The 57671-nt window shown below is 68.4% G+C and carries 34 protein-coding genes, 2 tRNA genes and 2 pseudogenes (1 of these 38 running past the window's edge); 17 read left to right on the forward strand and 21 right to left on the reverse strand.

Annotated elements, in window-relative coordinates; all coding sequences use genetic code 11:
- Positions 1-160: 160 nt before the first annotated feature.
- Both RB614_RS33800 and uvrB read right to left on the reverse strand, forming a co-directional pair.
- Complete coding sequence (locus tag RB614_RS33800) at positions 161-1360, reverse strand: GNAT family N-acetyltransferase (RefSeq protein WP_308716769.1); 1200 nt, start codon at positions 1358-1360, stop codon at positions 161-163.
- Between the two features lie 682 nt (positions 1361-2042).
- Positions 2043-4172, reverse strand: coding sequence for an excinuclease ABC subunit UvrB (gene uvrB, locus RB614_RS33805; RefSeq protein WP_308716770.1), 2130 nt, complete (start codon positions 4170-4172; stop codon positions 2043-2045).
- 328 nt (positions 4173-4500) lie between these two features.
- Here uvrB and RB614_RS33810 point away from each other — a divergent pair, with 328 nt between their 5' ends.
- Entirely contained in the window at positions 4501-5979 is a 1479-nt protein-coding gene (locus RB614_RS33810) for a hypothetical protein (protein ID WP_308716771.1), read from the forward strand.
- A gap of 51 nt (positions 5980-6030) precedes the next feature.
- On the opposite strand, the gene coaE is transcribed toward RB614_RS33810, so the two are convergent.
- Positions 6031-6894 carry a dephospho-CoA kinase gene (coaE, locus tag RB614_RS33815; protein WP_428983156.1) on the reverse strand — a complete coding sequence of 288 codons (864 nt, stop codon included), beginning with the start codon at positions 6892-6894 and terminating at the stop codon, positions 6031-6033.
- Positions 6895-7477: 583 nt separating this feature from the next.
- Positions 7478-9052, reverse strand: coding sequence for a 30S ribosomal protein S1 (rpsA, locus tag RB614_RS33820; protein ID WP_428983157.1), 1575 nt, complete (start codon positions 9050-9052; stop codon positions 7478-7480).
- 177 nt (positions 9053-9229) lie between these two features.
- Between rpsA and RB614_RS33825 the strand changes: the two genes are divergently transcribed.
- Positions 9230-10036 (forward strand): class I SAM-dependent methyltransferase, encoded by an 807-nt coding sequence (locus RB614_RS33825; RefSeq protein WP_308716773.1) that lies wholly within the window; start codon positions 9230-9232, stop codon positions 10034-10036.
- A gap of 89 nt (positions 10037-10125) precedes the next feature.
- Here the strand turns inward: RB614_RS33825 and RB614_RS33830 are convergent, their stop codons facing one another.
- Positions 10126-10725: a DUF7144 family membrane protein gene (locus RB614_RS33830; RefSeq protein WP_308716774.1), complete on the reverse strand. Its 600-nt coding sequence runs from the start codon at positions 10723-10725 to the stop codon at positions 10126-10128.
- Between the two features lie 164 nt (positions 10726-10889).
- On the opposite strand from RB614_RS33830, the gene RB614_RS33835 reads away from it, so the two are divergent.
- On the forward strand, positions 10890-11402 hold the full coding sequence (locus RB614_RS33835; RefSeq protein ID WP_308716775.1) for a DUF1269 domain-containing protein: 513 nt from the start codon (positions 10890-10892) through the stop codon (positions 11400-11402).
- Between the two features lie 290 nt (positions 11403-11692).
- Here the strand turns inward: RB614_RS33835 and polA are convergent, their stop codons facing one another.
- Positions 11693-14431 (reverse strand): DNA polymerase I, encoded by a 2739-nt coding sequence (gene polA / locus RB614_RS33840; protein ID WP_308716776.1) that lies wholly within the window; start codon positions 14429-14431, stop codon positions 11693-11695.
- Positions 14432-14534: 103 nt separating this feature from the next.
- On the opposite strand from polA, the gene RB614_RS33845 reads away from it, so the two are divergent.
- A complete protein-coding gene (locus tag RB614_RS33845; protein ID WP_308716777.1) occupies positions 14535-15329 on the forward strand; it encodes an SAM-dependent methyltransferase in 795 nt (264 codons plus the stop codon).
- Between the two features lie 829 nt (positions 15330-16158).
- Here the strand turns inward: RB614_RS33845 and RB614_RS33850 are convergent.
- From RB614_RS33850 to RB614_RS33875, 6 genes are all read right to left on the reverse strand, one after another.
- Positions 16159-16869 carry an ABC transporter ATP-binding protein gene (locus RB614_RS33850; RefSeq protein ID WP_308716778.1) on the reverse strand — a complete coding sequence of 237 codons (711 nt, stop codon included), beginning with the start codon at positions 16867-16869 and terminating at the stop codon, positions 16159-16161.
- A complete protein-coding gene (locus RB614_RS33855) occupies positions 16859-17680 on the reverse strand; it encodes an ABC transporter ATP-binding protein (protein WP_308716779.1) in 822 nt (273 codons plus the stop codon). Before RB614_RS33855 ends, RB614_RS33850 begins: the two co-directional genes overlap by 11 nt.
- A gap of 76 nt (positions 17681-17756) precedes the next feature.
- On the reverse strand, positions 17757-18851 hold the full coding sequence (locus RB614_RS33860) for a branched-chain amino acid ABC transporter permease (RefSeq protein WP_308716830.1): 1095 nt from the start codon (positions 18849-18851) through the stop codon (positions 17757-17759).
- A gap of 38 nt (positions 18852-18889) precedes the next feature.
- Complete coding sequence (locus tag RB614_RS33865) at positions 18890-19861, reverse strand: branched-chain amino acid ABC transporter permease (RefSeq protein WP_308716780.1); 972 nt, start codon at positions 19859-19861, stop codon at positions 18890-18892.
- A gap of 98 nt (positions 19862-19959) precedes the next feature.
- Positions 19960-21132 carry a branched-chain amino acid ABC transporter substrate-binding protein gene (locus tag RB614_RS33870; protein ID WP_308716781.1) on the reverse strand — a complete coding sequence of 391 codons (1173 nt, stop codon included), beginning with the start codon at positions 21130-21132 and terminating at the stop codon, positions 19960-19962.
- Between the two features lie 198 nt (positions 21133-21330).
- A complete protein-coding gene (locus RB614_RS33875; RefSeq protein ID WP_308716782.1) occupies positions 21331-21951 on the reverse strand; it encodes an ANTAR domain-containing response regulator in 621 nt (206 codons plus the stop codon).
- 106 nt (positions 21952-22057) lie between these two features.
- On the opposite strand from RB614_RS33875, the gene RB614_RS33880 reads away from it, so the two are divergent.
- Positions 22058-22131, forward strand: a tRNA-Leu gene (locus RB614_RS33880).
- A gap of 1050 nt (positions 22132-23181) precedes the next feature.
- Here RB614_RS33880 and RB614_RS33885 read toward each other — a convergent pair.
- From RB614_RS33885 to RB614_RS44410, 3 genes and pseudogenes are all read right to left on the reverse strand, one after another.
- A tRNA-Leu gene (locus RB614_RS33885) sits at positions 23182-23265 on the reverse strand.
- 73 nt (positions 23266-23338) lie between these two features.
- Positions 23339-23764: pseudogene (locus tag RB614_RS33890) on the reverse strand (AMP-binding protein); the annotation flags it as partial.
- Between the two features lie 301 nt (positions 23765-24065).
- Positions 24066-24419, reverse strand: a pseudogene (locus tag RB614_RS44410) (hypothetical protein); the annotation flags it as partial.
- 6 nt (positions 24420-24425) lie between these two features.
- Here RB614_RS44410 and RB614_RS33900 point away from each other — a divergent pair.
- Positions 24426-24728: a thioesterase II family protein gene (locus RB614_RS33900; protein WP_308716784.1), complete on the forward strand. Its 303-nt coding sequence runs from the start codon at positions 24426-24428 to the stop codon at positions 24726-24728.
- Between the two features lie 29 nt (positions 24729-24757).
- On the opposite strand, the gene RB614_RS33905 is transcribed toward RB614_RS33900, so the two are convergent.
- Entirely contained in the window at positions 24758-28333 is a 3576-nt protein-coding gene (locus RB614_RS33905; protein ID WP_308716785.1) for an ABC transporter ATP-binding protein, read from the reverse strand.
- A gap of 833 nt (positions 28334-29166) precedes the next feature.
- Here RB614_RS33905 and tcuA point away from each other — a divergent pair.
- The gene (tcuA, locus tag RB614_RS33910) at positions 29167-30615 is read left to right on the forward strand and encodes an FAD-dependent tricarballylate dehydrogenase TcuA (protein ID WP_308716786.1); all 1449 of its coding nucleotides are present in this window, start codon (positions 29167-29169) and stop codon (positions 30613-30615) included.
- Between the two features lie 153 nt (positions 30616-30768).
- Here the strand turns inward: tcuA and RB614_RS33915 are convergent, their stop codons facing one another.
- Positions 30769-38286, reverse strand: a complete 7518-nt coding sequence (locus RB614_RS33915) for a non-ribosomal peptide synthetase (protein WP_308716787.1) — start codon at positions 38284-38286, stop codon at positions 30769-30771.
- 279 nt (positions 38287-38565) lie between these two features.
- On the reverse strand, positions 38566-40023 hold the full coding sequence (locus tag RB614_RS33920; protein ID WP_308716788.1) for an AraC family transcriptional regulator: 1458 nt from the start codon (positions 40021-40023) through the stop codon (positions 38566-38568).
- A gap of 328 nt (positions 40024-40351) precedes the next feature.
- Between RB614_RS33920 and RB614_RS33925 the strand changes: the two genes are divergently transcribed.
- From RB614_RS33925 to RB614_RS33955, 7 genes are all read left to right on the forward strand, one after another.
- A complete protein-coding gene (locus RB614_RS33925; protein ID WP_308716789.1) occupies positions 40352-42151 on the forward strand; it encodes an SIP domain-containing protein in 1800 nt (599 codons plus the stop codon).
- Between the two features lie 39 nt (positions 42152-42190).
- Complete coding sequence (locus RB614_RS33930) at positions 42191-43174, forward strand: ABC transporter substrate-binding protein (protein WP_308716790.1); 984 nt, start codon at positions 42191-42193, stop codon at positions 43172-43174.
- Between the two features lie 95 nt (positions 43175-43269).
- Positions 43270-44214, forward strand: coding sequence for a FecCD family ABC transporter permease (locus tag RB614_RS33935; RefSeq protein WP_308716791.1), 945 nt, complete (start codon positions 43270-43272; stop codon positions 44212-44214).
- Between the two features lie 152 nt (positions 44215-44366).
- Positions 44367-45320, forward strand: a complete 954-nt coding sequence (locus RB614_RS33940) for a FecCD family ABC transporter permease (protein ID WP_308716792.1) — start codon at positions 44367-44369, stop codon at positions 45318-45320.
- 50 nt (positions 45321-45370) lie between these two features.
- A complete protein-coding gene (locus RB614_RS33945) occupies positions 45371-46201 on the forward strand; it encodes an ABC transporter ATP-binding protein (protein ID WP_308716793.1) in 831 nt (276 codons plus the stop codon).
- Between the two features lie 176 nt (positions 46202-46377).
- Positions 46378-47937: an ABC transporter transmembrane domain-containing protein gene (locus RB614_RS33950; protein WP_308716794.1), complete on the forward strand. Its 1560-nt coding sequence runs from the start codon at positions 46378-46380 to the stop codon at positions 47935-47937.
- Positions 47934-49679, forward strand: coding sequence for an ABC transporter ATP-binding protein (locus RB614_RS33955; RefSeq protein ID WP_308716795.1), 1746 nt, complete (start codon positions 47934-47936; stop codon positions 49677-49679). The genes RB614_RS33950 and RB614_RS33955 overlap by 4 nt, the downstream gene beginning before the upstream one ends.
- A 42-nt stretch (positions 49680-49721) precedes the next feature.
- Here RB614_RS33955 and panD read toward each other — a convergent pair whose 3' ends face one another.
- From panD to RB614_RS33970, 3 genes are all read right to left on the reverse strand, one after another.
- Positions 49722-50135 carry an aspartate 1-decarboxylase gene (gene panD / locus RB614_RS33960; RefSeq protein WP_308716796.1) on the reverse strand — a complete coding sequence of 138 codons (414 nt, stop codon included), beginning with the start codon at positions 50133-50135 and terminating at the stop codon, positions 49722-49724.
- 330 nt (positions 50136-50465) lie between these two features.
- A complete protein-coding gene (locus tag RB614_RS33965) occupies positions 50466-50810 on the reverse strand; it encodes an MbtH family protein (protein WP_308716797.1) in 345 nt (114 codons plus the stop codon).
- Positions 50811-50867: 57 nt separating this feature from the next.
- A complete protein-coding gene (locus RB614_RS33970) occupies positions 50868-52214 on the reverse strand; it encodes a lysine N(6)-hydroxylase/L-ornithine N(5)-oxygenase family protein (protein ID WP_308716798.1) in 1347 nt (448 codons plus the stop codon).
- A gap of 623 nt (positions 52215-52837) precedes the next feature.
- Here RB614_RS33970 and RB614_RS33975 point away from each other — a divergent pair.
- From RB614_RS33975 to RB614_RS33985, 3 genes are all read left to right on the forward strand, one after another.
- On the forward strand, positions 52838-53695 hold the full coding sequence (locus tag RB614_RS33975) for a class I SAM-dependent methyltransferase (RefSeq protein ID WP_308716799.1): 858 nt from the start codon (positions 52838-52840) through the stop codon (positions 53693-53695).
- A 108-nt stretch (positions 53696-53803) separates the two neighbouring features.
- Positions 53804-54055, forward strand: a complete 252-nt coding sequence (locus tag RB614_RS33980; protein WP_308716800.1) for a phosphopantetheine-binding protein — start codon at positions 53804-53806, stop codon at positions 54053-54055.
- Positions 54056-54149: 94 nt separating this feature from the next.
- A protein-coding gene (locus tag RB614_RS33985) for a non-ribosomal peptide synthetase (RefSeq protein WP_308716801.1) crosses the window boundary here: on the forward strand, positions 54150-57671 show its 5' end (the start). 6177 nt of this gene lie beyond the right edge of the window; the window shows 3522 of its 9699 coding nt (coding positions 1-3522); it begins with the start codon at positions 54150-54152; its stop codon lies beyond the right edge, outside the window.

The following is a 57671-nucleotide window of genomic DNA, read 5'->3' on the forward strand; positions in this document are numbered from 1 at the left end:
ACGGGCGGCGGCCGGGCCGGTACGGGGCAGCCGGTGCTGACGCGGACGGCGCGGGCGCTCGCGGCGGGCGGGCGGCGGGCGGGCCCGCACCGGCCGGTGAGACGGCCGGTGCGGGCGCTGAGGCGGGCGGGCGCGGCGCTGACGCGGGCGGCGCGGGCGCTCAGCGTTGAAACTTCGCGCGGCGGCCCACCCGGGTGAAGCCGAGCCGCGCGTAGAGGTGGGCGGCCGGGTTGTCCACGTTGACATCGAGGAGCGCATGGTCGGCGCCCTCGGCCCGCATCCGCCGCAGCGCCTCGGCCACCAGCGCGCCGCCGACGCCCCGGCCGCGCCACGACGGCGCCACGCCGACCTGGACGATCCAGCCCTCCGCGCAGGTGACGAAGCCGGCGTCGCCCTCGCCGTCCGGGCCGGCCGCCAGCAACGACCACTGTGGACGGAACTCCTCGTCGCCGGCCGTCCACGCCACCCACCGTTCGGCCGGCCAGCTGGGGAAGCCGGGCCGCTCGCGGAAGGCGGCCTCGTAGGCGGCGAAGAAGCGGGCGGCGAGGTCGGGCGTCCACTCGTGCAGGACCAGGCCGGGCGGGAGCGGGACGGCCGGCGGTTCGGCCGCGGCGAGGTCGAAGCGCATCACGTCTTCGGCGAAGACCTGCCGCAACCCCCGACTGGCGAAAAGCCGCCCGGCCGCCTCGGTCAACGCCTCGGTCTCGACCATCACCCCGCCACCGCCGCCGCCAGCCGGCACACCGCCACCGCCAGCCACGCCCGAAGCCGGCACACCGCCACCGCCAGCCACGCCCGAAGCCGGCACACCGCCACCGCCAGCCACGCCCGAAGCCGGCACACCGCCACCGCCAGCCACGCCCGAAGCCAACAGGCCCCCGGAGGCCGGCACACCGCCAGAAGCTGCCACCTCACCAGAAGCCAGCGCACCGCCCGCACCGGAAGCCAGCGCGCCACCGGAAGCCGAAGCACCGCCGGAAGCCGGCACACCGCCATCGCCCACGCCGGACGCCAGCAGGCCCCCGGAAGCCGAAGCACCGCCGGAGGCAAGCACGCCGCCGTCGGCGGCGGCAGCCGCCAAGCCCCAGTCGAGCAGCGCCCCGCCGATGCCGGCGCCGCGGTAATCCGGATCGACCAGGCCGATGAACGCCGCACCCGGCCGCAGCGGGCGGATGGCGCCCGCCGCGACCAGCAGGCCCGTCGCCGTGCGGGCGCCGGTCGTGAGCACGCCGTCGGCCGCGAACCGGCTGATCGTGACCTCCGGCATCCCGCCGTCCGCCGCGTGGCACCGCCCGGCCAACGCGGCCACCGCCTCCCGGTCACCGTCGAGCGGTCCCCAGGTCAACTCCGCGTCACGCACCCCACGACCCTACGGCGCATCGAGCCCGGTGCGCGCCCACGTTTTCCGCGCTATGCGCGGACCAGCACAGCCGTTCGGCCCGGGATCGGCCCACCGCCCGCGCCGGGGTGGATGGCCGGGAACGACGGAGCAAGCGCCGCCGGGCCCGAGTGGGCCACCAACGCTGGCGGGTGACACGGAAGAGGTAGGCCTCCACCGCGCCGCCGGCGCGGAGGGCGAAGGCGTCGGGCAGGCCACGGACCTGGGCGGGCGGTGTCGGCGAACCGTCCTTGATCGACGTCGACGCCGGCAGATCGTGGTATCCCGCTGCCCCTGTGGGGGCAGCCAAGTACCACGATCTGCGCCTTGGGCCGATCTCTGGGTGCCGATCATGGAACGGGGCGGTCGGGCTTGGGGAAGGACGCCACCGGCGAGGCACGCCATGGGTAACGTGCACCGACAGCCGGCGCGGAGGATCCCGAAAGCTCACTGCGGCGCACCACGGACCTGGCGGCAGGGGTTGTGAAACCGCGGAGGGCGAGGCCGCGGAAACGCACCCCAAGAAAACGCTCCGCTGCGCTCCACGTTTCCCCGGGGGCCCCGCGCAACGGTTCCGGACCACCGCGGAGGGCGAGGCCGCGGGAGCAACGGTCTGGACCACCGCGGACATCGCGGTAGCTCAATGTCTCTTGAACCGGATCGGCTACTTGACCCCGGCGGCGTCCATCCCGCGCAGCTCCCGCTTCAGCTCGTGGACCTCGTCGCGGATCCGGGCGGCCAGCTCGAACTGCAGCTCGCGCGCGGCGGCCAGCATCTGGTCGTTGAGATCCTGGATGAGCTGGGCCAGGTCGGCGCGGGCCATCCCCTCGCGGGACGGGGTGGCGGCCTTGCCCCGCGAACGGGTCTGCGGCACCGGTGCCTTGCCCCGCGTCATCTGCCGCCCCGAGCCGCCGATCACGTGGCCGCCCGGGCCGTGGCCGCCGAGCGCGCCCTCGGTGTCGTCGGCCTCGCGGTAGATGTCGTCGAGGATGTCGTGGATCTTCTTGCGGAGCGGCTCGGGCGAGATGCCGTTGGCCTCGTTGTACGCGATCTGCTTGGCCCGCCGCCGGCTGGTCTCGTCGATCGCGGTGGCCATCGAGGGCGTGACCTTGTCGGCGTACATGTGGACCTGGCCGGAGACGTTTCGCGCGGCGCGGCCGATCGTCTGGATCAGCGACGTGCCGCTGCGCAGGAAGCCCTCCTTGTCGGCGTCGAGGATCGCGACCAGCGACACCTCGGGCAGGTCGAGCCCCTCGCGCAGCAGGTTGATGCCGACCAGCACGTCGTAGTCGCCCTTGCGCAGCTCGCGCAACAGCTCGACCCGGCGCAGAGTGTCCACTTCGGAGTGCAGGTAGCGCACCCGGATGCCGTGCTCCAGCAGGTAGTCGGTGAGGTCTTCGGCCATCTTCTTGGTCAGCGTGGTGACCAGCACCCGCTCGTCGCGCTCGGTGCGCAGCTGGATCTCGTGCATGAGGTCGTCGATCTGGCCCTTGGTGGGCTTGACGACCACCTCGGGGTCGACCAGGCCGGTCGGGCGGATCACCTGCTCCACGAACTCGCCGCCGGAGTGCTGCAGCTCCCACGGTCCCGGCGTCGCGGAGAGGAACACCATCTGCCCCACCCGCTCCAGGAACTCGTCGAACCGCAGCGGCCGGTTGTCGGCCGCGCTCGGCAGCCGGAAGCCGTGCTCGATCAGCAGCCGCTTGCGCGAGGCGTCGCCCTCGTACATGGCGCCGATCTGCGGGATCGTCTGGTGCGACTCGTCGATGACCGTCATGAAGTCGTCGGGGAAGTAGTCGAGGAGGCAGTGCGGCGGGTCGCCGTACGTCCGGCCGTCGATGTGCATCGAGTAGTTTTCGATGCCGTTGCAGAAGCCGACCTGGCGCATCATCTCCACGTCGTACGTGGTGCGCATGCGCAGCCGCTGCGCTTCGAGAAGCTTGCCCTGCCCCTCCAACTCGGCCAGCCGCTCGGCGAGCTCGGCCTCGATGCCGCGCAGCGCCCGCTCCATCCGCTCCGGCCCGGCCGCGTAGTGGGTGGCCGGGAAGATGAGCAGCTGGTCGACCTCCTTGACCACGTCACCGGTGAGCGGGTGCAGGTAGTAGAGCTTTTCCACCTCGTCGCCGAAGAGCTCGATCCGGACGGCCAGCTCCTCGTACGCCGGGATGATCTCGAGCGTGTCGCCGCGGACCCGGAACGTGCCGCGGCTGAACGACATGTCGTTGCGCGTGTACTGGATCTCGACGAGGCGGCGCAGCAGCTTGTCGCGGTCGATCTCCTCGCCGACCCGGACCCGCACGGACCGGTCCAGGTATTCCGACGGGGTGCCCAGGCCGTAGATCGCCGAGACGGTCGCCACCACGATCACGTCGCGGCGGGTGAGCAGGGACATCGTCGCCGAGTGGCGCAGCCGTTCGACCTCCTCGTTGACCGAGGAGTCCTTTTCGATGTATGTGTCCGTCTGCGGGATGTATGCCTCGGGCTGGTAGTAGTCGTAGTACGAGACGAAATACTCCACGGCGTTGTGGGGCATCAGCTCCCGAAACTCCTTGGCGAGCTGCGCACACAACGTCTTGTTGTGCGCGAGGACCAGCGTGGGGCGCTGCATCCGCTCGACCAGCCAGGCGGTGGTCGCGCTCTTGCCCGTGCCGGTGGCGCCCATGAGCACCGTGTGGCGGTCGCCGCGGCGCACCCGACGCTCAAGGTCGTCGATGGCTGCCGGCTGGTCGCCGGAGGGCTTGTAGTCGCTGACGACCTGGAAGCGACCGTCGAGTCGCGGGATGTCGAGACCCATGCGCTAAACCGTACGCCCCAGGTGTGACAAGCCGCCGCGGCGCTGTTGGCACATACGATCAACTTCGATATTGGCGTTGTGTGGGAAAGATCACCGCACTACCCTCTTAGAGGTAGGCCGCTCGCGGCGGCCGACCGGGAGCACGATCGGGCCTCCACACCGGCCGGTCAGACCCCGGCGCAGGGTCGCAGCCCCGGCAGCTCGCCGGTGAGCGCACCCGACGCGGTCGCGCAGGACGCGCTGACCGGCCGCCGCGAGCGCCCCATTCTTTCCGGCGGCGCATCGGCCGCGGACGTCACCCATCCGACGGCAGCGCGTTCAACCTCGCGTGAGGGCAACCTTCGAACGGCGGCGGATCGTCGCGCTCGTCGCCCTGGTCTGCGTCGCCGCGGGCGCGGCCGCGGGGCTGACCAGCGGTCTCGTCTCCTGCACTCCCGTGGACAAACCGGTGGAGGCGCGCCCGCTCAACGCGGGCGAGGCGCAGCGGCTGGCCGGCATGCGCGCCCGCAACTTCCAGGACGGTCGGGTCGGCGTGCGGGCCACGCTCGGCAAGCCGGGCACCGAGATCAGGCTGGCGGGCTGGATCGACTGGCGGCGGCCGCTCACCTACCTGGCGGCCACGGCACCCGCGCCGGGTCCGGACGACGGGCTGCTCCAGGCCGTACCCGGGATCATCGCGACCAGGCCGGGCCGCGCGGACGGCGGCCTTCCGCCGGCGACGCCGCCGGCGAAATCCTGGCGGGTACGGCCCTCCACCGCGACCACCCCGCACCCGGCGCCGATCGACTCGTTCGTGGCGCTGCTCTTCGCGATCGCCAGCGACCGGCCCGACCAGGCCGAGCTGCTGGCGCGGAGCGAGTCGCGCTGGCTCGGCACCGACCGCATCGCCGATCGGACCGTGGACGTGCTGCTCGGCCCGGCCGTCCCCACGCAGCCCAAACCGGCCGCCTCCCCCACGCCGGCCGCGGCGGGACCCGCCTCGCCCACGCCCGCGCCCAACTCCCTCGCGGCGATGGGCGGCGCCGTGCGGTACTGGCTGGACGGCGACGGGCGGCTGCACCGGTTCGAGGCGTTGCTGACCAAGGACCTGCCGGTCAAGGTCGACCTCAGCCGCGAGGAGCGGCCGGAGCTCGTGGCGATCGACGCGCTCGGCGGGCGCGCCACCAAGCCCCGCCAGGTGACCGAGGACGAGGCCGAGGCGCTCGCGCTCATGCGGCAGCGCAACCGCGCGGCCGGCGGCGGCCGGATCACGCTCACCGTGCCGATGCTGCCCGCCGGCATGCTGCTCGCGAACGGGTGGCTGGACTGGCGCTACACGGTGGCGTACATCGGCGCGTACGACATGGACAAGAAGGACGAGCGGATCCTCATGCGCGCCAACCGCACCGGGGTCACCGTACGCAGCGACGGATTCACCGCCGGAAAGCCGCCGCCGCTCCCGCCGCCGGCCGGCGGGTGGCAGACGATCCCGTGGTCGGCGCGGGGTGACGAGCTCGGCGGGCTCGACCTCGACCTGCTGCTCAACGAGGCGCTCGCGGTCAGCGGCACCGGCGAGGACGACCCGGCGGCGCTCCGCGAGGCGGCGCTCTGGCTGCGCCGGGACACGCTCGCCGGCGGGCCGGTCAACGTGTACGAGATCCAGAAGGGCGCCGACGTCGGCGGCGCGCGCGGGGCGGCCCGGATCCGCTACTGGATGGACCGCACCGGCGTGCTGCGGCGGCTGGAGCTGCGGACACGGACCGGCGCGTTCGCCCAGCTCGACATCACGCCCGGCGAGGTGCCGACGCTGACCCGGCCCAGCGTGTAGAGAGCTTCGGAGCCGGGGTGACGGGCTGTTCCTCCCAAGTCGTTCTAGCGCTCAGCCGGCCGCGGTGCGATCCGGGCCGGTGACGGCGATGCGGGCCGGGCGGCCGGGGTCGGCGCTGCCGTAACCGCGTCCCTCGGGCAGCGGCGGGAAGCCGGCCGCCCCGAGCGCCTCCGCGCGGTCGCTGACCACCCGCACCACGCCGCCGTCGAGCGACACATCGTCGGTGCCGAGCACATGGCGGACGCGGGCGGCGATCCGCGGGTAGTCCTCCGGCGAGGTCGACGCCTCGGGGCAGGAGACCCGCTGGTGGCGCACGTTCTCCTCGTACGGCACCAGCCGCTCGTGCCACAGCGCGTCCACCCGGGTGTGCAGGTCGGCCAGGTCCGAGTCGTTGCGCAGCAGCGAGTCGGCGGCGGCCCGCCGCTCGGCGTCGCCGGCCTGCGCGTGGATCCGGGCGTACGCCTGCTCGGGCGTCATCCCCCGGTCGCGCACCAGCCGCTCCACGCGGGTCGGCTCGGCCGCGTCGACCACGATCACCAGGTGGAACGTGGCCGCGAGCCCCACCTCGACCAGCAGCGGCACGTCGTTGACGACGATCGCGTCGGGTGCCGCCGCGGCGACGAGCTCGGCCGTGCGCCCGCGCACCCGGGGGTGGATGATCCCCTCCAGCCGCCGCCGGGCCGCGTCGTCGCCGAAGACCCGGGCACCGAGCGCCGGCCGGTCCAGCGCCCCGTCCGCCCCCAGCACCCCGTCGCCGAACGCCGCGACCACCTCGGCCAACCCCTCGGTGCCCGGCGCCACGACCTCCCGCGCCAGCCGGTCCGAGTCGATGACGGTCGCACCCCGCGCGGCGAGGCGGGTGGCGACGGCGCTCTTGCCCGCCCCGATCCCCCCGGTCAGCCCGATCAGCAGCACCGCCCCAGTCTTCCATCCCGCCCCGATGCCGGCCCGGCGCCGCCTAAGTGCCGGCCCCGATGCCGGCCCGCGAAACCCCCAAATGCGGAAGATACGACCAACCGCGACGCCCGTCGTGGTGCGGACCGTTTCCGCGGCCGCACCCTCCGCGGTCCACGATCAGCCGGCCCCAGACCCTGAAGCCAACGCACCGCCCGCCGGCACCCGCCACCCGCCGGCACCCCGCCGCGTGACTGCGCCGATCGCACGCCGCAGACGGCCGTGACCGCCTGAGAGTCGCGATCTAGAACGTTTAGGGCGCCATATCAGCCATAAACGTTCTAGATCGCGCCGCCCGAACGCCGCACTACCAAGAGCCTGCCGGTGCACGCGCGCCCGAGCGCGGGTCAGGCGTTGGGCTTGGCGCGCGGACCGGGCGGCGGAGGCGGGGATCCCGGCGAGCGCAAGCGAGCCGCCGCCTGCGGGAAAGCACCCCCAAGAAAACACTCCCGCTGCGCATGCGGTCCGCGGCTGACCCGGACTCCGGGCACAGACAGGCCCCGCCGCGCGGTGAGCGCGACGGGGCCCGTCCTCCGGTCGATCCTTACTTGCCGCCGGCCAGCTTTTCGCGCAGCGCGGCGAGCGCCTCGTCCGTGGCCAGGGTGCCCGAGGGCTCCTCGGCCTGGCGGGCCGGCGCGGCCGAGGCCTGCGCGGCACCGCCACCGCTCGCGCCACCCGACGAAGCGGGCGCCGCGGCGGCGTCGAGGTCGGCGGCGCGCGCCGACTGCACCTGCTTGGTGTGGGCCTCCCAGCGCTGGCGGGCCTCGGCGTACTGCCGCTCCCACTCCTCACGCTGCTTGTCGAAGCCCTCGAGCCACTCGCCCGTCTCCGGGTCGAAGCCCTCCGGGTAGATGTAGTTGCCCTCGGCGTCGTAGGTCGCGGCCATGCCGTACTGCGTCGGGTCGAAGTGCTCCTCGCCCTCGACGAAGCCCTCGTTGGCCTGCTTGAGCGACAGCGAGATCCGGCGCCGCTCGAGGTCGATGTCGATGACCTTGACCATCACGTCGGAGCCCACCTGCACCACCTGCTCCGGGATCTCCACGTGGCGCTCGGCCAGCTCGGAGATGTGGACCAGACCCTCGATGCCGTCGTCGACCCGCACGAACGCGCCGAACGGCACCAGCTTGGTCACCTTGCCCGGCACGATCTGCTGGATCGCGTGGGTGCGGGCGAACTGCCGCCACGGGTCCTCCTGCGTCGCCTTCAGCGACAGCGAGACCCGCTCGCGGTCGAGGTCGACGTCGAGAACCTCGACCTCCACCTCCTGGCCCACCTCGACGACCTCGGACGGGTGGTCGATGTGCTTCCAGGACAGCTCGGAGACGTGCACCAGGCCGTCCACGCCGCCAAGGTCGACGAACGCGCCGAAGTTGACGATCGAGGAGACGACGCCCTTGCGGACCTGGCCCTTCTGCAGCTTGTTGAGGAACTCGGTGCGCACCTCGGACTGGGTCTGCTCCAGCCACGCGCGGCGGGACAGAACCACGTTGTTGCGGTTTTTGTCCAGCTCGATGATCTTCGCCTCGAGCTCACGGCCCACATACGGCTGCAGGTCGCGCACGCGCCGCATCTCCACCAGCGAAGCCGGCAGGAAGCCGCGCAGCCCGATGTCGAGGATCAGACCGCCCTTGACCACCTCGATGACGGAGCCACGCACGACACCGTCCTCGTCCTTGATCTTCTCGATCGTGCCCCAGGCGCGCTCGTACTGCGCCCGCTTCTTCGAGAGGATCAGGCGGCCCTCCTTGTCCTCCTTCTGGAGAACCAGGGCCTCGATGTGGTCACCGACCGACACCACCTCAGCGGGGTCCACGTCATGCTTGATCGACAACTCGCGCGAGGGGATCACGCCCTCGGTCTTGTAGCCGATGTCGAGCAGGACCTCGTCCCGATCGACCTTGACGACGGTGCCTTCGACAATGTCGCCGTCGTTGAAGTACTTGATGGTCTCGTCGATGGCGGCGAGGAACGCTTCCTCGGACCCGAGGTCGTCGACGGTGACCTTGTTGGCGCTCGAGGTGGCCTCGATGCTGCTCGTCATGTGGACTGTTGCTCCGAACGGATGGTGTCGCGGGGAACTGCTGCGCCCACGGACCCGCCGTCGGGCACAGCTCAGCATCGTTGATGATCCGCAGTGTGTCCGCCGACCGCGGACCTGCTCCCTGCCGAGGTCACGATCCGCGAGTGCATCGACTAGCTTACCGTGCGCATTACCACAGCGTGCAAGCCCTACCGGGGCCAGATGTGCGCGTGTCGCCAATCGCCGAAAATGTCCCCCTCGGCTAGGGTTGCCGGCGTGCTCGACGAGGAGGCCCGGGTCGCCCGCCAGCCGGTGACCGAGACCGAGGCCCGCCACGCCAACCGCGGGTGGTGGGACGGCGACGCCGACGGCTACCAGGCCGAGCACGGCTCGTTCCTCGGCGAGGTCGACTTCGTCTGGTGCCCGGAGGGCCTCCGCGAGGCCGACGCCCACCTGCTCGGCGAGGTCGCCGGCCGGCGGGTGCTCGAGGTGGGCTGCGGCGCCGCGGCCGCCGCCCGCTGGCTCGCCACCCAGAACGCCGACGTGGTCGCCGTCGACCTCTCCGCCGGCATGTTGCGGCACGCGGTGGCCGCCGCGCAGACATCCGGGGTACGCGTGCCGTTGCTCCAGGCCGACGGGCTAGCCCTGCCGTTCGGCGACGGGGTGTTCGACGTGGCCTGCACCGCCTTCGGCGCGATCCCCTTCGTCGCCGACTCGGGTGCCCTGATGCGCGAGGTCGCCCGCGTCCTGCGCCCCGGCGGCCGCTGGGTCTTCTCGGTCACCCACCCGATGCGGTGGATATTCCTGGACGACCCGGGCGAGCGGGGCCTGCTCGCCGTCCACTCGTACTTCGACCGCTCCCCCTACGTCGAGCGGGACGCGGCGGGCGTGCCCACGTACGTCGAGCAGCACCGCACGCTCGGCGACCGGATCCGGGAGCTGGTGGCGGCCGGGTTCGTGCTGCGCGACCTGGTGGAGCCGGAGTGGCCGGCCGGGCACGAGCAGCTATGGGGCCAGTGGAGCCCGCTGCGCGGCCGGCTCTTCCCCGGCACCGCCATCTTCAGCTGTGTGAAGGCCTCCTGACCGTCAGCCGTGTTCGGCGTCAGGGTGATCAAAGCTCCCCTCATGCCGTTAGAGCGACGTGGGGGGAGCTTCGATCACGGGCGGGGTCTCTAGCCGCGGCCCAGCGGCGGGCGGCCGCTGACCTGCTCGACGCCGTTCGCCTGTGCCCCGTTCGCCGGCATGCCGTCCGGTGCGGGCTGGTCGCTACGGTGCTGGCCGGCCGGCGGGCGGTTGGTGGGCCAGCGGTCCGGAGCCGGGCGGGGTTCGCCGCCCGGGTTGCTGGCGTAGCCGGCCCGCTCGCCGGCGCCGGCGCCGGTCAACCGGTCGGTGCGCGCGGTCGCCATCGACCAGATTACGAACACCGCCAAGGCGATCATCGCCAGCGACCAGAGCGGGTAGTACGGCAGGAAGATGAAGTTGTTGATGGCCACCAGGGCGGCCAGGGCGATACCCACGGCCCGGGCCCAGGTGGCGCCGGTGAACAGGAAGAATCCCGCCACGACGGCGAGCGCGCCGAGGGCGAGGTGTACCCAGCCCCAGGCGGTGGTGTCGATGTCGTACGTGTAGTTGGGTCCCACGACGAAGAACTGGTCGTTGACGATCGCGGCGATGCCGACGAAGACCTCCCAGATCCCCAACAGGATCATCATGGTGGCGGCGAAGACGAGCCCGCCGACCGCCCACGTGCGGGACGCGCTTGTTGTGGCCATGACTTCCTCGCTTCCTCCTTTAGATCCCCTCACCATAGGCACGCAGATCGGGGTAATACGGGCGAAGCGCGAACATGACCGCCGCACTGATATGGGCATACCGGTGCGTAACCGACGACTCGGGGATCAGGATGCGGGAGGAATACTCACGAAAGGGTGATCCCATGAGTGACCTCATCGCCGTCGGCTACCCCGACACCCGGACCGCCGAGGCGGCCCTGGCCAAGCTCGCCGACCTGCGCAAGCAGATGCTCATCCAGCTCGACGACGCGGTGATCGTTGAGCACCGCGCGGACGGCAAGATCAAGCTCCACCAGACCAGCGGTACGGTCGGCACCGCCGCGGCCGGCGGAGCGCTGTGGGGCGGCCTGATCGGCCTGCTGTTCCTCGCGCCGCTGCTCGGCATGGCGATCGGCGCCGGCACCGGAGCGCTCGCCGGCAAGGCCATGGACGCCGGCATCGACGACGACTTCATGCGGCGGCTCGGCGAGCAGCTTCCGCAGGGCGGTGCGGCGCTGGTGCTGCTGGTCCGGAGCGTGACCGCGGACAAGGTGCTGGAGCAGATGCGCGGCCAGTACAGCGGCGAGCTGCTGCAGACCTCGCTCAGCGCCGAGGCGGAAGCCCACCTGAAGGCCGCGATCACCGCCTCCCGCCCGGCCGCGACGTCAGCGGCCTAGCCGCCGCCTCGTGGCCATCTGGGGCCTAGCCGCCGCCTCGTGTCCGTCTGGGGCCTAGCCGCCGCCTCGTGTCCGTCTGGGGCCGGCGTGGCCAGCCGGCCCCGCGGCCGGTTGAGGCCTAGCCGCCGCCTCGCGGCCGTCTGAGGCCGCCGTGGCCAGCCCGCCCCGCGGGCCCGCGGCGTCTTGGGGCCGGGCGTCGCCAGCCCGCCCCTCGGCCCTGTGGCGTCGTGGGGCCGGCGTGGCCGGCCGGCCTCCGCGGGCCTCGGTGACGGGCGCGGCCCGCGGCCGAGTCAGTGGTCGGCGCTGTTCCAGTCGTGGCCGACGCCGACCGAGACCTCCAGCGGCACCGACAGCGGGTGGGCGTTGCCCATCTCGCGGCGGACCAGCGCCTCCATCGCCTCCCGCTCGCCCGGCGCCACCTCGAAGACCAGCTCGTCGTGGACCTGGAGCAGCATCCGCGAGCGGAGCCCTTCGGCGCGGATCGCGCGGTCGACGTGGAGCATGGCGACCTTGATGATGTCGGCGGCCGAACCCTGGATCGGGGCGTTGAGCGCCATCCGCTCGGCCATCTCGCGGCGCTGCCGGTTGTCGCTGATCAGGTCGGGCAGGTAGCGCCGGCGCCCGAGGATGGTCTGCGTGTAGCCGTCCTGCCGCGCCTGCGCCACCACGGCCTGCAGGTAGTCACGGACCCCGCCGAAGCGCTCGAAGTACTCGTCCATGAGCGCGCGGGCCTCGTCGGTCGGGATGTTGAGCTGCTGGGACAGCCCGTAGACCGACAGCCCGTACGCCAGGCCGTAGTTCATCGCCTTGATCTTGCGGCGGTGGTCGGCGGTCACCTCCTCGATCGGGAGGCGGAAGACCGACGAGGCCGTGGCGGCGTGGAAGTCGGCGCCCGAGTTGAACGCCTGGATCAGCGCCTCGTCCTTGGACAGGTCGGCCATGATGCGCATCTCGATCTGGCTGTAGTCGGCGCTCATCAGGCACTCGAACCCCGCCCCCACCACGAACGCCCGCCGGATGCGGCGCCCCTCCTCGGTGCGGATCGGGATGTTTTGCAGGTTGGGGTCGGTGGAGGAGAGGCGGCCGGTCGCGGCGACCGTCTGGAAGTACGTCGTGTGGATGCGGCCGTCGTCGGAGACCGACTTGAGCAGTCCGTCCACCGTGGACTTGAGCTTGGCCACGTCGCGGTGGCGCAGCAGGTGGGCCAGCAGCGGGTGGCCGGTCTGCGTGAACAGGCCCTGCAGCGCGTCGGCGTCGGTCGTATAGCCGCTCTTGATCCGCTTGGTCTTGGGCAGGTCGAGCTCGCCGAAGAGGATCTCCTGCAGCTGCTTGGGCGAGCCGAGGTTGAACTCCCGACCCACCACCGCGTACGCCGCCTGTGCCGCCTCCTTCACCCCGGCGGCGAAGGTGCTCTCCAGGTCCGAGAGGTAGTCGGTGTCGGCGGTGATGCCGGTGCGCTCCATCTCGGCCAGCACCTCGACCAGCGGCAGCTCCACGTCGGCCATCAGCCGCGCGGCATGCTCTACCGAGGTGCCGACTCGCGGACCTTCGGAAGGCGACTCGGCACCTCGGCCGGCGCCGGACAGCTCGGCGTCAAGCGCGCCGGCGAGGTCGAGCGTGGCGCGGGCGCGGAGCATCAGGTTTTGCTCGACCGCCTCGCCGTCGACGCCGAGCCCGTCGATCGTGAGCTGGCCGTTGTCGGGGGCGTCGACCCTGAGCTCGCGGTGCAGGTAGCGCAGGGCGAGGTCGGTCAGGTCGTACGTACGCTGGTCGGGGCGGGCGAGGTAGGCGGCGATCGCGGTGTCGCGGGTGACGCCGCGCAGCTCCCAGCCCCGCGCCCGGAACGCGAGCAGTGCCGGCTTGCTGTCGTGGATCACCTTGGCGCGCTTGGCGTCGGCGAGCCAGGCGCCCACCGCGGCCTCGTCGCCCTCGTCGAGCTCGGCCGGGTCGAACCAGGCGGCCGCACCTTCGGCGTTGGCCAGCGCGACGCCGGTCAGCTCGCCGGTCCCCCGGCCGAACCGCCCGGCGACGGCGACGCCCAGCGCGGCGCCCGCCGGCGCGAACGACTCCAGCCAGCCGGCCACCTCGCCACCGCCGAGCACCGAGCCGTCGAGCTCGAACCCGGCCTCGGCCTCCGGCTCGACGGCGTCGAGGTACTGGTACAGCCGCTCGCGCAGCACCCGGAACTCCAGCGCGTCGAAGACCTGGTGCACCGCCTCGCGGTCCCAGCCGGGCCAGCGCGCGTCCTCCGGGCGCAGCGGCAGCTCCAGGTCGCACACGAGCTGGTTGATCTCGTAGTTGCGCAGCACATCGGCCAGGTGGGCGCGGAGGTTGTCGCCGGCCTTGCCCTTGATCTTGTCGGCGTTGGCGACGACGCCGTCGATCCCGCCGTACTCCTTGATCCACTTGGCCGCGGTCTTGTCGCCCACGCCGGGCACGCCGGGCAGGTTGTCACTGGTCTCGCCGACCAGCGCGGCCTTGTCCCGGTACTGCGCGGGAGGCACGAAGTACTTCGCCTCGACCGCGGCCGGGTCCATCCGCCAGACCTCGGAGACGCCGCGCACCGGGTAGAGCACGGTCACGTGCTCCTCGACCAGCTGGAACGCGTCGCGGTCGCCGGTGCTGATCACCACCTCCATGCCGGCCTCGCGGCCCTGCTTGGTCAGCGTGGCGATCACGTCGTCGGCCTCGTAGCCCGGCTTTTCCACGATCGGGATGCGCAGCGCGTCGAGCACCTCCTTGACCAGGCTCACCTGGCCCTGGAAGGGCGCCGGCGTCTCCGACCGGCCGGCCTTGTACTCCGCGTACCTCTCGGTCCGGAACGACTGCCGTGACACGTCGAACGACACGATGATGTGCGTGGGCCGCTCGTCGCGCAGCATGTTGATCAGCATCGACGTGAAGCCGAAGACCGCGTTGGTCGGCTGCCCCGTGGCCGTCGAGAAATTTTCCACGGGCAGGGCGAAAAACGCCCGATATGCGAGCGAATGCCCGTCGAGCAGGAGCAGGCGCGGCGTTGACTCTGTCACAGAAAGCGACTCTAGTCCGGACCCCCGACACTCCTGGAACGGGCACGCGCGCGGGCGCGCCCACCCCGTAAGGTGAGGCACCGGAAGACATATGGAGGCGGCTATGGACCGGCCGGCTTGGGCGCCACCCGGCGTCGACCTGGAGCGGCCGAGCACCGCTCGGATCTACGACTACATGCTCGGCGGCCTGCACAACTTCGCCGTCGACCGGCAGATGGCCGAGCAGGTCCTCGCCGTCGGCCCGCAGATCCGCCTCGCCGCCCACGCCAACCGCGGCTTCCTGCGCCGGGCGGTGGAGTTCCTCGCCGGCACCGGCATCCGGCAGTTCCTCGACCTGGGCTCCGGCATCCCCACCGTCGGTAACGTGCACGAGGCCGCACACCACGTCGCCCCGGACGCCAAGGTGGTCTACGTCGATGTCGACCCGGTCGCCGTCGCGCACAGCCTGGCCATCGTCGAGGGCGACGAGCGGGTGACGGTCGTGCGGGCCGACATCCGCGACCCGGAGACGATCCTGAAGGACCCGCGGGTCACCGGCGCGCTCGACTTCACCCAGCCGGTCGCCGTGCTGATCGTGGCGGTGCTGCACTTCGTGCCCGACTCCGACGACCCGGCCGGCATCGTGGCCAAGCTGCGCGACGCGATCGTGCCGGGCAGCTACATCGCGATCTCGCAGGTGGCCACGTTCCCCTACGAGCTGTCGCCGGAGGAGCAGGCCGTCGCCGACCGCTACACCCGGGCCAACGCGGTGGCGCTGCGCACCCGTGAGCAGATCGCCACGTTCTTCGACGGGCTGGAGCTGGTCGAGCCGGGCCTGGTCGACCCGGCCAAGTGGCGCGCCGACGGCGACATCACCGAGATGGTCCCGTCGTTCGCGGGCGTGGGCCGCAAGCCCTGACCGCTCCCCGCTCCAAAAACCGATCCCAAACAGAAGATCCGAGCCGCCGCGACGCCCGTCGTGGTCATGACCGTTGCGCGGGGTCCCCGGGGAAACGCGGAGCGTTTTCTTGGGGTGCGCTCCCGCGGCCTCACCCTCCGCGACCCTGCGCGCTCGACAAACCCCCGCCGCCTCAGCAGTCGGCGGCGAGCAGGTCCGCGCCGGCAGCCTCCGGGGCCCGGCGGCCTGGAGGTCAGGCGTCCTCGCCGAGGGAGCCGCCTGCCGCCCACCGGATGACGGGCAAGTCCACTGGCGCGGCGTCCGGTGACGATGAACGCCACCGGACCGCGTCGCAGCAGCCCACGGCCGGCCGCGTCAACCCCGGGGCGAACGGCCGAACCGCGGAGGTGGTGCCGCGCGAGGGACGCCCTGGACCCAATGCCACTCACGCTAATCGACCAAGGCCGTGAGCCGGGCACGCTCAGGAGCGTCAGGCCACCACCCGCCCCGGGAGGGCCGGTCCGCGGTCACACCGAACGGGTAGTCGAGATCGTGGTACGCAGGTGCCCTCGGGCGGGCACCGAAATACCACGATCGCCGCGGGTCGACCGGACCGCGCGCGGGATCCGGGGCGTCGGGGCGGCCAGCTCGGGGCCGGCGTCAAAGGCGGCGAGGGCGCCGGCTCCAGGGACTCGGACGGACCCGGGATGGGTTGTGAACCGCGGAGGGTGAGGCCGCGGGAGCGACGGTCCGGACCACGACGCACATCGCGGTAGCTCAATAAATTGGGCCTGTTCAGAGGTTCTTGCCGGGCACCGGCGTGTCCCTCTGAACAGGCCCCGAGAAACCGTCAGGCGACGCCCAGGTACGCCTCCTTGACCGCCGGGTCGTGGAGGAGCTCCTGTCCGCTGCCCTCCTTCACGATCGCCCCGGTCTCCAGCACGTAGCCGCGGTGGGCGCGGGAGAGCGCCTGCTGGGCGTTCTGCTCGACGAGCAGCACCGTTGTGCCCTGCTCGTTGATCCGCGTGATGATCTCGAAGATCTGCTGGATCAGCATCGGCGCCAGCCCCATCGAGGGCTCGTCGAGCAGCAGCAGCTTGGGCCGGGTCATCATCGCCCGCCCCACCGCCAGCATCTGCTGCTCGCCGCCGGAGAGCGTGCCGCCGGCCTGGCGCTGCCGCTCCTTGAGGCGCGGAAACAGGTCGAACACCATCGCGAGGTCCTGGCGGATGCCGGCACCGTCGCGGCGGGTGTAGGCGCCCATCTCCAGGTTTTCCTGCACCGACATGCCCGGGAACACGCCCCGGCCCTCCGGCGCCTGGCCGATGCCCCGGATCACCCGCAGGTCGGCGCGCATCTTCGTGACGTCCTGCCCGGCGAAAATGATCTTGCCGCTCGCCACCGGGCGCAGGCCGGAGATGGCCCGCATGGTGGTGGTCTTGCCGGCGCCGTTGGCCCCGATGAGCGCGACGACCTCGCCCTCGTCGACGTACAGGCTGATCCCGTGCAGGGCCTGGATGCGCCCGTACAGCAGGGTCAGGTCTTGGATCTCAAGCAGCATCGGTCGGCACTCCCAGGTACGCGGCGATGACGGCGGGGTTGTCCCGAACCTCGGCGGGCAGCCCTTCGGCGATCTTCTTGCCGAACTCCAGCACCACGATCCGGTCGGTGACGCCCATGACCAGCCGCATGTCGTGCTCGATCAGCAGCACCGTGACGCCGGTGTCGCGGATCTTGCGGATGAGCTTGAGCAGCGAGTCCTTCTCCGCCGGGTTGAAGCCGGCGGCCGGCTCGTCGAGGCAGAGCAGCGTCGGGCTGGTCGCCAGCGCCCGGGCGATCTCCAGCCGCCGCTGCTCGCCGTACGACAGGTTGCGGGCAAGCTCGCCGGGGCGCTCGATCCCCACGAAGCGGAGCAGGTCGTGCGCCCGGTCGCGCCCGCTCCGCTCCTCGCGCCAAAACCGCGGCAGCCGGAAGAGCGCCGAGATCACGCTGGCCTTGTGGTGCGCGTCGGCACCGACCATGACGTTCTCCAGGGCGGACATCTCCGGGAAGAGCCGGATGTTCTGGAACGTGCGGGCGATGCCCATCCGAGTGATCTTGTGTCGGGCCCGGCCGCTGACCCGCTCGCCCTTGAACCGGATCTCCCCCTGCGTCGGCGCGTACACACCGGTCATCGCGTTGAAGCAGGTGGTCTTGCCGGCACCGTTGGGCCCGATCAGGCCGAGGATCTCCCCCTTGTACAGCGTGAAGTCGACGTCGTTGAGGGCAACCACGCCGCCGAAGCGGAGTGTGACGTGGTCGACCTCGAGCAGCGCCTCCCGCTGCGGCGGGGTGGTCTCCGGAGCCGTCGTGTCCGGGGCAGCCTCGCTCATGCCCGTCCTCGCTTCGCCGCGGGCGGGCATGAGGCTCCAAGCGGACTCTGTTTCATGATTCCCTCGCTGCGCTCGGTCATGCGCTCGCCTCCGTCGGTGCGGCCTCCTGGCGCCGGTCGGCGAACTCCGCCGCTCGTCGTCTGCTCGGCAGGATGCCTTGCGGCCGGAAGATCATCATGACGATCAGCACCGCGCCGAAGATCAGGATCCGGTACTCGGCCACGTTGATCTCGAGGCCGATCACGCCGCCGATGCCGCGCACCCACTCCGGCAGGTACCAGGTGATGAACGCCCCGATGACCGCGCCGTAGATGTTGCCCGCGCCGCCGAGGATGACCGCGGCCAGCACCAGGATCGAGTTGGTGAGCTGGAAGCTGTCGGAGTTGATGAAGCTCTGCTTCCCGGCGAAGAGGGCGCCGGAGAGGCCGCCCACCGCCGCGCCGATCGCGAACGCCCACAGCTTGTACTTGAACGTGGGCACGCCCATGATCTGCGCCGCGTCCTCGTCTTCGCGGATCGCCACCCAGGCCCGGCCGACCCGGCTGCGGGTGAGGTTACGCACGCCGAGGATCACGAAGATGATGATCGTGAGGGTGAGCCAGTAGTACGGCCGCGCGTCGACCACGCCGAAGAGCGCCTGCCCGTCGCTGCCCTTCACGCTCGGCACCGGGTGCGGGATCTCCGGGATGCCCCGCTGGCCGTTCGCGATGCCCTCGTTGCGCGCCGCGTACAGCCGGATCATCTCGGCGAAGCCGAGCGTCACGATGGCCAGGTAGTCACCGCGTAGTCGCAGTGTCGGCCCGCCCAGGATGACGCCGGAGATCATCGTGACCGCGACCGCCGCGGGCACCGCCGCCAGCCACGGCCAGCCGACGTCGAACCGGCTCTCCGGCGAGGTGAGCAGGGCGACCGTGTACGCGCCGACCGCGAAGAAGCCGAAGTATCCGAGGTCGAGCAGGCCGGCGAAGCCGACCACGACGTTGAGGCCGACCGCCAGCAGTACGAAGAACGAGGTCTCGAACAGGACCGTGGCCATGTCCGATTCCATCGTCCGGAAGTACCAGAGGTTGATGTAGAACCAGCGGTTGGGCAGCAGGTAGAGGAAGACGACCAGCGCGAGCAGCGCGATCCAGCGCACCTGCCGCGGCATGCTGTCCCACCGGGCGCGCATCGACCTGCCGCGCGACCTGACCTTCTCGACGTGTGCGTTCATGCCCGAGCCCTCCCGAGCGACTCGCCCAGCAGGCCCGTGGGGCGGAACATCAGCAGCACGATCAGCACGACGAAGCCGGTGAAGTCCTTCCACTCGCCGCCGAACAATCCGGAGGCGTAGTTTTCCACCACGCCGAGCAGCAGGCCACCGAGGAGCGCGCCGCGCAGGTTGCCGATGCCGCCGAGGACCGCCGCGGAGAACGCCTTCAGGCCGATCAGGAAGCCGACGTCGAAGCGGCTGAAGGCGTACGTGACGTTCCAGAGCAGGGCGGCGGCGCCGGCCATGATGCCGCCGATCACGAAGACGAGCAGGATCACCCGGTCTTTGTTGACCCCCATGAGGGCGGCCGTGTCCGGATCCTGGGCCACCGCACGGATACCCCGGCCGAGGCGGCTGCGGTTGACGAAGAGGTCGAGCGCGACCAGCATGCCGAGGGCGGAGAACACGACCAGCACCTGGGTGTTGGTGATGTCCCAGCCGCCGATGCTGAACAGCGTTGCGGGCTGGAACGGGCGGACCATGCCGAACGGTCCGCGCTCGCCGCCGATGCCGATGTTGTCGCTGAAGAGCCCGACCGCCTCGAAGAGGACGAACGAGGCGCCGATCGCGGTGATCAGGAACGCCAGGGGTGGGGCGTTGCGGCGGCGCAGCGGCCGGTAGGCCACCCGTTCCACCGCGACCGCGGTCAGCGTGGAGGCCACCACGGCGGCCGCGAGGCCGGCGAGGACGAGGAGCAGGATGAGCCCGATCCCGCTGACCGAAGAGTCTTGGTTGTAACCCATCGCCTGCCAGGTCCCCAGAGCGGCGACAGTGCCGATCATGAAGACCTCGGAGTGCGCGAAGTTGATGAGGCGCAGGACACCGTACACCAGCGTGTAGCCGAGAGCGACGAGCGCGTAGATGGCGCCCTGCTCAAGCCCAGTGGTGGTCAGGTCGGGGAAGTCCCGCACCAAGCCGTCGAAGTCCAACTAGATGCTCCAGGGGGAAGGTCGAATGCATAGTCAGGTGCGGCCGGGAGCGCCTGCTCCCGGCCGCACCCACGTGACTCGGTGACCCGAAACGGCCGTCAGGCCTTCGGGATCTCCACGTCCGGAACCACCTTTCCGCCCTGGACCTTGAACGCCCAGACGATGACCTGGGTGGGGTCGAGCTCACCGTTGCTCTCGAACTTGTACGTCACACCGGTGGCCGTGCCCGCCTTGTTGTAGGCCTTGATCCAGGAGAGCATGTCGGCGCGGGTCGCCTTGCCGTCCTTCAGGCCCTCGAGCACGATCTTGGTGATGTCGAACGACACGTCCGCGTAGGTGCCCGGCTCGGCGTTGTCGAAGGCCGTCTTGTAGTCGGTCACGAACGTGCCCTTGGCCTCCGTCGCCGGCGCGCACGGGCAGGTCAGGATCGTGCCCTCGGCGACCTGCTGGCCCGCCACGGTGATGAAGTTGGCGTCGTTGACGCCGTCACCGGCGATCATGGTGCCCTGCCAGCCGGCGCCCTTGAGCTGCTTGAGCAGCAGGCCGGCCTCGGTGTAGTAGCCACCGAAGAAGAGCGCCGTGGCGCCGGAGTTCTTGATCTTCGTGACGACCGCGGAGAAGTTGGTCTGCTTGACGGCGACCTTGTCCTCACCGGCCGGGGTGCCGATGACCTTCTTGACCTCGTCGGCCAGACCCGCGCCGTACGCCGACTGGTCGTCGACGACGTAGACCTTCTCGGCCTTCAGCACGTTCTTGATGTACCGACCGGCGGCCGGGCCCTGCGACGTGTCGTTGCCGACGCCGCGGTGGAACACCGTCCAGCCCTTTTCGCTCAGGCTCGGGCGGGTCGCCGACGGGCTGATCGTCGGCAGGTTGCCCTGCTGGAAGATCGGGTCGGCCACCTCGGACTCACCGGAGAAAGCCGGGCCGATGATGGCGATCACCTTCTGGTCGCTGACCGCCTGCGTGGCCAGGGCCGGCGCCTTGGCCGGGTCGCCCTGCGAGTCGTACTCGACGAGCTCGGCGGTGCAGTCGGCGTTTTCCTTGTTGTACTGGTCAATGGCGAGCTTGGTGCCATTGCGCATGTGGATGCCCAAGCCGGCCGCGTCACCGGTCAGCGCGCCGAAGAAGCCGATCTTCATGCCACACGCGGCGCTGCTACCGCTACCGCTGTCCCCGCCGTCGTCCTCACCGGCCTGACACGCGGCGCCACCGAATACGAGCGCGGCGATGGCGATGCCACCGAACGCCCGCGCGAGCTTCTGCCTCAAGGCTCGAACCCTCCTCCATCAAATGGCCCGAACCACCCACTGCCGATTGGCTCTTGCGGGACAGACGAGCCCGACCGCTATCTCGGTCTGCGCCGGGACGTTATCCCACCAGGCGGGCAGCCCGTAAGGGCTTGGCGGAGCAGTTGACGAAACCGTTACGTAGCGTGCTCAGTCCGACGATAACGCTGTCATAAAGCTCTACTGTTTTTGCTGCTCAGAGCCTTCGCCAGGGGTCTCCGTCAAGATCCGCTCAGCGACCTCACGCATAGTCATGCGGTGGTCCATGGCGGTGCGCTGGATCCATTTGAACGCCTGCGGCTCGGTCATGCCGTAAGTGGTCATCAGCGTCCCTTTGGCCCGCTCCACGGCCTTGCGGGTCTCCAGGCGGTCGGTCAGCCCGGCCACCTCGGACTCCAGGGCGGCGACCTCCTGGTAGCGGGAGAGGGCGATCTCGATCGCCGGCACCAGGTCGCTCTTTTGGAACGGCTTGACCAGGTAGGCCATCGCGCCGGCGGCGCGGGCCCGCTCGACCAGGTCACGCTGGCTGAACGCGGTGAGGATGACGACCGGCGCCACCCGCTCCCCCGCGATCCGCTCGGCGGCCGCCAGCCCGTCCATGATCGGCATCTTGATGTCGAGGATGACCAGGTCGGGCTTGAGGTCCAGGGCCAGCCGCACGGCCGTCTCGCCGTCGCCGGCCTCGCCGACCACGTCGTAGCCCTCTTCGACCAGCATCTCGGCCAGGTCCAGCCGGATGAGCGCCTCGTCCTCGGCGATCAGCACCCGCCTGCGCTCGGCACCCGCCTGCGTGTCGGCCACGAACCCCTACCCCTCACCCGTGCTCCCCGACACTCCGACCGGTCGGGTGCCGCCGCCCTCAGCGTAGTGGGTAGTCTGGTCGCGGTCAGGGCCCGACCCGGCCGACGTCCCCGTATCCCAACCGGCAGAGGAACGGAGCTCAAACCTCCGACAGTGTGGGTTCGAATCCCACCGGGGGCACAACGAGAAGCCACTTGACCCGCACAAACGCAGCGTCAACATCGACGTGCGATTGGGTCGAGGTGCGCGGCGCCGGCCCTGCCGGTGGTCCACACCTCGAGCGGTTGGCTCGGCAGCCTTTCCGGTAACACCGGATCAGGCCAGACGCCCGGCGGCGGCCCACCGCCCAGTCCACAGCGGGGCCCCACGGCACTGGCTCGAACTGGAAGGCGGCATGGCTGGCGGCACGAGGCGCCCGCAAGCCGCCGGCCGACAGCGTTGATTTCATAGCTACGGCCCGTCCGGCAGGCGTTACCACCACGAGCTTAACCTCGATCGTTCGCGCGTGTGACGCGGCGGCTTTGCCCGCTTGATCTCATCGTTGTTGGTCGATGGTTGTCGGTGGCGGGCAGGTTGGGTGGCCGACTGTCGCGTCGGTGGGCGTGGTCTCCTGGGTTCTCCGGTCGTTGGGTCAAGCGGTTGATGCCGGTCAGCCGGGTGCCGGGATCGCCGCGATCGGGTCGAGCGCGGCGGTGGTTTGGGTGGCCCAGGGCCAGGTGGCCGGGATGCGAAGCGCCCGGCGGCGGGGTCGGCCACGAGCAGTACCCGGCTGCCGCGGGTGAGCCCGTACCAGTGCCGAATCGTGGCGGGCAGCCGCAGCTGACCGGGCCGCGTTACCTGGAACACCGCGTGCGGATCAGCAGTGACGAGCACGAGCTCGCCACATACCCGGGTATCCACGCGCATGCCTCGGGCCCACCCCAGCACGGGGATGACCGTGGCCTCGGTGATACGGCCGTTGCAGTCGATCGCGGCCATCCCGCAGACGGGCGACAGGCCGGCTGCGGGAGCGAGCTGCGCGACCGCAACGCGTGGCGGCCATTGACCTGCCTGGTCTGCCAGGCATCAGCAACCGGGGGCGGGACGACTGGGGAGACGACCGAGGCGGTCACGAGGACCACCCCCAGCGCCGGTTCGCCGCTGTCAGTCGGACTGTGAGGGCCTCGATTTGGGTGGTTAGACAGGTTTGACCACCGGTACGTCAAATCAAGCAGATATGCTGTGGGTTTGTGTCCGAGGGGGGACTTGAACCCCCACGCCCTATACGGGCACTAGCACCTCAAGCTAGCGCGTCTGCCATTCCGCCACCCGGACTTGTGCGTCCACTCTACCGGTGGCGTCGGAACGGGTGCACCGTCCTATCGCCGCCCGAGGGCCGCACGGGGGATCACTGTACACGGCCATGGTGGGGGTCTGCACGGCGGGCGCGCCGGAGCCGGAACCGGCCGGTAGGCGGATCACTGCGTGTTGCGGTGATCCTGAAGGTTCGGCGGGCGTCGGCCCGGCCGCGGTACAACAGCGCCCCATCGCCGCGCCAGCTGGCCAGGTCGCCGGTGCGGTACACGCGCTCGCCGGGCACGAACGGGTCGGCCGGGAGTCGTTCTGCGGTGAGGTCGTCGCGGCCGGCGTATCCGTCGGCGAGCTGGACGCCGGCCAAGTGCAGTTCGCCGCAGGCGCCCGGTGGCACCGGCCGTCCCGTGGCGTCCAACACGTACGCGCGGGTGTTCCACACAGGCCGTCCGATGGGGACGGTCTCGCCGTCCAGGTCCGGGTCGCAGTCCCAATAGGTCGCGTCGACGGCCGCCTCGGCCGGACCGTAGAGGTGTCAATGCCACACCGAGCCGGCCGGTCGCGGTCCGTACGAGGGTCAGCGTGCCGCTCGCGCCGCCGTCCGCGCTGGTCGGGTCGGCGCAGAACGCCCGCAGCCTCGATGGTACGAAGTGGACGGTGCTGATCCGTTCGTCCGCGATGAGCCGGGCCCGGTAGCCGGGGTCGGGGTGGCCGCCGGGCCGGGCGATCACGACGCAGCCGCCCACCTGTAACGGCCAGTACAGCTCCCAGATGGAGACGTCGAAGGCCCGGTGGCTGATCCGCACGCCCTTGGGCCGGCCGGTGGACCCGGATGTGAAGAGCACGTACGCGGTGCTGTCGAAGCCTACGTCGGATTCCACGGAAGGTCCGGCGGCCGGCGGCAGCACCCCGCAAACCCGGGCCGGCCAGGCGGGCAAGTACACCGCCCCGAGGTGTAACAGCGCGTAGACGGCAACGAACAGCTCAACGCCGCGGTGCAGGCCGACCACCGGCGCGTACGCCCTGGGCACGCAGGCTGCGGGCGAGCGGGCAGCCCGCTCGTCGAGCTGGGCGTAGGTCGGCTCCACGCCGTCGCACCGCAGCGCGGGCGCGTCCGGTGTGCGCCAGCGCTGTTGCTGGAACGCTGTCAGCAGCGTGCGGGTGGGCCGGCGCACCACTGGGCCATGTCGCTGGAAGGTACGCCCGCCGGCGCCCTTACGCAGCCTGACCTGGCAGAGCTACTGCTGCCGACCTCGCGGGCGGACATGACCGCCGTGGAGACCTTCCCGATCGCCGCGTTCGGCGGCTCGGCCGATCCGTCGGTGCCCGTCGGTGACGTCGCAGCGTGGGGTCGGCACACCGAATCGCGGTTCAGCCTCCACACGCATCCGGGCGGTCACCTCTACCTGCTCGAGCGGGACAACACCGTACAGCGCACGCTGGAAAAGCTCTGCGTCCTCGGCTCCTCCGCCACGAGCGGTTCGTGACTCGCGCCGGCCACTGCCCCAGTTCACGATCATTTCGAGTTGGCCGTCAGGGAAAGGGGCGCGTGGCTCTTGCTCTGCTCCGGCCACAACAACTGGTCGACGCGTTGCACGGTCTCGAGCCGGTGGGCGATGACGAGCACCGTGCGGCCGGCGGCGAGCCGGCCGATCGCGTCCTGGATACGGGCCTCGGTATCGGGGTCGACGCTGGCGACCGCCTCGTCGAGGATGAGTATCGGTGAGTCCTTCAGCAGGGCGCGCGCGATAGAGAGCCGTTGACGCTGGCCGCCGGAAAGGCTCGTGCCGCCGTCGTCGAGGACCGTCTCCAACCCGTCCGGGAGGGCCCGCACGACGTCATCGCATTGTGCCGCGGTCAGTGCGGCCCAGATCTCGTCGTCGGTAGCCTCGGGGCGCCCGAGGGTGACGTTGTAGCGGATCGTGTCGTGGAACAGGTACACGTCCTGGTAGACCGTGGTAACCATCCGCATGACGACGTCGCTGCCGAGGTCGCGAAGGTCCTGGCCGCCGATGAAGACCGCGCCGGTGTCGACGTCCCACAACCGCGCAGCGAGGTTGGCGATGGTGGACTTGCCCGCGCCTGAGGGACCCACCAGAGCCGTGACCGTTCCGGGCCGAGCCTTGAACGACACGTCCCGCAGCACCTGGCGCACACCCTCGTCGGCAGGTTCGGCCGGGTCGCGTTCATCGTAGGTGAATCCCACGCCGCGGAACTCGATCGAGGCGTCCGCGGGCGTGGCGAGGCGGGCCGGTTCGGCGAGCACCGGGGCGTCCCACACCTGGGCGATCTGCTGGGCGATCTGCTGCTGGTTGCGCCGGTACCCCGCGAGGTTGTTCAACTCCTGGACGGGTTGGTACAGCGTGAGCGTGAGCATCAGGAACAGCAGCAAGGTCGTCGCCGCCACCACCCCGGACGTATAGAAGGCGCTGCCGGCGAGGATCAGCACTACCAGGCCGGACTCGACGGCGATCGCGCCCAAGGCCACGGCCGGCGTGGCCCGCACCGACGTCGCGACGCTGGCATCGCGTAGCCGGTCCACGGCGGCCGCGTACCGGGTGGCGATGGACGAAGCCGGGTTGCCGCGAAGCACAGCCGCCCCGCGCGCCTGCTCGATCAGGACCGTCGCCGCTTCCCGCCGGGCGGCGTGCACGTCGGCGAACACCCGACGGTAGACGCGGTCGCTCCAGATCGCGATGACGAAGAACAGCGGGAAGCCGATCAGAGCGGCGAGCGCCAGCCGCCAGTCGACGACCGCCAGGATCATCGCGGCATACACAGCCTGGAGCAACGCGCCGGAGACCCGCTGCGGGATGTTCTGGATGTCCAGCATCACGATGTCGTTGCCGATCAGAGTCGTGACGCGGCCGTTGTCGAAACGGGAAAGGAAACCCAGCGGCACCCGCCGCAGGCGTTCCACAATGGACAGTTGCACATCGGCCTTCGCGACGGCCGACACCTGCCAGACGACGCCGTTGGCCCACTGCGCCGTCAACAGCCGTAGCAGGAGCCCAACCCCGAGCACCCAGGTGACTGTCCAAACGAACGTGGACGTCAGCGCCTCGCCGCCAGCGACCTCGTCCACGGCGGCGTCCAGTACCAGGAACACCGCCAGCAGCGGGATACCGCGCACCATGCCGTCCAGCAGCAGCGCGGGCAGGCCGCGCCGCAGCAGTGTCGGCCAGCCGCGGCCGAGCAGAGCGCGCCACTGCCGGACGAAGCCCATCGCGCCAAGGCCTGGCACCACGACGGACCGGGCCGCGGCCTCCCACGGGTCGATCGTCGCGGCCGTAACCGGGCCGTCCGCCAGGCCGGTTGGCAGTGCCGGTGCCGGCGCGTCGTCGGGCCGCTCCAGCCGCCAGCCCACCGCCCGGGCGTAGGCGTCCCACAGCGCGCGGTAGCCGGTGCTGCCGGCAAGCAGTTCCTCGTGCGTGCCCTGCCCCACGATCTCGCCGTCCGCGACGTACGCGATCTGGTCGCTGCCGCGGATCGTGGCGAGCCGGTGTGCGATCGCGACGACAGTGCGCCCGGCGGTCAGAGCCGCGACCGCCTCCAGCGTGGCCTGCTCGGTCTGCACGCCGAGCGACGCCGTGGCTTCGTCGAACACGACGATCGGCGCGTCCTTGAGCAGCGCCCGCGCGACCGAGACGCGCTGGCGCTGGCCACCCGAAAGCGTGCCGCCACCGGCCGGCAGCGGAGTGTCCCACCCCTGTGGGAGCTGGTCGGCGAGCGCCCCCAGCTGGGCCGCGCGGCAGGCCGCCTCGACCTCGGCATCGGAGGCGCCGGGGCGGGCGATCCGCACATTCTCCCGCAGGGTCGCGGCGAACACGTACTCGTCCTGCTGCACGAAGGCGACGAGCCGCGCCAGCTCGGCCGAGGGAATGTCGCGAACGTCGACACCGCCGATCATCACGGTGCCGGCAGTCGCGTCCCAGAACCGCGTAACCAGCCGGGCGATCGTGGACTTGCCAGCGCCGGTCGGGCCGACCAGCGCGAACCGCGCACCCTCGGGGATGTACAGCTCGACGTCACGCAGCACCGGTGGGGCGCCGGCCGCATAGGCGAACGAGACGCCTCGCAGCTGGATGTCGAACCGCTCCGGTACCTGCGGCTCGGCCGGCTCGGGCAGTGGCTCCTCGGCGAGGAACTCCCGGATCGCGGTAGCGGCGAACCGGACGCGGATCATCACCGTGGCGATCACACCGACGAACCCGATGAGTGGGGTCAGGTAGCCGAGTGCCAGCAGGAGGAACAGCGCCAGCGTGGCCAACCCGATCCCGCCGTCGGCAAACCTCAGCCCGGCCACGGGCAGCAGCGCTGCCACCGCGAACCCGGTGCCGACGGTCGTGGCCGACACCAGCCACCGCATCGGCCCCGACGTGGCGCGGTACCGCTCGGCACCGGTGACGACAGCGTCGCGGGCCTGGTCGTACCCCGAGTCGGGGCGCAGGAACCCCCGAATCACCTTGATGCCCTGCAGGTAGCCCGTCACGGCCTTGTTGAGCACCGCCGTACGCGCCGCGAGCTCCTTGTCGCCCGATGCGGCCAACGCCATTCCGATGCCGGAGACGGCAACTAGCAGCACCAGCGAACCCAGCGCGACCAGGCCGAGCTGCCAGTCCACGAACATCAGCAACGCGGTCGTGGTGACCGGCACCGCCGCGGCGGCGGCCAGGTCCGGCACGCCGTGCGCCAGCGCCTCCTCCAACTGTTCGACATCGTCGTGCAGCAGCTTCTTCGTCTCCCCGGTCGAGCGCGCCTGCACACGTCCGAGCGGCAGGCGCCGCATCTGCCGGGCGATCGCCAGGCGCAGCCCGGCCAGAATCCGGTACGCAGCGACGTGAGCCACCTGCGTCGACAGGCCGGACGCGACAGCCCGCACGACCAACGCCGCAGCCGTGGCCGCCGCGATCCAGCCGATCGTGGCCGAACCGGAGGGTGGGCCGTCGAACAGGGCGACCGTCACCGCGTACACCGCGACGTACGGGGCGAGCGAGCAGGCACCGGCAACCACCGCGAGCAAAGCGGACAGCGCCAGCCGCCCACGGTGGCGAGCCACGACCGACCCGAGGGTGTCTGAGGTTAGGCTCACCTAAGTGAGGCTAGAGACCCAGGGGCGGTAAATCAAACGTTCCGTATATTTACTGATCACGCGATGTCGTTGACGAACGCGCCCGGCCCTGCTGGTCGACTACCGCTACGACCACGCGGACCCCACGACGCGGCACAGCGCCGAGCTACAGGAAGCTGACGTCCCGGGCGAGCCGAAGCTCGCCGGAGTAGCTGATCGTGCTCGTAGCCCGGCGCATGTACGCCCGCCATGGATCCGAGCCGGACTCACGGCCGCCGCCGGTCTCCTTCTTGCCGCCGATCTCTGCCCCGAGGCGCCGATGTTGACGTTGGCGGCGCGAGCCGACGGCGAAACGTACGCCCGAAGCCGAGAAGACAACCCAGTGACAGACGCTCTGGCGGCAGTCACTCGGTCGAGCGAATGGATGATGGACGTCCTCGTGGCGGTTCGCGACGAGCAGATCCCGAACGCCTGGGTCGGCGCCGGAGTCCTTCGCGACCTGGTCTGGGCCGAGCGGTACGGGTCCGGGTGATCGCCTGGGCAGGTCCGTGGGGGTGGCAGGAACCGTCGATGCGGCCGCTCCGTGGTCCGATCGTCGTTGGCCGGGCTCAGATCGTGCGGGCCGACGAAGGCAACATCGACCCTACCCGAGCAAGGTCGGCGGTCAACCAGGGCTGGGTCCTGGCCGCGAACATCGCCGCGCGATGGATCGAGCATGAGGTTAGCCTAACCTAAGGGCGGATGCTATTGTTCGATCATCCACCTTCAGATGTGGGGCGGCGCAGTCTCGGCACTGCAATCGGTGGTTGTCGCGATACCTTTTGTCGTTCGTCGGTTACGGCAGTGAGGCGGACATGCGCAACGCGGATGTTGTAGTGGTAGGTGGAGGAAACGCTGGCTACTGCGCGGCTCACGCGGCGGCCGAACGGGGGCGACGCGTGGTGTTGCTGGAGAAGGCGCCGCGAGCGCATGCCGGTGGGAACAGCTATTACACGCTAGGTACGACCCGGATGGCGCACGACGGGCTCGACGACCTGCTCGAGGTCCTCGAGCCGGATGAGCGTCACGCGCGTACCGTGGTCCCGCCATACTCGGCGGCAGAGTTCCTGGCCGATCTTGAGCGGGTCACCGAGGGACGGGGCGATAAAGAACTCGCCGAGGCTGTCGTCGAAGGCTCGCGTGACACGGTCCGCTGGCTACATGACTTGGGACTGCGATTCCAGCTGATGTACGAGCGGCAAGCTCACGAGCGTCCCGATGGGACCTTCGTGTTCTGGGGTGAAGCGCACGTGTGCAACGTCGACGGTGGGCGTGGGCTGATGTCGGACCATGAGCGCGTCGCAACCCGACTCGGAGTCGAGGTGCACTACGACTGCCCGGTCACAGGGCTGTCGACTGATGGTGGTGCGGTCGTTGGCGTTCGGATAGGCGATCAGGAGTTTCCAGCGGAGTCGGTGGTGATCGCCAGTGGCGGTTTCGAGGCGAACGCGCAATGGCGTCAGTGCTACTTGGGAGACGGGTGGCAGCACGCGAAGGTGCGTGGCACGCCGTACAACACCGGAGACCTGATCAGAGCGGCCCTGGAGATAGGTGCAGACCGTGGAGGCGACTGGTCGAGTTGTCATAGTGTTCCGTGGGACGCATCATTTCCCGAAAACGAGAGCAATCGTTCCTTGACAAACCGGCTCAGCCGGTACGGCTACCCGCTCGGCATCGTTGTCAACCGCCAGGGTCAACGATTCCTCGACGAAGGTGCGGACTTTCGCAACTATACGTACGCGAAGCACGGCAAGTTGATCCTTGAACAGCCGGGATCGGTCGCGTTTCAGGTATTCGATGCGAAGTCGCGATTGATGCTCGACGCGTACGAGTATGAGATGCCCGGAATCACCCCGATCATCGCCAACAGCGTCGAGGAGCTCGCCGCGGCCATGGGCGTCGACATCGACGGATTCGTGCAGACGGTTCGGGAATTCAACGCATCGATCGACGCCAGCCATCCGCTCGATCCAACGATCAAGGACGGCCGCAGCGCGTCGGTGGAGCCCATCAAGAGCAACTGGGCAGCGGCGGTCGCGGCGCCACCGTACTACGCGTATCCAGTGACTTGTGGAGTCAGTTTCACCTTTGGCGGCCTTCGCGGTGACGTTGACGGCCGAGTGCTTGATGTGTCCGGTTCGCCTATCCCAGGACTTTTCGCCTGCGGTGAAACGCTCGGCGGCCTCTTCAGCGGAAACTACCCGACAGGTTCCGGTCTGACTGCGGGAATGGTGATCGGACGACGCGCAGGCTCGCTCGCCTGAGTCGTTACCCCGCCAGCCTGCCACTGAGTCTCCTGGCAGCTACCGGGACCGGACTCACGCCAGCAGGCGACGACGAGTTCGTCAAACCAGATCGCCTTTCCACGATGGCCTCCCATCCGTCCGCTCGCCACACGAGTCAGTCAACGACGTTCCTCACCCTCCCTCGACCTGGGAGCGTTGACGTTTCCTGGCTGCCCGACGGAGTGCGTCTGGCATAGCTTTTTTGAGATCGGTGACCACCTTTTCCACGAAGCCGAGGAAAGTGATTGTTGTCGCGTCCGGATCGATGCGATACCGGATAACCGCGCGATACAGCTGCTCGGTGCCCTCTGGAGCCGCTGACCCGCCATCCGGCCCATACACCCGCGTGAGGAGCACCGCGGGAGAGGGCGCACGTCGCAATGCCCTGCGTCCGGTCTTGTTATGGTAACGCAGCAGTGCCAGCTCGGCGGTTCTGGTCGGCTCGGCCTCGTCGAGAGCGACGGTAGCGGCCGCGGTGAACGGACCGACTGACATCGTGTCGTCATGGGGAGTCAGTGTGACTTCCTCGTCGACCACGCCGCCGATTAGTCGCGCGATTCCCGTTGAATGGAGTGCGCTGCGAATGGCGTCGTTGACGACGTCGTCCGTAAGGGAGCTATCCCAGCGGAAGGTGGAGACGGCGGCAGAAGCAAAGGTGGGTTCGTCGGTCGTCTGCGCTCGGGCGAGAAGGTCTTTCCAGCGATCGAGACCGTCCGTAGCGACGGCATCGCCGGCTGCTTCGATGGCTTCGAGCGCGGGGACGAGCGCTGGTGGGCGGGACACTTCCGCTACGCCGGACACGGACCGCTGAAGTGCCTCCGCCAGACGGTGCAGAGACGCCCGGTCGACGGTTGCCGCGTGGACGGCGAGCACTGCCACCGTCTGCTCGGGGTCGCGTGTGTATGCGAGGGCGGCCGGGCTGCCGGCCGAGATATCAATGAGATCGACGGCGGCCGACCTGATTGCGTCAATGTTGACGTTTGGATTGGCAGTCAACTCCACACTCTGGGGCTGGACTGTCTCTGGAGGTAGGAGGTGGGTAAACCAGAGCCGCCGGCTGGTGGTGTCAATTGATAGGCGAAGCGCGTCCGTGTTAGCGACGAGCGATCGGAAAGACGAGGCGACCGATTCGCTCGTCGACTGCGCGGGCAAACTGATGCGTTCAGTAAACACGTACCCATCGGGTGCAATGTCCGCCTCGCGCAACCGCTCGAGGGCAGCCGAAGTTGGAATGAGAACCGGCTCCGCCGAAATGGCGCCGTGCATCGACGGTGCAAGCAGCGCAGCGAGGGCGCCGATAGTGCGCCGCACGAACACGTCACGCAGATTGAACGTCAGATTGTGCTCACGAGCGTAGGCAACGAGTCGTGTCGCGGAAATGCTGTCGCCACCCAAGCGGAAGAAGTCGTTGTCCACGTGGAGGTCGGTGTCGTCGTTGAGGTGTAGTACGTCGCGGAATATGGTGGCGAGGACGATCTCGGTTTCGGTTTCTGGTGCTCGGCCGCCGGCCGTGTCCGCGGCGAGGTCCGGTTCGGGCAGTGCGCGGCGGTCCAGCTTCCCGTTCGCTGTGACGGGGAACCTGTCCAGGCGTGTGACGGTGGCTGGCACCATGTACTCCGGCAGTGACCGTGCGAGATGCTCGCGCAGTGTGTCGAGCAGTACGGTTTCCTCGACCGGTGCGGGGCTGGCCGTGGTCACGTATGCCGCGAGGTACTTGCCGCCGGCTGGGTGATCGAGCGCGATGACTGCCGCACCTGACACCCATGGATGTTCCTGGAGGACCGTGTGGATCTCGTCGAGCTCGATCCGGAACCCGCGTATCTTCACCTGATCGTCGCTGCGGCCGAGGTACTCCAGCTGTCCTTGGGAGTTCCACCGCACGATGTCACCTGTGCGGTACAGCCGTGCGCCCTCGTCACTGAACGGGTCGGCGACGAACCGGTCAGCGGTCAAGCCCGGGCGGGCCGCATATCCGTCGGCGAGTTGGACCCCGCCCAGGTAGAGTTCGCCGGCCACACCGACCGGGACCGGACGCAACCACGTGTCAAGAACACGCACCGTCGTATTCGCCGCCGGAACACCGATCGGCACCCCCACCGCATCGACAAGCTCGGCCTGAACCACCGGGTGAGCGGTCACATCCACGGCCGCCTCCGTCGGCCCGTATAGGTTGTGCAAGTCCGCGTTCTCGAATAACACAACGGCACCGGCCGCAGGCGAAACGGGTAACACCTCGCCAGAGAAGAACACTCGCCGTACCGAGTCCACCGACGTCCGGTTCGGGTCCGAGGTGAGCAATGCCTGCAGCATCGACGGCACAAAATGAGTTATCGTCACACCGCGACGATCAATCACTTTGAGCAGATAGTGTGGATCCTTATGTCCGCCGTCCCGCGCCACGATCACCACTGCACCAGTAACCAGCGGCAAGAAGAACTCCCACACCGACACGTCGAACACGAATGGGGTCTTCAACAGCACCCGATCCGACTCATCGATCCGGTAGTCATCACGCATCCACCGCAGTCGGTTGACCATTGCTTGGTGGGTGATCTGAACGCCTTTGGGGCGTCCGGTGGTGCCGGAAGTGAAGATCACGTACACGGCATCAGCCGGGAGCAGTGGACGCGACAACTGTGGTGGGTCGATCACGCCGGCATCGAGGTGTCGCTGCACGAGCTCGTCGTCGATGAGCAGCATGCCCGCAGGATGATCGGTGAGCACGTGATGATAGACATCGGCGGTGTGCTGGTCTGTGATCACGGCACATGGTGTGGCGTCCTCAAGAATGTGCTTGACGCGTTCGGCTGGATAGTCTTGGTCGATCGGCACGTACGCCGCCCCGGCACGGATCACCCCAGCCAAAGCGACCACCAAATCGGCCGAGCGCGGCATAGCGACCGCGACCCGATCCCCAACCCGCACGCCCTCCTCAACGAGGAGGTGCGCGAGAGCGTTGACCCGCGCATCAAGTTCGCCATAGGTAAGTTCAGTGCCGTCGTCAGCGATGACCGCGACCACATCCGGGCTCGCCGCTACCTGCCGGCGCACTAACTCGTCAACAGTCGCCCCGGGAACATCGAACGTCTCACCACGCGACCACGCATCGAGTTCTCGCAACTCCGGTGCGGGCAGCAGGTCCATATCACCGAGCCGCGCCTCGGGACCAGCAGCGATCGCCGCCAGCACCGACTTGAAGACGACAACAAACCGCTCAGGAGTAGCGCGATCGAACAGATCGGTCGCGTAAGAGAGTTTCCCTCTCAGATCGTTAGGCGAATCAAAGATGTCAAGGTCGAGATCGGTCTTGACTGCGCCCACCGCCGCGGTAGTCGGCACCGTCTTGACATTCCTGATCTGAAGGCCATCGTCGCGGCGGCCTTCAACGACGCGGTGGGTGAGCATGATCTGGAAGAGGGGGTTACGGCCAACGGATCGCTCGGTGCCCAGAGCACGGGTGATTTCTTCGAAGGGCGCGGCCTGGTGCTCGAACCCGCCGAGTACCGCTCGTTTGGTGTTCTGCAGCACGTCGGTGATCGAGTCACCGGCGTGGAACCGATGGCGGATCGGTAGCGTGTTCACGAAGTATCCGACCAGGTCTTCCAGGCCGTCCTCCGTGCGCCCACCGACTGGTGAACCGATCACCACGTCCTCACCGGCGCCCAGCGCCGAGACGGTCAACGCGGTCGCGGCCTGGATAGTCATGAACATGCTCACGCCCTGCTCATCCGCGACCTTTCGCAGGCCGGTCACCACCTGCGGATCGATGGTGAACCGTAGATCCGCACCGCGGTGGGTCGGTGCTACCGGTCGGGTCCGGTCCAGAGTGATCGTGGACTCCTCGGGGGCATCCGCGAGCACGTCACACCAATAGGCAAGATGCTTGGAAAGCAGTGAACCCGAATCCGACGCCTCACCCAGGACATCGCGTTGCCAGATCGCGTAGTCCGCGTACTGCACCGGCAATGGCATCCATCCCGGCTCCTGTCCCGCGGCCCGCGCCTGATAAGCGGTCGACAAGTCGCCCAGTAGCGACGGGAACGACCATTCGTCCACCGCGTGGTGATGTACCGCGACAACGAACACCCACTCGTCATCGCCGGTCCGCAGCAGCGCGACACGGATCGGGATATCGACCGCGAGATCAAACCCGGCCTGTACCACCGCGCCCACCCGCGCATCCACGCCAGCGGCATCCACACTCGTGACATCCTCGACGAGCAGAGCGAGCCGGTCGTCCGCTTCATTCGCCTGGATGACGACCTGACGCAGCGTGCCGCCTTCCTCCACCAAGAGTGTGCGCAGTGCCTCGTGACGAGAAACCACATCCCGTACCGCCATGACCAGAGCATCTGGATCCAGATCGCCATACAAGCGCAGCACCGCCGGCACCACATACCGCCCACCCGGCCCACCCAACTGATCGATCAGCCAGAGTGCTTGTTGTCCGTGTGAGGCTGGTAGTGGGGTTGGGCGTGGTAGTTGGCCGATTTGTGGGTTGGTGGTTTTGGTGGTTTTGGTGGTGGTGATTTGGGCGAGTTGGTCGATGCGGGGGTGGTCGAAGATGTCTCGGAGGGTGAGTGTGGTGCCGAGTAGGGCGTTTGTTCGTGCGATGACTCGTGTTGCTAGTAGGGAGTGTCCGCCGAGGCGGAAGAAGTCGTTGTTGGCGTGGAGGGGGGTGCTGTTGTTGAGGTGTAGTACGTCGCGGAATATGGTGGCGATGGCGATTTCGGTTTCGGTTTGTGGTGGTCGGCCGCCGGCCGTGTCTGTGGTGGGGTCTGGTTTGGGTAGTGCGCGGCGGTCCAGTTTGCCGTTGGCTGTGACGGGGAGTCTGTCCAGGCGGGTCAAGGTGGCTGGCGTCATGTACTGCGGTAGTGAGCGTGCGAGATGCTCGCGTAGTGTGTCGAGTAGTACGGTTTCCTCGGCGGGTGGGGGGCTGGCTGTGGTTAGGTATGCGGCGAGGTATTTGCCGCCGGCTGGGTGGTCGAGGGCGGTGACTGCCGCGGCTGATACCCATGGGTGTTTCTGGAGGACTGTGCGGATTTCGTCGAGTTCGATTCGGAATCCGCGTATCTTTACTTGGTCGTCGCTGCGGCCGAGGTATTCCAGTTGTCCTTGGGGGTTCCACCGGACGATGTCGCCTGTGCGGTATAGCCGTGTGCCCTCGTTACTGAATGGGTCGGCGACGAACCGGTCGGCGGTCAAGGCTGGGCGGGCGGTGTATCCGTCGGCGAGTTGGACTCCGCCTAGGTAGAGTTCGCCGGCCGCACCGACGGGGACCGGACGTAGCCAGGTGTCGAGGACACGCACGGTCGTGTTGGGCACCGGGGTGCCGATGGGGGTGTGTTCGGTGTTGGTGATGATGGCTGTCGTGCCGTCGCCGGTGATCTCGGTCGAGCCGTAGAAGTTGTGCAGTACGGCGTGTGGTGCGGTGGTTCGTAGCGTGTTGGCGGTGTCCCGGCTGAGTGCTTCGCCGGAAGAGATCCAGTGCTGAACCGAGGCTAATGCTGTGGGCGCGTCATGGTGGCGGATCAGGACGTCGGCCAGGCTGGGTACGCTCAACAGGTGTGTGACGGCGTGTCGGGTGACTGTTTCAAGGAGTCCGGCCGGGTCCTGGGCGGTCTGTGCGGGTACTACCACGGTTCGGGTACCTGCGATCATCGGTCCGAACAGTTCGGTGACGGCGTCGACGAAGCCGACACCGCTCTTGGATAGCGCTACGCTGTCTGACTTGTACTGCAGCATTCGTTCACCCCAGGCGAGGCGGTTCACGAGGGCGCGGTGCGAAATGGCGACGCCTTTCGGTCTGCCCGTCGTTCCCGAGGTGAATATCACAACGGCAGTGTCCAGGTCGTTCAAGGGTCGTGCTAGCACTGGTGCGGTTTTCTCGCCGGCGGCCAGGTGTTGCTGTACTTCGTGGTCATCGATTTGGAGTATTGGTGTGGGGTATTCACCCAGTATGCGGCTGTGTGTGTCTGCGGTGTGGTGGTCTGCGATCACCGCGGCGGGTGTGGTGTCGGCAAGAATGTGTTTGATGCGTTCGGTGGGATATTCCGGGTCGATTGGCGTATACGCCGCTCCGGCCCGCATCACCCCGGTAAGCGCTACCACCGAGTCCACTGAGCGTGGCATAGCGACCGCGACCCGGTCCCCGACCCGCACGCCCTGATCGATCAATAGCCGAGCCAACGCGTTCACCCGCGTATCGAACTCGCCGTAGGTGAGTTCGGTGCCGTCATCGGCGATGACCGCGACCGTGTCCGGGCCAGCCGCCACCCGGCGGCGCACCAATACGTCCACCGTCGCCGGCGCGACACCAAGTACCTCTCCCCGCGTCCATGGCGAGTCTGGGCCATCAGTGTCCGGGGTGACCGCGGCGCTCAACTCGTACAGGGTTTGGGTAGCAGACCCGTCGATGACACCGTCAAGGAAACGACCGAACCGCTCGGCGTGCGAGAGCACATCGCCGGTGGCGGAACCTACCGATATCTCCAACCGGATCCCGGACTCCGGGTCGCTGTACACCGCGAGGTCGAGTGACCCTACCGGACCGGTACTGATCGTTTCAGGGGCCACGACCAGGTCATGCAGGCGCCGCATCGGTTCGAAGAGCCTGATGTTGATCGTCGGAAGCGTGAGATACGACGCTTGACCACTCGGCCACAACCGAGCGATCTGATGGTCTTCGATGAAGGTGTGGCGCCGTGAAGCCTTCAACTGGTCCGCGACACTCTCGAGGACACCGGCGAAGGTGTGATATGGGCTGATCGGGACGACAACTGGGGTGGCCCGCGAGATCGCACTTGGCGTTCTCAGCAACTCGCGACCGTCTCGCATCATCAGGGGAACACGGACCGCGACATGGTCACGGCCGTCTACCAGAGCGGTGTAAACGCCCCACACAGCGATCAGGAAATCGGTCCAGGAAACCCGCGCGGCGCGTGCGAGTTGCTGAATCCTCACGTACATGTGGTCAGGTATCGGAACGACAACTGGCTGACCTGAAGATGCGAAGACCTCGGAAAAGTCCCCCACCGTCCCATAACCGAGGTCTTCAACTCCGAGGACGCCACTCCAATACGCCACACCCTCTTCGACTCGAGAGCCGCCATGCTCGACGGCGTCCACGACATCTTTCAACCTGCCGAACCAACGGTCCGGGACCGAACCACCTACCCGCACCGCGGAGTAAACCTCGGCAACGCGACGAATGAAAAGAGAGACGCTGTAGCCATCAACGAGCAAAACGTTCGTGACAAGGATCCACGCCCAAGCCCCGTCCCCACGACGAACGAGAGTCGAACACGTCGACGGCTCTCCAGAAGCGGCTGGCATCCCGGTCAGTTGCCGCCGGGCCATCACCCGTACCTGATCATCGTCGTGGTCCCCATCCACGACCTTCGTCTGAAGCGTCTTCCCCGTGTCAACGTACTGAAAAGGGACACCATCATCATCCCCGAAACGAACGCGCATCGCATCGGTCTCCGAGAAGACGACACTGACCGAGGACGCGAACACAGCCGGGTCAACCGGACCATTCAGCCAGATCAACTGACCCGCACAAAACACCGATGACTCAGGCGCAAGACCCCACGCCGCCCAGTTACCCCGCTGGGACGCAGTCAACCCCACACGCTCATAAGTCGTCAACGGAAGCACATCCACTTCTCCTGACACCAGATCGAGCCGTTGACCGGTAAACGATCACACCACACAACTCAGGTTAGGCTACCCTACCTACACCGGCCACCGTCCAACCCCACCACATCAACCTCACGCCCTATGCCCACCTTCATCACGATTCACAACACACCAACACCCAACAAAACCACCGACCCCACCCCACGAGACGGAAGGTGTCGGGGTCGGATTGCGCATCGTGGCCATGTTGCGGGGGCGCGTTGCCGGCCCGAGCTCAGGGGACATGGGTCAGGCTTTCCCGGTCTCGCGCTCCTGGTAGTCGCGCGGTGATAGGCCGTGGAAGCGGGTGAAGGCGGCGCTGAAGGTCGGCAGGTGGGCGTAGCCGACGCGGCGTGAGACGGCGCTGGGCTTGGCACCGCCGGCGAGCATGTCTCGGGCGATGCGCATGCGGGCGGCGTAGCACCATCGGGTGAAGCTCATACCGGTCTGTTCGCGGAAGGCCCGGTGGATGTCGGCGGGCACGTCGAGCCCTGACCCGCCGGACGTACCGATGCGGCGTAGGTAGTCCATGGCCGCTCCCCGTGCCCGTGAGTCGGTCGGCATCGGTAGCGACAGCGCTTGCTGCGCAGCGACCTGATCGGCGAACAGATCGAGGATATGGCTGGGGTTGTAGTCGTCCGGACGCACGGGGGTGCGGGCGCAGATGGAGCAGAACATCAGGTAGTCGTCCCAGGCGGGCGAGAACTGGACCTGCAGCGGCTCGGTCAGTTGCAGGTCGCCGGTGCTGGCGTTCCCGAGCGGCAGGGAGATCGAGTTCTCGCGAACACCCATGGTGTGCTCCGAGCCCGCGGGGATCCAGGTCGCGACGCCTCGTTCCTGTTCGTAGCGGTGATCGCCGACGTCCAGATATCCGCTGCCGCGATACGTCCAGATGAGCACGTGGACGTTGTTCGTATGCGACGGCGTGCGAGCCACGGGCAGCATGTCAGGCGCGGCGGGTGTGTCCTTCGCGCGCATCATGCGCATCAGGTTGTCGGCCTGGCTTGCCGCCGCTGCGTGTTGCGTCAGCCCACTTGCGACAGAGTGGGCGGAGATGGCCCGGCTGAACTCGTGAGGGGTTAGCCCGAATTGCTGCTTGAACGCGCGAGTGAAACCGCTGTGAGTGGCGAAACCCACTCGTGCCGCCGCTTGACCGATGCCGTAGCCGGCTGCGATGTGCTCGACAGCCGCGCTCAACCGGCAGCGCAGCCGCCACTGCTCGAAGGTCAGCCCGGTGTCACCGCGGAAGTCGCGGAGCAGGGTACGCGGGCTGGACAGCACCCGTGCCGCCCATTGGGCGACGGTGAGGTCGAGCGCGGGATTCCGAAGCAGTTCGTCGGCCACTTGTCGGGCTCCGCCGGCTCGCGGCATGACCGGCGGATCGACCGCGTACGTCCGGGTGTCCCCGCTTCGCGCAGGCGGTCGCCGACCGGAGCCGCGGAGAAGATCGACGAGCGCATCCTGGGAGTATCCGTGGCCGGTCAGCGGCGTGACCATGAGGTTGAAGCCCTGGATCAGCCAGTCCTGCCAGCCATCGGGAATCACGAACCGCCTCGGCTCCGACAAGGCGGCCGCGATGCTCGGATGTGTCAACAGCGGGAAGGCGACCGTGCCTGGCTCAGTGACGACCGTCCAGTGGTTGCCCCCGTCCGCCGGAATCCAGACACCCTCGCCTTCGGCGAGCCGAAACTCCGGATTGCCCTCCATCCGGACGCATGCCGAGCCCGTACGGACCCAAAGCAAGAGATGCTCGGGCTGATCCCATGAGCCGCTCGACCGCACCCGAGGAATCGGCGGCGGTCGACTCGTGCCCAGCGGAGCTAGATCCACGCCCACCGTGTCCTAACTATATGGCGATCTACGCACACCATGCGAAGTAAGGATAGCCTAACGTAAGCACCGGCCCTCCTGCCGATGGTGGCGCGCGGCCTCGTCACCTTCGTAGCGATCGGAAAGGCTGTTTCTCAGCATGCCGAAGACCTCACGCCGGATCACCGTGCACCCGTTGACCTTGCGAGAGGTCGAGGTCGTACGTGTGCGGGACCTGACGCCGGGGATGCGGCGTATCACGTTGGCCGGTGAGCAGCTGCGCGAGTTCACCTCGGCGAACGGCTTCGCTCAGCCGGCGTTCGACTCGACGGGCTTCGACGACGACATCCGGCTGGTGTTCTGCTACCCCGGCCAGGCCCAGCCGGTGCTGCCGGTGCAGAAGGAGAGGGGCCTGGACCTGCCGAGAGATCCGCGGCCGTTGTCGCGGATCTACACCGTGCGTCGTTGGGAGCCCAAGACGGGCGAGTTGGACATCGACTTTGTCAAGCACGGCATCGGCGTCGGCACCACCTGGGCGTACCGCGCCCAGGTCGGCGATCGCATCCATTTCTTCGGCCCGGGCTCGTCGCGGGCGCTCCCGCAGGATGCGGACTGGCTGCTGGTCGCCGGAGACGACACGACCGTCCCCGCGATCGCCCGCCTGCTCGAAGAGCTGCCCGAGGGCACGAGGGCGCAGGTGTTCATCGAGGTTGCCGAGAAAGAATACCGCCAGAAGTTGCGTGAGCTGCCCGGCGTCGAGGTGACCTGGCTCGTGCGCAACGGCGCCGAGGCCGGCACGACCACCCATCTGGTGGATGCGGTCAGGAACTGCGGCTGGTGGGACGGCAGGCCGTTCGCGTGGGTCGCCGGGGAACAGGCGACGGTGCGAAACATCCGGCGTCATCTGGTCGAAGACCGAGGAGTGTCCAAGGAGGACATCGACTTTATCGGGTACTGGCGTCGCGGCGAGGTTGTCGTGCTGGAGACCGACGGGGCGGTGCCCGACCCCGGGAAGACGAGAACCCCGTTTGAGAAGCTCCACGATCTGGTCGAGCTGGTTGCACCGGTGGCGATCCGCACCGCCGTCGAGCTGGGCGTTCCCGAGATGATCTCCCGCGGCGTGACCGCCGTGAAGGACCTGGCCATCAGGGCGGATGCCAATGAGCGGGCGCTGGGCAAGTTGCTGCGCTACCTGCACTCCCTGGACGTCCTGACCGAGACCGAACCGGGCCACTACGGCCTGACGCCAGTAGGTGAGGTCCTGACCGTCGAGTTCATGGTCGACCTCCTGCACCCCGCCGGGGTGGCGGGGCGCGAGATGCTCGGCATCTACGGGCTCACCGAGTCGATCCGCACCGGCCAGCCGTCATACGCCTCGGTCACCGGGCAGACCTATGCCGAGGTACGGGCCGAACAGGACTACGAGGATCGCTACCTGGAACGACTGGCGAAGTTCCAGGCGACGCTGGCCGAGCCGATCGCCACGTCCGACATCCTCAAAGGTGTCCGGCATCTGGTGCTCCACTCCGGCGGCGCGGGCGCCCAGGCCCGCGAGTTCGTCGCCGCCCACGAAAACCTCCGGGTAACGATCTGCGCGTTGCCTGCACAGTCGGAATGGCTGCGCCGCGACCTGCTCGACAGCATCCCCGACGAGCAGCAGCGCGCGCGCGTCAGCGTGGTCGAGCAGTCAGTCTTCGAGCCCAGCCCGCCAGCCGACGTCGTGTTCATCATCCGCGCCTTCAAGACCCTGGCCGATGCCGATGCCGCCCATGCGCTGCGGCGGGCAGCCGAGAACCTCCTCCCCGGCGGCCGGGTCCTGCTGGTCGAAGACCTCTTCGACACCGACGACCTCGACGAACACGACGGCGAAGCCGACCTGCTCGCCCTCACCGTGCACGGCTCCGGCGTACGCACCGCCGCCGAGCTCGACGACGTCATCTCCCGAGCAGGGCTCGAACGGAGCGCTACGCACACCGTCGGCTGGGGCACCAGCGTCCAGGAACTCGTACCCGCGGAGGCCCGATGACGTTCACCCCGAACGACGAAGAGAAAGAAGAACACAGCCATGACCATGACACCCCTGAGACGGCGCGGCGCGGCCCTGGCCGCCGTCCTTAGCGCAGCGCTCGTCATCACCGCCTGCGGCAGTGATGGCGACGACACCGGCGACGCGACCGTCAAGGCCCGCAGCGTCAAGGCCGACAACGGCACGATCGAGGTCCCCGCCGAGCCCCAGCGGGTAGCCACGATCGGCAACACGACTCTGCCTTTCATCGACCTCGGCGGGAAACCGATCGGCCTCACGGCGGAGTCGGACTCCAATGTCAAGCTATTGCCCGAGGACCAGCAGGCGACGTATGCGGCGGCCACGATTCTCGCGCCCAGCGCCGACGAGGTCGACATGGAGAAACTCGCCAGCCTGAAGCCGGACCTCATCCTAGCTCAAATTCCCGATGCTGAGTTCGAACTGATCGAGAAGCGGCTGGAGGCGATCGCCCCAACCGTGTTCTTCGGACTCGACACCGAGTGGAAGGCCCTCGCCGGCGGACTCGCGGAGGCCGGCAACCTGACGGACAGGTTCAGCCAGCAGAAGGCGGAGTTCGAGGGCAAGGTCACGAAGATCCAGGAGACCTACCGCGAGATCATCGACGAGACCTCATTCGTCGACGTCATCCGCTGGGCCTCGTCCGATCCCGGAACGTTCGCCATCGCGGACATCGGTTGCTCCGAGATCGCCCGGGACGACGTCGGCATGGACTTCCCTAAGGCGCCCGCCGGCGCCGATCCCCTGGCCTGGACGTCCCTGCCATTCGAGCAGATCAGCAGCCTGTCCAAGTACGACGCGATCACCTACCCCGTCGACGCCAAGGGCCAGCCGACAGAGCCCTTCGCGCCAGTGGTCGAGACCAACACCTGGAAGGCGCTGCCTGCCGTGAACTCCGGTCGCGCGCTCGGAGTCTTCTGCCCCGGCAACAACTCCTACGGATCCGTCGTCCGATACCTGGACTCGCTCGCCAGCGTACTGGCGACCCTCCCCGCCAAGAAGTGACAACCCTCGCCCTGCGGCAGGACGGTCCGGGCACCGTGACGGTGCCCGGACCGCGTCGTCGCCTGCTCGGCCTGGTCGTCGCGCTCGTGGTCCTGGTGGTCCTGCTGGTGCTGAGCGTCATGATCGGGTCGACGTCGATCCCGCCGTCAGCGGTGTGGGACGCGCTGTTCCACTCATCGGCCGACATCGACCAGTTCGCGATCCGCGACTACCGGCTGCCGCGCGCGATCGTGGGTCTGGTCGTCGGCGTCGCGCTCGGCCTGTCGGGCGCGTTGATCCAGGCGCTCACCCGCAACCCCTTGGCCGATCCGGGCATTCTCGGCGTCCATGCCGGTGCGTCCTTCGCGGTGACGGTCGCTGTGGGGCTGCTCGGCGTCCGCGACGTCCAGGGATACATGTGGTTCGCGTTCGCCGGGGCGCTGGTTGTCACGCTGATGGTGCTCGCCCTCGGGTCCACGCGGCAGGGCTCCTCGCCGGTGGTCATGGTGCTGGCCGGGGTCTGCGTCGGCGCGGTGCTCGGGGGCGCCAGGGAGGCCCTCCAATTGACCAACCCGGACGCGTTCGACGCGATGCGCTCCTGGAACGCCGGTTCGATCGCGGGCCGCCCGCTGGAGGTGGTGTGGCCGATCCTGCCGTTCGTCGCGGTGGCACTCGTTCTGGCCTTCGTGGTGGCCGGCCCGCTCAATGCGATGGCCCTGGGTGACGAACTGGCGGTTGCCCAGGGTGTCCGCCTGGCGCGCACCCGCGTACTCGCGATCGTCGCGCTCAGCCTGCTCGCCGGGGGTGCGACGGCCATCGCCGGGCCGATCGTGTTCGTCGGTCTCATGGTTCCGCACGTGGCCCGCTGGATCGTCGGCCCGCACCAGGGGTGGATCTTCGCCTACAGCATCCTTCTCGCCCCCAGTCTGGTGCTGGTCTCCGACATCCTCGGGCGGGTGGTGATACGGCCCGGTGAGATCCCCGTGGGGGTCGTCACCGCCTTCGTCGGCGCCCCCGTTCTCATCGCGCTGGTGCGGCGGAGAAAGGCGAGCGGGCTGTGACCACGGGGGTGTCGGATCGGTCGCGGTCGGCTCGCACTCGTACGGCGGGTGGGGTTCCCGCGGCGCCGGTGGACTTCGGGCGGCGGGTGCTGACGTTACGGCGCTGGAGGGTCGCGGTGCGGCTCGAGTGGCGCTCGATCATCGTCTGCGCGGTGCTCGCGCTCGCGATCGCCTGCATCGCGGTGCTCGCGCTGATGACCGGCTCGTACACGCTCAGCCCCGGGCAGGTGGTCTCCGCGCTGACCGGCGGGGAGACCGGGCTGGTGCACGAGATCGTGGTCGAGTGGCGGCTGCCGCGGGTGGCTGCGGCACTGGTGTTCGGCGCCGCGCTGGGGGTCAGCGGAGCGGTCTTCCAGTCGATGTTGCGCAACCCGCTCGCGGACCCTGGCCTTATCGGGTTCACCCAGGGCTCCTACACCGGCGCACTGATCGTGATCCTCCTCGTCAACGGCAGCTACGTGCAGTTGGCGGGCGGGGCGCTGCTGGGCGGGATGGCCACTGCCGTCGCCGTGTACGCGTTCGCCTACCGGCGAGGGGTGCAGGGGTTTCGCCTGATCATCGTCGGCATCGGTGTCTCGGCGATGCTGGAGTCGCTGAACACGTGGCTGATACTCAAAGCCGATCTGGAACAGGCGATGGCAGCGGTGGCGTGGGGTGTCGGGTCACTCAACGGCGTGTCCTGGGATCAGGTGGTTGTCGGTGGCACATGCGTTCTCGTGCTTCTGCTGCTGGCGGGGATGTTGAGCCGGCCGATGCGGCAGATGGAGCTGGGTGACGACGCGGCCGCCGCCCAGGGGGTACGCGTCGCGGCGGCACGCCTCGGCCTGGTCGTGGTGGGCGTGGCGTTGACAGCGGCGGTCACGGCGGCGTCGGGGCCGATCATTTTCGTTTCCCTGGTCGCGCCGCAGATCGCCCGTCGGCTCGCCCGCACCGCGGGAATCACCCTCGTACCCGCCGCGTTCGTCGGCGCGCTGCTCTGCCTGGCGGCGGACTACATCGCCCAGCACGTCGCCCCGACGCCCCTGCCGGTGGGGATCATCACCGTCATCCTTGGCGGCGGCTACCTCGGCTGGCTGCTGTTCACCGAGGCCAGGAGACGCCTGTGAGCACTCACACCAGCACCATCACCGGTCTCGCGGAAGCGGGAGACGCACCCATGTTCACTCCGCCCCCCAGCGGCTCACGACTTCACGTGGAGTCGGCGACGATCGGCTACGACAAACGCATCATCTCCCGCGAACTGTCAGTGGCGATCCCCGATGAGTCGTTCACGGTCATCGTCGGTCCGAACGCGTGCGGCAAGTCCACCCTGCTGCGCGGCCTGTCGCGGCTGTTGAGACCGTCGACCGGGCAGGTCGTCCTCGATGGTGCCGACATCAACTCCTTCAAGACCAAGGAGGTGGCGCGGCGGGTCGGGCTGCTGCCGCAGACCTCGATCGCCCCGGACGGCATCACCGTGGCCGACCTGGTGGCTCGGGGCCGGTATCCGTATCAGGGCTTCATGCGGCAGTGGACCGAGGACGACGAGCGGGCCGTGTCGACGGCGATGGACGCCGCCGCCGTCACCGACCTCTCGGGCCGGCTCGTCGACGAGCTCTCCGGCGGGCAGCGGCAGCGGGTGTGGGTGGCGATGGCGCTCGCACAGCACACCGACATCCTGCTGCTGGACGAGCCCACGACCTTCCTCGACATCACCCACCAGATCGAGCTGTTGGAGCTGTTCACCGATCTGAACCACAGCGGCCACACGCTGGTCGCCGTCCTCCACGACCTCAACCACGCCGCGCGCTTCGGCACACACCTGATCGCCATGAAGGACGGCCAGGTCGTCGCCGAAGGCGCCCCCGCTCAGATCGTCACGGCCGAGCTGGTCGAGGAGGTCTTCGGACTGCGCTGCCTGGTCGTCGCCGACCCCGTGGCCGGTACCCCGCACGTGGTGCCGCTGGGCAGGGACCGCGGTGACGAGCACGCCCAGGAGAAGCATTGATGCGTGCCGATCTAAGGGGCCTGGGACGAGGACCACTGACGCGGTGGCTGCCGGTGCTGTGGCAGGCTCCCGTCGAACCTCCTGATGTCCGGCCGTTCGAGGTCAGAGCAGGCGACCGTCCCGGCAGGTTCGTGGCACGCGTCATCTTCTCGCTACCGCGGGTCACCATCCCCGCGATGCTGCTGGCGATCGTGTGGCAGGTCGGCGAGTCGGCAGTCCCGGTGGTGATGGGCCTCGCGATCGACCGGGCACTCGCAACCGGGGATGCGGGACAGCTGGGGCTGTGGCTCGGTGTGCTGGTCGCCCTGTACGTCGCTTTGACGGCGGCGGCCGGGCTCTCGCTACGGCTGACCGCCTATGCGGTGCAGTTGCTGCAGCACCGGCTCCGCGGCATCCTTTCGACCGGCGTGCTGCATCCGGTCGGCGGCACCGCCCATGCGCCGGACGGCGGCGTGGTCTCGGTGATGACGAACGACGTCACGCGCCTGTCCAACGCGGTGATCCTGGTGATCATCCCGGTCTCGAGGATCACGGCCATCGGATTCATCGCGGCATCGCTGCTGGCGACGCACTGGCTGCTCGGACTCGTGGTGCTGTTCGGGGCGCCGATCGCGGTCTGGTTGATGGGTGTGCTCAGCGAGCGGCTCTCCCGGGACACCGGTGAGTACCAAGCGCTGCTGGCCTCCACGGTCGGGCAGGCGACTGATCTGGTTGCCGGCTACCGGGTGCTCAAGGGCGTGGGCGCCGAGGCCGAAGCAACCCGGCGGTATCGGCGAGCCAGCGGGGAGGCCCTCGTCGGCGCGCAGCGCAACGCGGGCCTGCTCGGGCGGTTCCTCGTGGGCTCGGGCGTCGTCAACGGCGTGTTCATCGTCGCAGTGGCCGGGCTGGCGGGCTGGTTCGCCGTGGATGGGCGGCTGAGCGTCGGTGGGTTGATCGCCGCTGTCGGCCTCTCCCAGGCCCTGCTGCCGCAGATGCAGTGGATCGCGAGCCTCTCCATCCCCAACCTCGCCAATGCCCGCGCGTCCTCCGCACGCCTCCTCGACGTACTACCGTTCGCCCACGCCTCCGCCCCCGCTGATGGGAGCCCGTCACGGGCATCCGCGTCGTCGGCGTGCACTCTGGAGGTGGCCGGTGAGGGCGTGCACGTCCAGGTCGAGCCCGGCGAGCTCGTCGCAGTGCGCGCCGACGACCCGACCGCCGCACGCATCGCCGAGGCGCTGCTGAGCCCGGATCACGACAGTGGCATCGAGGTGCGCCTCGACGGACTCGCGGCACAAGAAATGAGCCCGGCCGAGTACCACTCCCGGGTCACCGTCGCACCGCACCGGGTGACCCTGTTCACCGGCACGATCCGCGACAACCTCACCGCGCCGGCGAGCACCACGAACGCCCCCGAGCGGCTGAGAGCCGCGATGCGCGCGGCGGCCTGTGACGACTTCGCCGCCGATCTCGACGATCCGGTCGGCGAGAACGGCAACCGCCTCTCCGGCGGCCAGCGGCAGCGCATCGCCCTCGCGCGGGCTCTGGCGACCGATGCGCCGGTGCTGGTGCTGCACGAGCCGACCACCGCGCTCGACTCGGTGACCGAGCAGACGATCGCAGGGCGTCTGCGCACCCTCCGCGCGGGCCGCTCGACGCTGCTGATCGCCTCCTCCCCGGCACTGCTGGGCTGCTGCGACCGGATCGTCGACCTGCTCGCGGACGCGCCGGTACTCGACCGGACGGAAGCGAGATGACAGAGACGATCACAGGCGATGCGCTTCCCGTCGCAGACGGGCGGGAGACGGCCCGAGAGGTGTGGCGGCTCAGCCGTGGGCATCGGCTCCGGCTCGCCGCCGTCGGCGTGGTGGGAATCGCCAGCACCGCCGTCGACCTGATCGTTCCCGTGGCGATCGGATTTCTCGTCGACCGAGTGCAGGCGGGCACCGCCGATCTCGGCACCGTGCTGACGCTCACCGTGGCCATGATGGTCTCGGCGGTCCTCGGGGCCGCCGGCACCGCGGTGACGATCGTCCTGGCGACGCGCGTCTTTCACAGTATCCTGGCCGCGCTGCGTGAACGGCTCGTGGAGCGGGGTCTGACGCTGCCGCAGCACGTCGTCGAACGCGCCGGCACCGGGGACCTGATCTCCCGGTCCAGCGACGACGTGACCGCCGTGGCGGATGCCGCCCCCGCGGTGATCCCGGCCCTCACGGTCGCCGCGTTCACCATCGTCGTGTCGCTGGGCGGGCTCGCGGCGCTGGAATGGCCCTACGCCGCCGCGTTTGCCGTCGTGCTGCCCGTCTACGTGCTCGCCCTGCGCTGGTATCTGCGCACCGGGCCAGCGGTGTATCGCGCCGAGCGCGCGGCGATGAGCGCCCGCGCGCAGCAGATCGTCGAGTCCCAGCGCGGCTACGCCACCGTGCTCGGCTTCGGACTCGCGCAGCGGCGACACCATGCCGTGATGACGGGCTCCTGGGGCGTCGCGGTGCAGGCGCTGCGGGCCCGCACGGTGCAGAGCATGTTCAACGCCCGCCTGAACCTCGGCGAATGCCTGACCCTGGCCGCCGTGCTGGTCGTCGGCTTCTTCCTCATCGACCGCGGGGTCTCCAGCGTAGGTGGAGCTACCACCGCCATGCTGCTCGTCCTGCGCCTGCTCGGGCCGGTCAACCAGCTGATGTTCGTGATCGACGACCTCCAGTCCGTCCTCGCCTCGCTGAGCCGCATGATCGGCGTCGCCACCACGCCGGCCGGCACGGACGCGGCGGACGGAGCGGATGGGCAGGGAGCGGCGTTCGAGACGGGCGCTGCCGTACGGATCCGCGACGTCGCGTTCCGGTACGGCGACGGCCCTCTCGTGCTCGACGAGATCACCCTCGACATCGCCGCCGGTCAGCACGTCGCCGTGGTCGGCGCCTCCGGGGCCGGCAAGACCACGCTTGCCGCCGTGATCGCCGGCATCCACCCGCCCTCGACGGGAACGGTGGCCCGCCCCGACCGCACCGCGGTCATCACCCAGGAGGTCCATGTGTTCGCCGGGACGCTGCGCGACAACCTCACCCTCGCCGCACCCTTGGCCACCGACCGTGACCTCTACGCGGCACTCGACGCCACCGGCGCGACCGCGATCCTCGACCTGGCCCCCGACGGGCTGGACACCCTCGTCGGCACCGGCGGGCATCCACTCACCGACGCCCAGGCACAACAGCTCGCCCTCGCCCGCCTGCTGCTCGCCACCCCGGAGCTGGCGATCCTCGACGAAGCGACCGCCGAAGCCGGCTCCACCCACGCCGGCCTCCTCGACCGCGCAGCCGACGCCGCGCTGGCAGGTCGTACCGGGCTCGTGATCGCCCACCGACTGTCCCAAGCCGCCGCCTGCGACCGGATCGTGGTGATGGAGCATGGCCGGATCATCGAGGCGGGTACGCACGAGGAACTCGTAGCGGCGCAGGGCACGTACGCGCGCCTGTGGGAGGCGTGGGACTCCAGCCGGGGCTGACGGTTGACCGATCGCGAGATGTGCGCACGCCCGCGGGATCCGTCACACGGAACGCGCAGAGATCTGGTCCTCGGCGCCCGGGACAGGCTCGGCGAGATCATTACCCAGGGCAACGATGCGGTTGGCGGCATCGACGTGCACGACCTTGGGCTCGTAACCGTCCAACTCGGATTCCTCGGCCAACCGGAAAGACATGATGATCACCATGTCGCCGGGGTGTACCAGGTGTGCCGCCGCGCCATTGATGCAGATGTCGCCACCACCGGCGGGCCCACTGATGATGTAGGTCTCGAGACGAGCCCCGTTGGTGATGTCGACGACTTGCACTTTCTCGCCTTCGACTAGACCCGCGGCACGCACCAGGTTTTCATCGAGCGTGAGCGACCCGACGTAATGCAGGTCAGCCTGAGTGACGGTGGCGCGGTGGATCTTTCCACCGAGTACCTCGCGCAGCATGTCCAACTCCTCTGTGGGTTCTGCTAGATAGGTTCTGTGTTGAACGTGCGGCGGGGACCGGCGCGGGGTCAGCACAAATTGCCGGAACCGGCTGTAAGCCCTCTCCCATAGCGGGAATCCGCCGCAGGTACCGCCAGGCACACCCGGTCCGGATCGCATCCACCATCACTCTGCGTGGTGCTTCTCCGGACGGCCCATCCACTCGGGCAGCGGCAGCATCGGCTCGATGAGCTTCCACTGCGCCTCAGTCAGGTCTGAGGGTACCGGGGTGCTCGATCCATACGGGTACATCGACCGTTGCGTTACCAGGCGGCGGACCCACATCCACTCTCAGTCGACAACGGCCGGGTTGCCCTCGCGACCGGCTTCGGCAGCGGCCTTGTCGTCCGTGGCTTCGACTCTGGCGGCTTCGGTAGCGCGGGAGCCGTTGGCACCCTCGGTTTTCTGTGCCTCGTACTTGGCAATGTGATCGCGCAACGACTTCGGACGGATGTCGGTCCAGTGCTCGTCGATCCAGTCGAGTACTTCCTGGCGCGGCCTGCCGTCAGGCTCGCCGTACACGATGGTCCAACCGCCTGGGACCGGCTTGAACGTCGGCCACAACGAGTGCTGCTCCTCGCGGTTGACTAGCGCGTAGAAGGAACCGTTGTCGTCGTCGAATGGGTTCTGGGCCATCAGTCGTTATCCTCGTTGTCCCTCTTGGCAATCGGTCTGGATCGCGGTGGGCAATCGTCATTGGGTCGCGCTGTGATCAGGCTGGGATGCGGGCTCGTCCTCGGTAACCGCACGCAGAATGTCTGCGGCGCGGCCCGCTACGTTGGACAGCAGGGACGCGGTCAACCCGTGACTATGCTGGACGCCGCCATTGAGGAAGATCCGTCCGGAAACGCTAGGAAGACGCAGTCGGTAGTCACGCTCGACGATCGGGAGATCCCCCTCGAACGAGGACGATCCGTCAATGCTCGGCCCAAGCATGCCGCGGACCTCTGCGGGGCGGAACCCAGTGGCGAAGACGGCAGCGTCGACCTCGAGCGTGATGCTGCCTCGGTCTCCCAGGTCGCGGATCGTCACTGTGACCCCATCGGCGCCCTCGCTCAGCCGCTCGATCCCGGTGACCCGGTGCACAATCAGGCGGCGCACGCCGCGGATCTTCTCGTCGTACTCACGCTGGTAAAGATCCATGATGAGATCGGCATCGACGGCGGAGTAGTTGGTCAGCCAGTGATAGTCCAACAGCTGCTGCTTGAGCTCCGGCGGTGCGGTGTAGAACTCGTCGACCGCCTCCGGATCGAAGATGCGGTTGGCGTAGGGGGTGTCATCGGACGGGGTGTAGCCAAACCGACGGAAGGACGCGTGTACTTCCGCATCGGGGTACGCATCGTGCAGGTATGCAGCAACCTCCGCCGCGCTCTGCCCGGACCCTACGACAAGGAAACGGCTATGCGGCCGCGAAGGCAACCCGGCGAGCCTGCTCAGCAGTTGGTGGTTATGGAACACCCGAGCGCCCGGCACGATCCCCACCGGCAACACCGGCTGGATTCCGGTGCCGATCACGACACTGCGTGCTGCGACAGTCGTCGTCGCAGAGCCATCGACGATCGACTCAAGCGTGACCTCGAACCTCCCGCCACTCCAGTCGATACAGGTCGCCCTCGTGCCGTAGGAGACCGGGATGTCGATCCGGTTCGCGGCCCAGCTCAGGTACCCGCGGAACTCTCGTCTCGTAGGAAAGAATGTCTTGAGATTGATGAAGTCAGACAGCCGCCCCTGCTCCTGTAGATAGTTCAGAAATGTGAATGGACTGGTCGGGGTACGGGGCGAGACCAAATCCTTCAGAAAACTGATCTGCATGGTCGTGCCCGGCAGCAGCATCCCGTCGTGCCAGCCGAACTGCCGCTGGGCATCGACGAACCTCGCCGTCAGTCGCTGTCCGACAGGATGGCGCTCGTTGTATTCCACGATCGCGATCGCCAGGCTCAGATTCGCTGGCCCGAATCCGATTCCAAGGATGTCGACCTGATCGTCAGCACGGTCTTCTGATGCGACAGGACGCTCATCGTCCATCTCATCCATCGCCATTCGGCCATCGGCTCGGGTGTGTTCCGTGTTGAGTGATCTGTCGAGCGGCGATCATGGCGTTTCCGCTGGTAGCAGCCTCAAGCAGAGCCACCGGCGACGGAGTCGACCTAGATCGTCTACCACGCAACACATCCCATCGGCTCCCTTGTCACAGGTCGGGACGAGCAGCGCACCAGCTGCCCACCCCTCATAGCGTGTTGACGATAGCATCAAGGACTTAGGTAAGCCTACCCATAACCTGACTCTTGTCACGTGGTCGCGGTCGCCGGGCCGACACTGCGTTGACCTGCCGTTTCGCGCCCTCTGGCCGCTGAATCTGCGCACCAGCCGCAAGGCCGTGAAGGTATCGGCCGCGAGCCTGAGGTCAAGCCGCGACGAGGTCCAGGCGGCGTCCGGCGCCACCGGTCGTCGTCTGGACCCGCGCCACGCAAGCCCCCGCACCCGACTCCCCCGATGGCGCCTTCCGACCACGGCGTCTCACACCGCAGGACGACAGGTTAGGTAATGCTAACAACAGGTTAGGCAATGCTAAGGTCCTGGTGTCTGAGTACTGGCTTGCCGCGCTCGGCGTGCCATCTGCTCCATGGAAGCACCGCACAGCGCAATGTGGGAGGGACTGGCTCTTGACGAGAAACGCTGCCGGCACACCAGACAACACGGCGGTACGGGTCGCATTGTGGCGTGCCCTACACACGCAGGTGGACGAGCCGCCGCACGTCATCGAGGACGTGGTGGGCGCCCGACTGGCGCAGGACGACGACGGATGGCGCGAGCGCGGAGACATGGCCCCTGACTACACCCGAGGAAAGCGCGCCACGATTGTCGGGCGGGCGCGTTTGGCCGAGGACCTGGTGGCACAGGCCGCGAGCCGCGGCGTGGATCAGTACGTGATCCTGGGCGCGGGCTTGGACACGTACGCTCAACGCCATCCCGATGCGGGGGCGACCATAACCATCTTCGAGATCGACCAACCGGAGACACAGGCTTGGAAGCGGAGCCGGTTGGTCGAACTTGGATATGACATTCCGGAGTGGTTGCGCCTGGTTCCGGTTGATTTCGAGGCGAATGACGACTGGTGGGATCGGTTGCAGGCGGCAGGATTCGATACCTCACGTCCCGCGGTGGTGTCCTGGTTGGGGGTCACCATGTATCTGACCGAACAGGCCACGACGGCCACACTCAATCGGTTGGCGAGTCTGCCCCCTGGCTCCACACTGATCCTCACGTTCTTCCGTCCCATCGAGGATCTCGATCCCGAGGATGTACCGATCCGGCGAGCCTCCAGGGAGGGTTCTCGGCGGGCCGGCACGCCTTTCATCGGCTTCTACACTCCCGACGCGATCATCGGACTGGCGCGCCGGGCAGGTTTCGCCGCCGTCGACCACGTCTCGGCGACCGACCTGGCCGATCGCTACTTTGCGGGTCGGACCGACGGCCTGCGACCGAACAGCGGCGAGGAAGCGCTGATCGCCACCGTGTGACCAGCGGGACGTCACCGCTGGCGACGTCGGCGGCGTAGCCGCAGGCCGCCACGCCCACCACAGTAAGCGGTTCCTGGAAGAACGCACGTCAACGAATGGGGAGTTCTGATGAGACTGAGCACCGAGCAAATGATCGCCGACGTGGCCGACGTGTTGTATCTCGATCCCGCAGCGGTCGACTACGAGTTGAACCTACGCGACCAGGGGATGGACTCGGTGCGTCTCATGGACCTGGTGGAGCGGTGGCGCAGTGCGGGAGTGGAACGGATCGATTTCATCACCCTTGCCGAGGACTCGAGACTGGGTCACTGGATCGAGGTATTGGAGAATCTCCAAGACGGTGGCGAAGTGGCTCCATGACCCTGCCGGCGTGCGCAAATCGAGCTCGGTCCAGTAGAGCCCGTTGACGGCCTCGGCGAGGGGCATTGCGGGATCTGTTTCGTGCGCTAGTGCGGTGGCCACCAACGTTCACCGGCTGACCGGCGGCCTTCGGCCACTGGTCAGCCGGCGCCGGCGAAGCCGGCAAAGGTTGGTGGCCACCGCACTAGCCGACTCGCTCGATGGCCGAAGCGAAGCGGCGCTGGGAAGACGACGGCTCGACCTGATCTCGGGAGAAGTGGATGTGCCTGCGTTGACGTCTTTTGATCGTGTGGAGTTGACGGCGAGCCAGCGGGGTAACTGGGTGGCGCGCAGGCTTGTTCCTGAGTCATCGGTGTTCTGCGCGGGTCAGTTGATCTGGCTGGATGGTCCGGTCGACCCGGTTGTGTTCGCGTCCTCGGTCAGTGTCGTCTTCTCGGAAACCGACGCGATGCGTGTTCGTTTCGGAGACGATGACGGCGTTCCCTTTCAGTATGTTGACACGGCGAAGACGCTTCAGACGAAGGTCGTGGATGCGGGCCACGACGATGACCGGATACGAGTGATGGCCCGGGAGCAGCTCACCGCAACGCCGGCCGCTACCGAAGAACCCTCGACGTATTCGACTCTGGTCCGTCGCGGGGACGGCACATGGGCATGGATCCTCGTCACCAACGTCCTGCTCGTCGACGGCTACAGCATCTCTCTTTTCATCCGCCGTGTGGCCGAGGTGTACTCGGCGACGCGGGCAGGCGGTTTAGTGCCGGACCGCTGGTTCGGCAGTTTGAAAGACGTCGTGGACGCCATCGGACATGACGTCCCCCGAGCCGAACAGGACGTCGCCTACTGGAGCAGCGTCCTCGGAGCCGAAAACCCCGGCCACGGGACGGTGGAGGACCTTTCCGAGGCCTTCGTATCCTCATGCCAACCAGTCGTTGTCCCGATACCCGACCACACGTATACGAGGATCCAGCAACTCGCACGCACCGCACGGGTGTCCTGGACCGATCTCCTGATCACCGCATGGGGCCTCTACACCGCTCTGGTAGACGGCCGCGACCACATAGCGGTCCGTGTCCCCCTGATGATGCGAGACAGCCGCGAGCTGCTGAGAACGCCAAGCGCGATCTCCAGGCCAACCCCCGTCATCACCACGATCAGCCCACACCACACCTTCACGGGCCTCCTTGCCACTGTCGCGGACCAACTGAAGACCTCACGCCGCCACACAACCATCGAAGACCACCAGATCGCCCGGCTGTGGCCGGACGGCCAAGCGTCCTACCTCACCCTCCCGACGATCAACATCAGACTCTTCGAACCGATGCGGCGCCTGGCCGACGTAGTCGTGGTCCCTGAAACCATCAGCACCGGCCCGGTAGGCTCACTCGACCTCGCCGTATACAGCAACCCGGAGTCCGGGATCCGGCTGGAGGTATCCGCAGGCTCCACCACCACCGGCCACCCGCTCCTACACGCCGAACGGTTCGGCCGATTCCTCGACGCCGTCATCGCCGGGCCTCCCACCCAAACCCTGTACGGGCTGAGCACCGAACTCACCCCGGACACCGACAGCCCACACTCGCCGCAGACGCGGGGCGAGACGCTTGATGTCGCGCCGGCGACGGTCGATACGCTGCTACGCCGCCGGGTGACCGCCAGCCCGGACGTGGTCGCCGTCATCGGCGACGACGGCACCGAACTCACCTACCGCCAGTTCGATACCCGGGTGAACGCGCTGGCCCAACTACTGACCGACCAGGGAGTGCAGGTCGGAGACCGGGTCGCGGTCGCCATGCCCCGCTCGGTAGACCTGGTGGCCGCCCTCACAGGGGTGATACGTGCCGGAGCAGCGTACGTACCGATCGACCCCGACTACCCCACCGAACGTATCAAACACATCCTCGAAGACACCGCACCCGCCATGGTGATCACAGACCACCACACCGGGAACGCACACAGTCATGCACTGGGTGGACAGCCCACACCAGTACTCCGAATCGACGACCACGACGTGCAGCAACACCTGACCGCCGGCGCCGAGACCCCACCAGTCTTGGCGCGACCGTTGAACGACCTCGACGCCGCCGTGGTGATATTCACATCGGGAACGACAGGCAGACCGAAAGGCGTCACTATTCCACACCGCGCGCTCGTGAACCGCCTCACATGGGGTGAACGACTGCTGGAGTACACGCCGGACAGCGTCGCGCTATCCAAAAGCGGCGTCGGTTTCGTCGACGCCGTGACCGAACTGTTCGGGCCGATGACCGCCGGTACCCGAACCGTGGTGCTGCCCGCACAGACCGCACAAGACCCGGCCCGCCTCCTCGAAACGATCGCCCGGCACAGCGTCACACACCTGTTGAGCGTGCCCAGCCTCGCCGACGCCCTCCTCCGCCACGACAACGCACACACAGCGCTGGCCACGATCCGGCATTGGGTCTCCTCCGGCGAAACACTCACCCGGAACACCGCAAATACGACACGAACCGCCGCACCACACACCGTGCTGCACAACTTCTACGGCTCGACCGAGATCACCGGCGACGGCACGACAGCCACCATCACCGACCACCAACACACCCCCATCGGCGCCCCAGTAGCGAACACAACAGTACGTGTCCTCGACACCTGGCTACGCCCAGTACCAGCCGGTGCGGCAGGCGAGCTCTACCTGGGTGGGGTGCAACTCGCGGACGGGTACCTGGCCCGCCCGGCCTTGACCGCCGACCGGTTTATCGCTGACCCGTTCAACGACCACGGCACACGCCTGTACCGCACCGGTGACGTGGTCCGCTGGAACCTTCAAGGACAGCTGGAGTACCTCGGCCGCAGCGACGACCAGGTGAAAATACGCGGATTCCGCATCGAACTCGACGAGATCCGCGCCGTCCTCGAAGAGCACCCATCGGTGTCCGGTGCGGCAGTCCTCGCCCTGGACCACCCAGCCGGCGGCAAATACCTCACCGCATACGTCACCACGACCAGCCCCACACCGGTCGAGGAGACGGTGCTGTCCGACACGCTGCGGGAACACCTCGCACGAACGTTGCCGCAGTACATGATGCCGGCCACGTTGATACGCCTGGACAGATTCCCCGTCACCGCGAACGGAAAACTGGACCGCCGCGCACTGCCACAACCAAACCTGGCCGCAGGCACCGCCAGTGGCCGGCCACCGCAAACCCCCACCGAGATCACCCTCGCAAACCTGTTCCGCGACGTACTACACCTCGACGACAACACCAACCTCGGCATAGACAACGACTTCTTCCGCCTCGGCGGACACTCACTCCTAGCAACCCGACTCATCGCACGAACCAACGCCCAACTCAGCTCTGCACTGACACTGCGAGACGTGTTCGACCACCCCCGCATCGGCCAACTCGCCCAAATCGCAGACAACACCACCACACCCACCAGAACGCCTGGCCCACGAATCGGCCAACTCCCACGCCCGGCCGCACTACCGGCCTCATACGGACAACAAGCACTCTGGTTCACAGAGCAGATCGCAGGGCGTCCGATCTATCGGACTGAGATCGTGCTGCAAGCAGGTGTACGGGTCAGTCTGGATGCTTTGGCAACGGCGGTACGTCGCATAGTCGCTCGTCAC

The sequence above is a fragment of the Phytohabitans maris genome, from assembly GCF_031085175.1.
Classification (GTDB): Bacteria; Actinomycetota; Actinomycetes; order Mycobacteriales; family Micromonosporaceae; genus Phytohabitans; species Phytohabitans maris.

Excerpts from the sequence above, each read along its gene's own strand:
- uvrB (WP_308716770.1), bottom strand. The coding sequence starts at position 4,172 with ATGGGTCTCGACATCCCGCGACTCGACGGTCGCTTCCAGGTCGTCAGC.
- rpsA (WP_428983157.1), bottom strand. The coding sequence starts at position 9,052 with ATGCTGAGCTGTGCCCGACGGCGGGTCCGTGGGCGCAGCAGTTCCCCG.
- RB614_RS33830 (WP_308716774.1), bottom strand. The coding sequence starts at position 10,725 with ATGGCCACAACAAGCGCGTCCCGCACGTGGGCGGTCGGCGGGCTCGTC.
- RB614_RS33835 (WP_308716775.1), top strand. The coding sequence starts at position 10,890 with ATGAGTGACCTCATCGCCGTCGGCTACCCCGACACCCGGACCGCCGAG.
- RB614_RS33845 (WP_308716777.1), top strand. The coding sequence starts at position 14,535 with ATGGACCGGCCGGCTTGGGCGCCACCCGGCGTCGACCTGGAGCGGCCG.
- RB614_RS33850 (WP_308716778.1), bottom strand. The coding sequence starts at position 16,869 with ATGCTGCTTGAGATCCAAGACCTGACCCTGCTGTACGGGCGCATCCAG.
- RB614_RS33855 (WP_308716779.1), bottom strand. The coding sequence starts at position 17,680 with ATGAGCGAGGCTGCCCCGGACACGACGGCTCCGGAGACCACCCCGCCG.
- RB614_RS33860 (WP_308716830.1), bottom strand. The coding sequence starts at position 18,851 with ATGCGCGCCCGGTGGGACAGCATGCCGCGGCAGGTGCGCTGGATCGCG.
- RB614_RS33900 (WP_308716784.1), top strand. The coding sequence starts at position 24,426 with ATGTCGCTGGAAGGTACGCCCGCCGGCGCCCTTACGCAGCCTGACCTG.
- tcuA (WP_308716786.1), top strand. The coding sequence starts at position 29,167 with ATGCGCAACGCGGATGTTGTAGTGGTAGGTGGAGGAAACGCTGGCTAC.
- RB614_RS33920 (WP_308716788.1), bottom strand. The coding sequence starts at position 40,023 with ATGGAGGGCAATCCGGAGTTTCGGCTCGCCGAAGGCGAGGGTGTCTGG.
- RB614_RS33930 (WP_308716790.1), top strand. The coding sequence starts at position 42,191 with ATGACCATGACACCCCTGAGACGGCGCGGCGCGGCCCTGGCCGCCGTC.
- RB614_RS33945 (WP_308716793.1), top strand. The coding sequence starts at position 45,371 with ATGTTCACTCCGCCCCCCAGCGGCTCACGACTTCACGTGGAGTCGGCG.
- RB614_RS33950 (WP_308716794.1), top strand. The coding sequence starts at position 46,378 with ATGCTGCTGGCGATCGTGTGGCAGGTCGGCGAGTCGGCAGTCCCGGTG.
- RB614_RS33955 (WP_308716795.1), top strand. The coding sequence starts at position 47,934 with ATGACAGAGACGATCACAGGCGATGCGCTTCCCGTCGCAGACGGGCGG.
- panD (WP_308716796.1), bottom strand. The coding sequence starts at position 50,135 with ATGCTGCGCGAGGTACTCGGTGGAAAGATCCACCGCGCCACCGTCACT.
- RB614_RS33965 (WP_308716797.1), bottom strand. The coding sequence starts at position 50,810 with ATGGCCCAGAACCCATTCGACGACGACAACGGTTCCTTCTACGCGCTA.
- RB614_RS33970 (WP_308716798.1), bottom strand. The coding sequence starts at position 52,214 with ATGGCGATGGATGAGATGGACGATGAGCGTCCTGTCGCATCAGAAGAC.
- RB614_RS33980 (WP_308716800.1), top strand. The coding sequence starts at position 53,804 with ATGAGACTGAGCACCGAGCAAATGATCGCCGACGTGGCCGACGTGTTG.